This is a genomic window from Synechococcus sp. RedBA-s, assembly GCF_024345495.1.
GTDB lineage: Bacteria > Cyanobacteriota > Cyanobacteriia > PCC-6307 > Cyanobiaceae > Regnicoccus_A.
Map to the genome: position 1 here is coordinate 1 of NZ_JAGQBF010000018.1, position 54,284 is coordinate 54,284.

Consider the following 54,284-nt stretch of genomic DNA (forward strand, 5'->3'; position numbering starts at 1 on the left):
TGACCTAAACCAACGAACATACCAGATCCAGCGAGGTGCCCTCCGCGGCGGTGGGGGTGCGTGGGGCCGCGGTGGGCCAGCAGGAGCGCCGCGGTGGCGGCGGCGGAAACCGTGGCGGCGGCGGCGGCGGTGATCGCCGCGGTGGCGGTGCCGGCGGCGGACGTCGCGGCGACAACCGTCGCGGCCAGGAGCGCGACTCCGAATGGCAGGAGCGGGTGGTTCAGATCCGCCGCGTCTCCAAAACCGTCAAAGGCGGTAAGAAGATGAGCTTCCGCGCCATCGTCGTGGTCGGCAACGAGCGCGGCCAGGTCGGTGTGGGCGTTGGCAAGGCTGGTGATGTGATCGGCGCCGTGCGCAAGGGCGTGGCCGATGGCAAGAAGCACCTGGTCAAGGTTCCCCTGACCCGCACCAGCTCGATCCCCACCGACGGCCGGGGTGTCGACGGTGCCGCCAGCATCCTGATGCGCCCGGCGGCCCCCGGTACCGGTGTGATCGCGGGCGGCTCAATCCGCACGGTGCTTGAGCTGGCCGGAATCAAGAACGTGCTGGCCAAGCGCCTCGGCAGCAAGACCCCCCTCAACAACGCCCGCGCCACCATCCAGGCGCTCCAGTCTCTGCGCACCCACAAAGAGACGGCCAAGGAACGGGGCATCTCCCTCGAGCAGATTTACTCCTGAGCCCCATGACCCTCTCACTCAGCACCCTCACCCCCCAGACCGGTGCCCGCCGCCGCAAGCTGCGCAAAGGTCGCGGCATCGCCGCCGGCCAGGGCGCCAGCTGCGGTTTCGGCATGCGCGGCCAGAAGTCCCGCTCAGGCCGTCCCACTCGCCCCGGCTTCGAGGGTGGCCAGATGCCCCTCTATCGCCGGCTGCCCAAGCTTAAGCACTTTACGCTGGTGAATCCCAAGCACTTCTCGGTGCTCAACGTGGGCAAACTGGCGCAGCTGGAATCAGGCAGCACCGTCACCATGGATTCCCTGGTGGACGCCGGCCTGGTCACAAGCCCCAAGTACCCACTGAAGATCCTCGGCAACGGTGAACTGAGCGTGAAGCTCAAGGTCGAAGCGGCCGCCTTTACCGCCTCGGCCCGCGCCAAGATCGAGGCGGCCGGTGGCACCTGTGAGCTGATCCACTGATCGGTCCAGGTCAGACCCCTGATCCGTCAGGGGTCTGACAGGCCACCAGCCGTCTGCCGCCGTTGATCGGATGAGCAGGCGGCTTTGCCGTCGCTGCCCGTGCTCCGCCAGCCCGTCCCTCGTCCCTTCTCGCCATGCTCGTCAGCCGGGGCCGTAACCCCAGTGCCGCGGAAATCATCACCCAGGTGGTTCAGTCCAAGGGACTGAGGGATCGGGTCCTCACCACCCTGGGGCTGCTGTTGCTTGTGCGATTGGGGATCTACATCCCCATGCCGGGCATCGACCGGGTGGCCTTCCAGCAGTTCATCCAACAGGGCGGCCAGCTGATCGGCTTCCTCGACATCTTCACCGGCGGTGGCATCTCCACCCTGGGGGTGTTCGCCCTCGGGATTCTGCCGTTCATCAACGCCTCGATCATCCTGCAGCTGCTCACCGCGGCCCTGCCCCAGCTCGAAGACTTGCAGAAGAACGAGGGGGAAGCCGGTCGACGCAAGATCGCCCAGATCACCCGTTACGTGGCCCTGGGCTGGGGACTGCTGCAAAGCACCGTTTTTGCGCTGATCCTGCGCCAGTACGCCCTTCCCGGTATTCCGGTGCCGGTGTTCGTGATCCAGACCACCCTGGCGCTGGTCACCGGGTCGATGGTGGTGATGTGGATCAGCGAGGTGATCACCGAACGCGGCATCGGTCAGGGGGCCTCTCTGGTGATCTTTGTGAACATCGTCGCCACCCTGCCCAGGGCCCTCGGCTCCACCGTGAAGCTGGCTGAAAGCGGCGATCGGGCCACCATCGGCGGGATCGTGGTGCTGGTGCTGATCTTTCTGGTGACCATCGTGGGCATCATCTTCTTGCAGGAGGGCAGCCGGCGGATTCCGATCGTCAGCGCCAAGCGCCAGGTGGGTCAGGCCAGCCTCACCAGCCGCCAGAGCTACCTTCCGCTCAAGCTCAACGCCGGCGGCGTGATGCCGATCATCTTCGCTTCGGCGGTGATCTTCCTCCCCCTCACGATCGCCAACATCACCAGGGTCCCCTGGTTGATCCAGCTGGCCGGCTACCTCAACCCCAACAGCAGCACACCCTGGCTCTATGCCCTGATCTTCTTCGGACTGATCTGCGGCTTTTCGCTGTTCTACGCGTCCCTGACGATCAATCCGATCGACGTGGCCACCAACCTCAAGCGCGGGGGAGTCGCCATTCCCGGTGTTAGGCCTGGCTCCGCCACTGCCCAATACCTCAGCGGTGTGCAGAACCGGCTCACCCTGCTGGGGGGTCTCTTCCTCGGAGCGGTGGCGATCATTCCCTCTGCCGTGGAGGGCGCCACCCAGGTGCGCACCTTCCAGGGTTTGGGGGCCACCTCCCTACTGATCCTGGTGGGGGTCGCCATTGACACCGCCAAGCAGGTGCAGACCTACGTGATCTCCCAGCGCTATGAGGGCATGGTGCGGGAATGATCCGCAGCGAACCACAGCCACCGACCCCCATCCCAGTCACCCCATCCCGCCATGTCCGACCGCCTTCTTTTCCTCGGTCCCCCAGGAGCCGGCAAGGGCACCCAGGCCCAGCTGCTGGCCGCTGAGCGCAATCTGCTCCACCTCTCCACCGGCGAGCTGTTGCGGGCCGAAGTGCAGGCGGGCACGGAGCTGGGGGCTGAAGCCCAGGCTGTAATGACCCGGGGCGAGCTGGTGAGTGATGCCCTGGTGCTGGCGATCGTGAGAGCGCGCCTGCTCAACCACGACGGCGGCTGGTTGCTGGATGGCTTCCCCCGCAACCTGGCCCAGGCCAAAGCCCTCAGCCAGCTGCTTGAGGAGCTCCAGCAGCCGATCGAGCACGTGGTGCTTCTGCACCTCGACGACGGCATCCTGCTGCAGCGGCTGCTGAGCCGCGGACGGGACGACGACAACGAAGAGGTGATCCGCAATCGCCTCGAGGTCTATCGCGAGCAGACGGCACCTCTGATCGCCTTGTACCGCCAGCTGGGACTGATCCGGGAGGTGGAGGCCGAAGGGGCCGTGGAGGTGGTTGCAGGCAGGGTGAGTCAGTTGGTGGGTCAACCACTGTGATAATGTAGCTGTTTGCAAAATGGAGTGCCACCGCCCATGAAGGTGCGTGCCTCAGTCAAGAAGATGTGCGAAAAGTGCCGGGTGATTCGTCGCCACGGCCGGGTGATGGTGATCTGCACCAACCCCAAGCACAAACAACGCCAGGGCTGATCAGCTCCGCGTTCCAGCTCCCCCAGCGCCTTTCGGGGCGCGCCGCCCTGCCCTTGATGGCCGGGCTCCCTCTGCCCAACTGAATTGTTTTTTTCGTGGCTCGGATTGCCGGTGTCGATATCCCTCGCGACAAGAGGGTTGAGATTTCTCTCACTTACGTCTACGGGGTTGGGCTTAACCGTGCCCAGAAGATCCTGGCCAAGGCAGGCGTCAACCCCGACATCCGCGTCAAGGATCTCGACGACGGGGATGTCCAGAAACTGCGGGCGGCGGCTGAAAGCTTCACCCTCGAAGGTGACCTGCGCCGGCAGGAGGGCATGGCCCTCAAGCGCCTTCAGGACATCGGCTGCCTCCGTGGTCGTCGCCACCGCATGGGGCTGCCCGTGCGCGGTCAACGCACTCGCACCAACGCCCGTACCCGCCGCGGCGCCCGCAAGACCGTGGCCGGCAAGAAGAAGTAATCCGTCCGCCTGAGATCGGCTCCGCCACTCAGTCCCCCCACCCCATCACCCCACCAGGCCCCCGTCCATGGCGAAGCCAGCCAAGAAAACCGGCGCAAAAAAAACCAAGCGCAATGTGCCCAACGGTGTGGCACACATCCAGAGCACCTTCAACAACACCATCGTGTCGATCACCGACACAGCCGGTGAGGTGATCTCCTGGTCCTCGGCCGGCGCCAGCGGCTTCAAGGGAGCTCGCAAGGGCACCCCCTTCGCCGCCCAGACCGCTGCTGAAGCCGCCGGCCGCAGGGCCCTGGACCAGGGGATGCGTCAGATCGAGGTGCTGGTGCGCGGCCCGGGCTCCGGGCGTGAAACCGCCATCCGGGCCCTGCAGGTAGCCGGCCTCGAGATCACTCTGATCCGCGATGTCACCCCTCTGCCCCACAACGGTTGCCGCCGCTCCAAGCGCCGCCGGGTCTGAGCCTTCGTTTCCAGCCGCTTTTCGGCGTTCCTCCTCACCACCTTCAGGCCGTGCATCAGTATCAGATCGATCGGGTCGAGCATCACATCGCTGACGACCGCTCCCAGACCGGTGTGTTCGTGATCGGGCCCCTGGACCGCGGTCAGGCCATCACCCTCGGCAACGCCCTGCGGCGCGTGCTGATGGGCGGCATGGAGGGCAGCGCCATCACCGCGGTGCGCATCTCCGGTGTCAACCATGAATACGCCACCATCCCCGGTGTGCGCGAAGACGTCCTCGACATCTTGCTGAACTGCAAGGAAGTGGTCGTCAACAGCCGCAACCGCGACCTGGAGATCGGCCGGCTGATCGTCAATGGTCCCGCCAGCGTGACCGCTGCCGACCTGCAGTTCTCGTCCCAGGTGCAGGTGATCGATTTCGATCGCCCGATCGCCACCGTGGCCGAAGGTCACTCGCTGGAGCTGGAGGTCCATGTGGAGAAGGGCGTCGGCTACCGGCCGGTGAACCGCCACCACGAAGACACCAGCGCCATCGATCTACTCCAGATCGATGCGGTGTTCATGCCCGTGCGCCGGGTCAACTACACCGTCGATGAAACGGCCGTCGGTGAAGGCGGTTCAGCCCGTGAGCGCCTGCGCCTGGAGATCGTCACCAGCGGCTCTATCACGCCCGACGACGCCATGGCCCAGGCCGCCAATCAGCTAATTCAGCTGTTCCAGCCCCTGGCCACTCTGACCATGGTCGAGGAGCCGGGCCTGGAACCCGAGCCCTCGGCTGAGAGCCAGATTCCCCTGGAAGAGCTGAACCTCTCGGTTCGGGCCTACAACTGCCTGAAGCGGGCTCAGGTCAATTCGGTCTCCGACCTGATGGGCTTCAGCTACGAAGATCTCCTTGAGATCAAGAACTTCGGCTCCAAATCAGCGGATGAGGTGATTGAAGCGCTGGAGCGCATCGGCATCTCCCTGCCCCAGAGCCGCACCACCGCCTGAGCGGCACCGTTTCCCAACCTTTCCCCTGCCATCCCCCGGAACCATGCGACACCAGTGCCGCGTCCCCCTGCTCGGACTACCCGCCGACCAACGCAAGGCTCTCCTGCGTGGACTCACCACCCAGTTGATCCGCGAAGGCCGAGTCACCACCACCAAAACCCGCGCCAAGGCCCTGCGCAACGAGGCCGAGCGGATGATCACCCTCGCCAAGGAGGGCACCCTGGCCGCCCGCCGTCGGGCCATCGGCTACATCTTCGACAAGCAGCTTGTGCACTCGCTGTTCGACAAAGCCCAGGAGCGCTACGGCGAGCGCAACGGCGGTTACACCCGGATCATCCGCACCGTCCCCCGTCGCGGTGACAACGCCGAGATGGCCATCATCGAGCTGGTCTGACGCCCAACGCCAACCCCATCTTGCCCTCGTACTGCAGGCAGAGATCGATCCAACGGATCGCCCTCTGCCTGCAGTACGAGGGTTCTTCATTTTGTGGTTGGCAGCGCCAGCCCCACCAGGCCAGCGTGCAAGAGACCCTTGAGCAGGCCCTGGCCAGGCTCGATCCCTACCGCCCCACCAAGGCCCTGGCCGCCGGTCGCACCGACAGCGGGGTCCACGCGGCGGGTCAGGTGGTGCATTTCGAGGCCAGCGGGCCGATTCCAGTCCAGCGCTGGGCAGCTGCCCTTAATGGCCACCTGCCGGCCTCGATCCGGGTCAGGGCCGCTGCCGCTGTGCCCTCCAGCTGGCACGCCTGCTTCTCCGCCAGCTACCGCCGCTACCGCTACACGCTTTACAACGGCCGCAGACCCAATCTGTTTCTCGCCCCCTGGAGCTGGCACCGCTACCGGCGGCGCCTTGATGAGCGCGCCATGGCGGCGTCCCTGCGCGGATTGCTGGGCTTCCATGATTTCAGCGCCTTCCAGCGGGCCGGCAGCCGTCGCCCCCATGCACGCACCACCGTGCAGGCGGTGAGCCTGGAGCGCCACGGCGACCTGGTGGTGGCCGAAATCCAGGCCAGCGGCTTTCTCTATGGCATGGTGCGCCTGATCATGGGTCAGCTGGTGGCAGTGGGGGAGGGCCAGCTGAGCCGGGCCGGCTTTGAGCGGCGCTGGCGCCAGCGGGCCCGCTCGGAGGTAAAGGAAGCAGCCCCGGCCCATGGCCTCTGCCTGCTGCGGGTGGGCTATCCCTCGTCTCCTTTCCCGCTGTCTGCCTGGTACGATGGCCAACCGCAGCACTGGCTGGAATGCCAGGACTCGCCTGAGCGCCCTTCCCTGAGCCCGCCTGCGCTGTCCACCAGCTTCAGGGCGCCTTCCCCTCTGGATCTTCCATCCAGTCATGAGTCCGAAACGGGCCCATGGGTCAAGGGTTAGGCTCAGGGATTGCGCGCCGTGCCATTGGGGTCTCCCAACGACGCGGCTCTCCGCCCCATGTCCAGCCCCATCCTCCGGGATGGTGCCTTACTCCGATCCGGCCCGCCGGTGCGATGAACAAGACCTCCGTTCCCTCCCTCGATTCCCTCGACCGCCAGTGGTTTCTGGTAGACGCCGAGAATCAGACCCTCGGCCGCCTGGCCAGCGAGGTGGCCAGTGTGCTGCGGGGCAAGAACAAGCCCACCTTCACGCCCCATCTGGACACCGGTGACTTCGTGGTCATCATCAACGCCGACAAGATCCGCATCAGCGGCAACAAGGCCAGCCAGAAGATCTACCGCCGTCACTCCGGCCGGCCCGGTGGCATGAAGACGGAAACCTTCGAGGCCCTGCAGGCTCGCCTGCCCGAGCGGATCGTCGAGAAGGCGATCAAAGGCATGCTTCCCCACAACGCCCTCGGCCGTCAGTTGTTCCGCAAGCTGAAGGTGTACAAGGGTGCCGAGCATCCCCACACCGCCCAGCAGCCCCAGGTTCTGGCACTCGATCCTTCCGCCTCCGCACAATGAGCACAGCTTCCAACCGCGTCGTCTACTGGGGAACAGGTCGCCGTAAAACGGCCGTCGCCCGTGTGCGTGTCGTTCCCGGCACCGGCTCGATCACCATCAATGGCCGCCCCGGCGATAACTACCTCAACTACAACCCCAGCTATCTGAGCGCGGTGAAGGCACCCCTCGACACCCTGGGGCTCTCCGCCGAGTACGACCTGCTGGTGAACGTCAAAGGCGGCGGTCTCACCGGTCAGGCGGATGCCATCAAGCAGGGTGCTGCCCGCGCCCTCTGTGAGCTGTCGCCGGACAACCGCAAGCCGCTCAAGACCGAAGGCCACCTCAGCCGTGATCCCCGGGCCAAGGAACGTCGCAAGTACGGCCTCAAGAAAGCCCGTAAAGCGCCTCAGTTCTCCAAGCGCTGATCCTTCCCCTTCCTATTCAGCCCATTCCAGCCATGCCCAAGGCCGACATCCATCCCACCTGGTATCCCGAAGCCAAGGTGATTTGCAACGGAGAGGTGGTGATGACCACCGGCTCCACCCACCCCGAACTCCACGTGGACGTGTGGAGTGGCAACCACCCCTTCTACACCGGTACCCAGAAGATCCTCGACACCGAGGGGCGTGTGGATCGCTTCATGCGCAAGTACGGCATGGGCAGCATGGGAACGGCCGACAGTGCCACCACCAAGCCCAGCGCTGAGGCCAGCAGCGAAGAGCCCAGCTCCGAGGTCCAGGCTCAGGCCTGATCTCCTCTGCTTTGCTCCTCAGGCCGGACGCCCACGGGTGTCCGGCTTTGTGCTGTCTGCTCTTCCGCCCCCATGGATCCAGCCCTGCTGCGTGAGCGCCTCGAAGCCGCCGATCGCACGTTCCACATGCTCGAACGGCAGCTGGCCGATCCCTCTGTGGCGGCCGACCCCAGCACATTGCGCCGCCTCTCCAAGGAGCGCTCCCGGCTGGAGCCGTTGTCCACGGGGCTCAGCCACTGGCAGAACCTGGAGCGGCAGCGGCAGGACGCCCAGCAACTGGCTCGCCAGAGCAAGGGGGATCTGGAGATGGAGGCCCTGATCCAGGAGGAACTCAGGCAGCTTTCGGGCCAGATTGACGCGCTTGAGCAGCAACTCACCCTCGCCCTGCTCCCCAGTGATCCCCGCGATGAACGCAGCGTGATGCTGGAGATTCGCGCCGGTACCGGCGGCGATGAAGCAGCTCTCTGGGCAGGCGATCTGGCCCGGATGTACGAACGCTTCGCCCAGAGCGTGGGCTGGAGCGTGCAGCCCCTGAGCGCCTCGGAATCCGACCTGGGCGGCTTCAAGGAGTTGATCCTGGCGATCCGCGGCGATGGCGTCTACAGCCAGCTCAAGTACGAGGCCGGCGTGCACCGGATCCAGCGGGTGCCCGCCACCGAGTCCCAGGGGCGGGTGCACACCTCCACCGCCACGGTGGCGGTGATGCCCGAGGCCGATCCGGTGGAGGTCCAACTCGATCCCGCTGATCTCGACATCAGCACGGCCCGCTCCGGCGGCGCCGGTGGTCAGAACGTCAACAAGGTGGAAACGGCGGTGGATCTGCTGCACAAACCAACGGGCATCCGGGTGTTCTGCACCCAGGAACGCTCGCAGCTGCAGAACCGGGAGCGGGCCCTGGAAATCCTGCGGGCCAAGCTGCTGGAGCGGCAGCTGGCGGAGGCCGCCGCCGCCGAGAGTTCCGCCCGCCGTGCCCAGGTGGGCAGCGGCGAGCGCAGCGAGAAGATCCGCACCTACAACGCCAAGGACAACCGGGTCACCGACCACCGGCTGGGGCGCAACTTCGCCCTGGAGCCGGTGCTGCAGGGTCAGCTCGCCGAAGTGATCGGCGCCTGCGTGGCGGCGGAACAGAGGGCCCTGATGGAGCAGTTGGTGGCCGAGGGTGTGTCCTAGGCCGAGGCCCTAGGCCCCGATCACGTACTTGGCCCACTCCTGACGACCGGAGCGGATGTGGCGGGTGGCCTCGAAGTAGAGGGTGCTCACCGGCCGTCGCGGCACCCGGGCCAGGGGCATGGCCGCTTCCCGGGGGGTGCTGCTGCCCTTGCGCACATTGCAGCGCAGGCAGGCGGTGGTGACGTTCTCCCAGGTGTCGGTCCCGCCGCGGCTACGGGGGATCACGTGGTCGATCGAGAGTTGCTCCCCCTGATAGCCGCAGTACTGGCAGCTGTGGCTGTCGCGCTGGAACACGTTCCGGCGGGTCAGAGGCAGCTGCTTGAAGGGCACACGCACGAACTGGCGCAGGCGGATCACCGACGGCAGCAGCATCTCGCCACGGATGGGGTGCTTTGGGTCGTGCTCAAGACCCTCGGCCTTGCCCTTGAGCAGCATCACCGTGGCCCGACGCCAGCTGGTGATGTTCAGAGGCTCATAGGACGCATTCAGGACCAGAACCTGGCTCACGGCGCATGGTCCACGAAAGGGGTGCCAGATCCCCAGATGGCCGCCATGCTAATGGGTCTGAACCATCAGGCATGAGATTGGACTCACGGTTCACATCAGAGTGCCCCAACCGCGATGCCCGCCTGAAATGGCACCGATGCCCCAGCCCATCCCCCAACGCTCTGTTGAGGATCCCCAGCGGTTGGCCGCACCCGGTCTGCATCCGCGCCAGCGGGCCTGGGTCGAGGTGGATGAGGCCGCCATCGAGCACAACGCCAGGGCCCTGGGCCGCTGGCTGGCTCCGGACTCGTCGCTGATGGCGGTGGTCAAGGCCGATGGCTACGGCCACGGCGCCGCCCCGGTGGCTCGCGCCGCCATCGCTGGCGGCGCCACCTCCCTGGGGGTCGCCACCCTGCAGGAAGGCATCGAGTTGCGTCAGGCGGGCCTGGTGGCGCCGGTGCTGGTGATGGGGAACCTGATCCAGCCGGATGAACTGCGCAGCTGCCTGGAATGGGAGCTCATGCCCACCATCAGCGGCATGCGCGAGGCCCTGCTCTGCCAGAACCTAGCCAGTGGCAGCGGCCGCTCCATGGCCCTGCACCTCAAACTCGACACCGGCATGGCCAGGCTGGGGGTGGACTGGGGTGATGGGGTGAGGCTGCTGCAGGCGCTGCTGGGCCTTGATGCGGTGACGCTGGCGGGGATCTACTCCCACCTGGCCAATGCCGACGCTCCCGACCCAGGGGGCGGCGGCCTGACCGCTCTGCAGCAGGAGCGTTTCGAGAGTGTGCTGCGCGGCGCCGGCGAGCTGGGGCTGGCCACCGGCGTGCGCCATCTCGCCAATTCCGCCGGCACCCTGCGCTGCCAGCAGCTCCATTACGACCTGGTGCGGGTGGGCCTGGCGCTCTACGGCCAGGCGCCCGCCGAACACCTCAGCCAGACGGTGCCGTTGCGGCCCGCCATGAGCGTGCGGGCGAGGGTCTGCCTGATCCGCGAGGTGCCGGCCGGGGTGGGGGTGAGCTACGGCCACCACTACACCACCCGGCGCCCGAGTCGGTTGGCGGTGGTCACGATCGGCTATGCCGATGGAGTGCCCAGACTGCTCAGCAACCAGCTGGAGGTGCTCTTCGCCGGGCGCCGGCTGGCCCAGGTGGGGGCGATCACGATGGATCAGTTCCTGGTCGATGCCACCGACGCTCCCGAGCTGGAGGTGGGCTCGGTGGTCACGCTGCTGGGCCACGACGGCGGTGAGCGCATCGGCCCCCAGGACTGGGCCCAGGCCAGTGGCACCATCCCCTGGGAAATCCTCTGCGGCTTTAAGCACCGTCTGCCCCGCCTTCGCCTCGGAGAAGGGGAGCACGATCGCTGATAAGCTCATTTGGCCCCCTGGAGAGGTGGCTGAGTGGTTGAAAGCGGCTCCCTGCTAAGGAGTTACAGGAGGCAACTTCTGTCGAGGGTTCGAATCCCTCCCTCTCCGTTCCAAGACCCTGGCTCCAGAGCGCGGCTCCTCAGCTCGCCTCACTGCCCGAGCTGAGCCGGCGGCTCAGCTCGGGCAGCAGTTGCTCATCAGCGGCACGCTCGGCCCCCTCGCTGAAGATCACCAGCAGGAAGGGCGCACGGTCTGGGATCTCCACATAGGCCGCGTCATGGCGAGCCTGGCTCATCCAGCCGGCCTTGCTCCATAACCGGGCCGGGGCAGGCAGGCCAGCGCCGATGAACCCATCCACCTGGTTCTCCGGATCCGCCGCCCGCAGATCGGAATCGAGGGAGCGTCTCAGCAGCTCGCGCATGCGGGCACAGGCGGGCGGCGACACCAGAGCGCCGGCCATGATCTCGTGCAGCAACCGGGCGGTGGCATCGGTGCTGAGCCGGTTGCGGTTCTCCAGCTTTGGTCCGTAGAACTGCCGCTCCCGTCCGTAGGGGCCATCCCCCCAGGTCTTCTGGCAGACGTTGCAGCCCTCGAACTCGCTCCAGCCCAGGGCGGCATACCACTGGTTCACCAATTGACGGCCCTCGATCCAGGCCCGCAGCGGTCGCTCGGGCAGGTCGGGGCCACTGGTGGTGCCCGTGAGCCAGTCCACCAGCACGGCGGTGGCGTCGTTGCTGGAGTCGCGGATCATGTCGGCCATCGCCCGGCGCAGCTCGGCGCCGTCTTCGAGCAACTGGCGCTGCAGCCAGGCTTCAGTGGCCGCCAGATAAAACAGCTTGACCACACTGGCCGGATAGCGGGGCCTGGAGCCGGCCCAGGAGGCACCCGCCACTGGCTCCGGCCAATCCCTGGGCGATTCACTGGCCTCTGCCGCGCCGATCAGGCTGCGGGGGTAACGCAACCAGGTGACCGAGACCTGGGAGCCAAGGCCGGGGCGCCCCTGGAGCTCCAGGGCCCGAAGCTGATCCTCGAGCATCGCTCCCATCGCCACATCGGGGCTGTAGAACGCCATCGGTATCGCCCTTTTGCCATGGAGAGCGTAGGAAGCGGGATGAGCGCCGATGGGCTGGCGCCGGGCCGCTGCTGTCGCCTGATCGCCGACATCAACGGCCACGCCCGCTCCAGCGGCCCGGGGCTGGCCACCCAGGCCCGCCGTGGCCGCGGGCTGCAACTGCTCGACCAGCGCCAGGGCAGCCGGCTGCGGGTCCGCCTGCTGGAGGATGGCTACCCCTGCTGGCTGGAGATCAGCGACCTGCTGGAGCGGGCCATTCCCGCCCCGCCCAGCCGGCCCCTGCCCGTGGGGGCGAGCCACATCCACACGCTCCTGCCGCAGGTGCTGGCCTTTGGCGAGCGGGCCCGGCAGCAGCCCAACCATTACCTCTGGGGCGGCAGCCTCGGCCCCGACTACGACTGCTCGGGCTTTGTACAGAGCGCCTTCGCCAGCGCCGGGATCTGGATCCCCCGTGACGCCTACCAGCAGGAGCGCTTCTGTCAGCCGGTGGCGGTGCGGCCGGGGGTTTTTGCGCTGCTGCGGCCGGGGGATCTGATCTTCTTCGGTCGCCCCCAGCGTTGCAGCCATGTGGGGCTGTACCTGGGCGGCGGCCGCTACCTGCACAGCTCCGGCCGGGAGCATGGCCGTGATGGCCTCGGCATCGACCAGCTCAGCCCCGAGGCCGACCACCCCGTGTCATGCCACTACCGCGGTGAACTGCGCGGCGCCGGACGGGTGCAGCGCTGCCATGACGGAACAACCCTGCCCTGACGGCGCCAGCCGGGCCCGAGCCCGGGCTCCCGTAGGTTGCAGCATCGATGAAGCCCCGCCGCCATGACCGCGTCGCACGGCCCAGAGCTCTCGGTCGTGATTCCCCTGTTCAACGAGGAGGAGAGCGTCGGTCCGCTGGTGGAGCAGGTGCTCGCCAGCCTCAGGCCCCTGGGCCGCCGCTTCGAACTGGTGCTGGTGGACGATGGCTCCAGCGACGACACCACCGCCCGACTGGGGGAGCTGGCTGCAGTGACACCAGAGCTGGTGGCGGTGCTGCTGCGGCGCAACTACGGCCAGACCGCGGCGATGGCCGCCGGTTTCGATGCCAGCCACGGGGCCGTGATCGTCACCCTCGATGGCGACCTCCAGAACGATCCCGCCGACATTCCCCTGCTGCTGGACCGGCTTGAGCAGGGCTACGACCTGGTGAGCGGCTGGCGTCACCAGCGCCAGGATGCGGCCATCAAGCGACTGCTTCCCTCCAAGATCGCCAATCGCCTGATCGCCCGGGTCACCGGGGTGCGCCTGCACGATTACGGCTGCTCCCTCAAGGCCTACCGCCGCGAGGTGGTGGCGGACATGAACCTCTACGGCGAGCTGCACCGCTTCCTGCCGGCGCTGGCCTTCATCGAAGGAGCTCGCATCACCGAGGTGAAGGTGAATCACCACCCCCGGCGGTTCGGAGAGAGCAAATACGGCATCGATCGCACTTTCCGGGTGCTGATGGATCTGCTCACGGTCTGGTTCATGAAGCGCTTCCTCACCCGGCCGATGCACGTGTTCGGCTTCGGAGGCCTGGCCTGCCTGGCGATCGGCCTGGTGCTGAGCCTGATCCTGTTGGGCGAGAAGATTCTCTTCAATGCCGACGTGGGCACCCGCCCCCTACTGATGGTGGCAGTGCTGGCGATCGTGGCTGGCATCCAGCTGTTCTGCTTCGGGCTGCTGGCGGAGCTGCAGATGCGCACGTATCACGAGAGCCAGGGCCGACCCATCTACCGGGTGCGCACCACGTTGCGCGGCAGCCCAGCGGGCTGAGGAGAGGCCGCCCGCAGGGTCGTTCGTCCTCGAAAGGCCGCGATCCCCTCGGCCGCCAAGGCGGCCACGCGGGGGTCGGGATCGAAGCGAGCGCGCCTGAGCAGGGGCAGGCTGGCCCGATCGCCCCAGGCCAGGCAGGCGGCCAGAGCAGCCAGCCGCTCGTCCTCACGGCCGGCTGCGGCGGCGCGAAGGTCGGCGAGCAGCCGTTGGCGCCGGTGCGGATCCAGACGCCCGCAGGGCTCAGGGTCTGCCGGCCAGGGGATGACCCCAGCCGCCTCAGGAGCGGCTGAGCCCGCTGGAACGGTTGCTGCAGCTGACGCGACTGGTCGAACGACCCGCTCAAGCTGGGCCCGGTTGATCGCGGCGATGGCCCTGGCGCCATCGAGGGAGGGACGCGGAGTGCTGCGGCGCCGCAGCAGCCAGAACAGCAGCAGGAGCACCGCGGCGGCGGGGAGGGCCTGCTGCATCGGATTGAACTTTTATGTCGCAACGGCAGGCCGACAAAGCCTGCCCTGCAGTGATCTTTACAGTATCGGCGGTTGCTGTATTGGCCCTCGCCATGACTGGAGAATTCGCTGCCGCCTGGCTGCCCTCGTTGTTGGTCCCCGTGGTGGGGATCCTCGGCCCTGCCGTGGCCATGGCCCTGCTGTTCAACGTGATCGAAGCGCGCGACTGAGCGCCTCGCCCGTTCTTCTGCCTTTCGTTTCCACCACGAGCCCGCCCATGACCGTGCATCCCGTGGCCGACCCCACCGTCGGCAATCTCGCCACCCCCATTAACAGCAGCTACTTCACCAAATCGTTCCTGAACGCTTTGCCCGCTTATCGCCCGGAGCTGTCCCCCAACCGCCGCGGCCTGGAAGTGGGAATGGCCCACGGGTTCTTCCTCTACGGACCCTTCGCCCTCACCGGCCCCCTGCGGCACACGGAGTACGCCACCACCGCTGGCCTGCTGGCCACGATCGGCCTGGTGACAATCCTGACGATCTGCCTGTCGATCTACGGCACCGCCGGCACCGGCCCCAACGTGCAGCCCCCCGACGCAACGATCGACAATCCCCCCGCTGATCTGTTCACCAAGGCCGGCTGGGCCGAATTCGCCAGCGGATTCTGGCTGGGTGGCTGCGGTGGCGCCGCCTTTGCCTGGTTCCTGGCCAGCACGGCTCTGGTTTCCCCCCTGGTCGACCTCGTCGGTGGCGGCTGGAGCGGCGGCTGAGCCGCACACCGCACCGAGCTGATCTCAGCATCCGGCAAGAGCAGCCTCAGCGTTGCACCAGGCCCCGCTAACGCGGGGCTTTTTCATGGCCGGGGATCCCCGCTGAGCGTGCCAGGGGGCTCAGCGCCAGTGGCAGGGCGGGCAGACTCTTCCTTCGTGCCCTGAGCAGCCGTTTCGATGTCAGTCTCTGATCCCTTCCTGCGGCGGCCGGTGCTCACCCTGGTGGTGAGCCTGCTGATCGTGATGGCCGGCCTGATCAGTCTGCCGGGGTTACAAGTAGAGAACCTGCCCCCGATCGCTCCGATCCGCGTGAACGTCCGCGCCAGTTATCCCGGCGGCGGAGCCACCGCTGTGGAGCAGGGGGTCACCATCCCATTGGAGCGCCAGCTGAACGGCCTGGAGCGCCTCGAGAGCATCCGCTCCAGCAGTACCGCGAACGGCAGCTCGATCACGCTCACGTTCGAAGGGGGGAATCCAGAGCTCAACCAGATCAACACCCAAAACGAGGCCACCCTGGCCAACCGACAGCTGCCGCCTCAGGTGTCGCGACTGGGAGTGCAAGTGCGCAGGAGCTCCGACGACCTGTTGATGGTTCTTGGATTCAGCGCACCGCAAGGCGTCTATGCCCCATCCTTCCTGAGCGGCTGGGTGGATCAGCAGTTGCGTGACAGCCTCCAGCGGGTGCAGGGTGTCGGCAACATCACAATCGCCGGGGGCGGCGAACTGGCTTTCCGTCTGTGGCTCGACCCGCAGGCGCTGGAGCAGCGCCAGCTCACCATTGGCGACGTAGAGCGCGCCTTGGCCGAGCAGAACGTGCTGGCTGCCCTTGGCCAAGTGGGGGATGCCCCCAGCCCACCCGGCCAGCAGATCACCCTGCCACTCGAGATGGAAGGCCGGCTGCGCAGCGTCAGCGAGCTGGAAGGGCTAGTGGTGAGCAGAACCAGTGAGGGTGGTGTCATCCAACTCAAAGATGTGGGGCGCGCCACCCTTGACGCCGAGACGTTTGACAACTCCGCCCGGAATTTGGAGGGTAACCCCACTGTGGTGATGCAGATCTTCCAGCGGGACGGCAGCAACGCGCTGGAAGTGAGCCGCTCAGTGAACGCCGCCCTCACCGAACTGGAAGCCAGCTTTCCTCCAGGCATCGCTCTGCAGCAGATCGTGGATGTGGCTGACAGCGTTCGCGACAGCATCGACCTCACCTGGGCGAGCTTGCGAGAGGCTGTGGCTTTGGTACTGCTGGTACTGCTGCTCTCCCTGGGCAACACACGATTAGCCGTCGTCACAGCCGTGGCGGTACCTGTTTCACTGATCGGCAGCCTCACGATCCTCAGGATCACCGGGAGCTCGATCAACACGCTCACACTGTTCGGAATGGTGCTGGCCACGGGGATCTTGGTGGACGACGCCATTGTGGTGAGCGAGGACATCGGTCGGCGACTGGAACTGGGGGAAACGCCGCTGCTGGCTGCCCGCAACGCCATGAAGGAACTGGGGGGTGCGGTGATCGCCACCTCGCTGGTACTGGTGGTGGTGTTCCTGCCGGTGCTGGTGATGCCAGGCAGCGTGGGGCGGCTCTACCAGCCCATCGCCATCACGATCAGCGCCGCGATCCTGTTCTCAACAATCAATGCGCTCACGTTTACACCCGTAGCGGCCAGCTGGTTGCTGGCTCACGGGTGGAAAGAGCCCCGCTGGTTGCTGAGGATGCTCGCGCATCCTCAGCGCTTGTTCGACAGTCTGAGTCGCCTCTATGGCGGAGCTTTGGAACGCTGTTTCCGCTGGCGCCGGCTGCTGCTGATGGGGATGGCGGCGGGGCTGATCCTGGCGGTCTGGGGGCTGGGACAGTTGCCCACCGGTTTCATCCCCCAGGAGGACGACGGTCAGGTGCGCGGTGTGGTGCTGCTTCCAGGCGGTGCCTCCTTGCAAAGCACCGAAGCTGTCTTGGAGCGGGTGCGGCGACTCACGAAGCAGGAGCCTGACGTTCGTGTGGGAACGTTCAATGCCGGTCGCTCCTTCGGTGACAGCGGCGCAAACCGGGGCTCCTTCTTCCTCCGCCTCAAGCCATTGGAGGAACGTGGGAGAGGAACCGACCACAGCAACGAGGCTGTGGCCCGCAGGCTCGGACGAGTTCTGAAAGAACGCATTCCGGAGGCGACGGTGCAGGTGAGCGTTCCGCCGACGGTGCGCGGCTTCAGCGGTGAAGGAGGACTGGAGCTCGAGCTCCTGGACATCAGCGACGGCCGATTGAGCCTGGCTGACTTTGAGCGCGAGGTGCGTGACTTCATCGCGGCCGCCAACGCCACGGATAAGTTCGAAAGGGTGAGCACCCGTTTCAGCGCGGATTCACCCTTGCTACGCCTGCAGCCCGACCGACTGCGGATGGCCTCCCTTGGAGTTGATCTGCAAACAGTTGTCTCCAGCTTGGGGGCCAGCTTCGGCAGCAGGTATGTCAACGACAGCTTCGAGAGCGACCGAGTGCGCCGGGTGATCGTGCAGCTCGACGGTGCCGATCGCAGCACGGCCCAGGACGTGCTGGCTTTTCCGATTCGCAGCTCCAGTGGCTTGCTGATACCACTGCGGGAAATAGCGCAACTGGAACAGGCCAGCGGCCCTACAGCGATCAACCGCAGCAGGCTACGGAGAGCAATCACAGTACAGGCCGTGCCGAGAACGGGAGTGAGCACGGGCCAGGCCATCGCCCTGCTGGAGAAGGTCCATCAGCAGCGAGCCAACCCGGTCACCGATCTCGAGTGGGTGGGGCTAGCCCGCGAGGAACAGCAGTCGGGCGGGCAAACATGGCTGGTGTTCGGCTTCGGTATCGGCGTGATGTTCCTGGTGCTGGCGGCCTTATACGAGAATTTCATCGATCCCCTGATCATTCTGGTCACGGTCCCCCTTGCTCTGGTCGGAGCGATGGTTGGGCTAGCCAGCCGCGGCCTCTTTCTCGACATCTACGCACAGATGGGAATGCTCGTACTGGTCAGCCTGGCCGCCAAGAATGCCATCCTTATCGTCGAGTTCGCCAATCAGAGGATGGCGGAGGGGCACGGCCTGCGGGACTCGGTGGAGGAGGCAGCCCTGAGCCGTCTGCGGCCGATCCTGCTTACCGCCCTGGCCTCGCTGGCCAGCATCCTCCCGCTCCTGCTGGCCGGTGGAAGCGGAGCCGCTGGGCGGGCCAGCATGACCAGCATCAGCACGGTGCTCTTCTACGGGCAACTTGTGGCCACGCTGCTCACCTTGTTCGTGGTGCCGGTGGTCTATCTCGAAGTGAAGCTGCTCGAAGGTCGGCGCTGGTGGCCCCATCGCCCCGAAGCCATCCCCGGCAACGAAGCGGAGCCTCTGAACAGCACGTCCCGCCGCTGAAAGCTCACCTCAGCCTCAGCTGGCAGAAGGCATTCGGATTCGCCATTCAAGGCCTCGCTCATCATCAGAATCGCGGCATGAAAAACCCCCGGAGGGAACCGGGGGTGGTGTCGGAGGTGCGTCCCTCGAGGTGGCTGATCCTCGGGGATCAGCCGAACTTGCCTGATGTGGAGGCGATCAGGAAGGCCCCGTACGTGAGGATGTAGCCCACCGTGAAGTGAGCCAGACCAACCACACGGGCCTGGACGATCGAGAGAGCCACGGGCTTGTCGCGCCAGCCAACCAGGTTGGCGAGCGGTGTGCGCTGATGCGCCCAAACGATGGTTTCAATCAGCTCCTGCCAGTAACCGCGCCAGGAGATGAGGAACATGAAACCGGTGGCCCACACCAGGTGACCGAACAGGAACATCCAGGCCCAGACGGCCAGATTGTTCGAGCCGAACGGGTTGTAACCGTTGATCAGCTGGGAGCTGTTCAGCCAGAGGTAATCGCGGAACCAGCCCATCAGATAGGTGCTGGATTCGTTGAACTGAGCCACGTTGCCCTGCCAGATGGCGAGGTGCTTCCAGTGCCAGTAGAAGGTGACCCAACCGACGGTGTTCAGAGCCCAGAAAACCGACAGGTAGAAGGCGTCCCAAGCAGAGATGTCGCAGGTGCCGCCACGGCCAGGACCGTCGCAGGGGAAGGAATAGCCGAAGTCCTTTTTGTCGGGCATCAGCTTGGAACCCCGGGCATCTAGGGCACCCTTGACCAGGATCAGGGTGGTGGTGTGCAGTCCAAGGGCGATGGCGTGGTGAACCAGGAAGTCACCGGGGCCGATCTGCAGGAACACATCGGAGCTGCCGTTGATGGCATCCAACCAGAAGTGTTCGCCAGGGATGTTGGCTGAAGCCAGGCTGGCGGCACTAGCCGGGTTGGAGAGCAGCACATCGAAGCCATAGATGGCCTTACCACTCGCCGCTTGCACGAACTGGGCAAAGACAGGCTCGATCAGGATCTGCTTCTCGGGAGTACCAAAGGCCACGACCACATCGTTGTGGACGTAGAGACCAAGGGTGTGGAAGCCGAGGAACAGAGACACCCAGCTCAGGTGGCTGATGATCGCTTCTTTGTGCTCGAGCATCCGAGCCAGAACATTGTTCTCGTTGGCTACGGGGTCGTAGTCACGGATGAAGAAGATCGCACCGTGGGCGAAGGCACCGCACATCAGGAAGATGGCGATGTACTGGTGGTGGGTGTACAGAGCAGCCTGCGTTGTGTAGTCCTTGGCGATGAACGCATAGGACGGCAGCGCATACATGTGCTGCGCCACCAAGCTGGTGATCACTCCGAGGCTGGCCAGGGCCAGACCCAGTTGGAAGTGCAGGGAGTTGTTGATCGTGTCGTAGAGACCTTTGTGACCTGCACCGAGCGCACCTCCTAAAGGAGTGCCCTTGGGGGGATTGTGGGCCTCGAGGATTTCTCGGATCGAGTGACCGATTCCGAAGTTGGTGCGGTACATGTGGCCGGCAATCACGAAGATGCAGCCAATCGCCAGGTGGTGGTGGGCGATGTCGGTGAGCCAGAGCGCCTCGGTCTGGGGGTGGAAGCCGCCCAGGAAGGTGAGGATCGCGGTACCGGAACCCTCGGAGGTACCGAACACCTGGTTGACGGTGTCGGGATTCTCGGCGTAAACGCCCCAGTTGCCGGTGAAGAACGGAGCCAGACCGGCGGGGTGAGGCAGCACGTTCAGGAAGTTGTCCCAACCGACGTGCTGTCCGCGGGATTCAGGAATCGCCACGTGAACCAGGTGACCGGTCCAGGCGATGGAACTGAAACCGAAGAGAACGGCGAGGTGATGGTTGAGGCGGGATTCAGCGTTCTTGAACCAGGCCAGGGAAGGCCGGAACTTGGGCTGAAGGTGGAGCCAACCGGCGAACAGCGCCCAAGCCGACAGGATCATCATGAAGATGGAACCCTGATACAGCTCGGCGTTGGTTGTCATGCCGATCGTGTACCACCAGTGGTACAGGCCTGAATACGCAATGTTGACCGGGGAGGTGGCGCCCGCCTGGGTGAAGGCGGTGATGGCCCCCTGGCCGAAGTGCGGATCCCAGATCGCATGAGCGATGGGACGTACATGCAGCGGATCGGCGACCCACTGCTCAAAGTTGCCCTGCCAGGCGATATGGAACAGGTTGCCCGAAACCCAGAGGCCGATGATCGCCAGGTGACCGAAATGGGTGGAGAAGAGCTTTTGGTAAAGCTTCTCCTCCGTCATTCCGTCGTGGCTCTCGAAGTCGTGAGCCGTGGCGATGCCGTACCAAATACGGCGGGTTGTCGGGTCCTGTGCCAGACCCTGGCTGAACGAAGGAAATTTCGTTGCCATTGGGAAAGGTCAGGTGTGAGGTCAGCCGACCGCGATGAGTCGGGACAGGAAGAAGGCCCAGGTGGTAGCGATACCTCCCAGGAGATAGTGGGCTACGCCAACGGCACGGCCCTGGGTGATGCTCAGCGCACGGGGCTGGATGGCGGGTGCCACCTTCAGCTTGTTGTGAGCCCAGACGATGGACTCAATCAGCTCCTGCCAGTAGCCGCGGCCACTGAAGAGGAACATCAGGCTGAAGGCCCAGATGAAGTGGGCGCCGAGGAACATCAGGCCGTAAGCACTGGAGGACGAGCCGTAGCTGTTGATCACCTGTGCGGCCTGAGCCCAGAGGAAATCACGCAGCCAGCCATTGATGGTGATGGCACTCTGCGCGAAGTTCCCGTTCGTGATGTGCTGGACGCTGCCGTCCGCATTCACGGTGCCCCAGACATCGCTCTGCATCTTCCAGCTGAAGTGGAAGATCACAATCGAGATGGAGTTGTACATCCAGAAGAGGCCGAGGAACACGTGGTCCCAAGCCGACACCTGGCAGGTACCGCCACGGCCGGGGCCGTCGCAGGGGAAGCGGAAGCCCAGGTTCGCCTTGTCGGGAACAAGCCTGGAGCTGCGGCTGTAGAGGACGCCCTTCAGCAGGATCAGCACAGTGACGTGGATCGTGAAGGCGTGAATGTGGTGGACCATGAAGTCGGCCGTTCCCAGGGGGATCGGACCGGCAGCCACCTTGCCGCCGACGGCGACGACGGCACCGTTGAACACCTCACTTACACCGGCCAGCGCATTGGGTGCGGTGGAACCGGCGGCAGCGGCGTGCAGACCTTGAATCCATTGGGCGAAGACAGGCTGCAGCTGAATGGCGGTGTCACTGAACATGTCCTGGGGACGACCCAGGGCACTCATGGTGTCGTTGTGTATATAGAGGCCGAAGCTGTGGAATCCCAGGAAGATGCACACCCAGTTGAGGTGGCTGATCAGGGCATCACGGGCTTTGAGCACCCGATCCAGCACGTTGTCCACATGCAGGGCGGGATCGTAATCGCGGATGAGAGCGATGGCTGCATGGGCCCCGGCGCCAACGATGATGAAACCGCCGATCCACATGTGGTGGGTGAAGATCGACAGCTGCGTCGGGTAGTCGATACCGATGTAGGGGTAGGGCGGCATCGCATACATGTGATGCGCCACGATGATGCTCAGCGAACCGAGCAGGGCCAGGTTCACGGCCAACTGGGCATGCCAGGAGGTGGTCATGAACTCGAACAGGCCATCGTGACCCTTAGGAGCCGGGAACAGCAGGGGATCACCCTTCTGGCCTTCCAGGATCTCCTTGATGCTGTGACCAATCCCCCAGTTGGTGCGGTACTGGTGGCCAGCAACGATGAAGAGCACCGCAATCGCCAGGTGGTGATGGGCGATGTCGGTCATCCAGAGGCTGCCGGTGACAGGATTCAGCCCACCTTTGAAGGTAAGGAAATCGCTGTAGGCAGCCCAGTCGCCGGTGAAGAAAGCGGAGAGGCCCGCTCCGAATCCTGGGTACAGCTGGGTCAGAAGATCCAGGTTCAGGAATTCGTGGGGGAGGGGGATGTCCGCGACCGAAGCGATGGTCTTGCCGTCGAGCACCAGCGGCTGGCCGGCGTCGATGGCATCCATCAAGGCCGTGGTCGGCAGGGACACGTGCAGCAGGTGCCCGGTCCAGGACAGGGAGCCCAGGCCCAGCAGGCCAGCAAGGTGGTGGTTGAGCATGGACTCAACGTTCTGGAACCACTCGAGCTTGGGAGCTGCCTTGTGATAGTGGAAGACGCCGGCATTCAGCATCAGGCCAGCCATCACAAGAGCACCGATGGCGGTGCAGAGGAGCTGGAACTCATTGGTAAAGCCCCAGGCTCTCCACACATGGAAGAGACCTGAGGTGATCTGGATGCCGTGGAAGCCGGCACCCACATCGGCGTTGAGGATTTCCTGGCCGAAAATGGGCCAGACCACCTGAGCACTTGGTTTGACGTGCAGGGGGTCGGCCAGCCAGCCGGTGTAGTTGGAGAAGCGGGCACCGTGGTAGAAGGCGCCGCTCAGCCAGATAAAAATGACGGCCAAATGGCCGAAGTGAGCGCTGAAGATCTTCCGGGAGACCTCTTCAAGATCGCTCGTGTGGCTGTCGAAATCGTGAGCGTTGGCGTGGAGGTTCCAAACCCAGGTGGTGGTTTTGGGACCTTTGGCGAGGGTGCGATCGAAATGCCCGGGCTTGCCGAGAACATCGAAGTCGACGGGAACAGGGTTCCGGTCGACCATGGCCTTCGCCGTTTTCCCACGCTCTGGTGGGCTGATGGTCATCGAGACGTTCCTCGAGGGACGGAGTCGAGGTGGAGGTCCACCCCTCCGGACCGGGCCAGAAGGCCAGGCCGGTGGGCCTCACGGTTCCGCGGATCGAGACCCTTGGAACCATGGGCACCAGTGCGGCTTGGCTCCGGAAAAGACCGAAAGCCGCTGCCATCACTGGAGCTGGGGCCCCGATGAGGGGACCGCTGGCGGAAGTATAAGGGCGAGTTTCAAGCCTCTTGGGTGGTAAGTAACAAAGGTTCAATCCGGCGCCACCCCTGTCTGGCACAGGGCTCTGACCGAGGCTCCCTATCACTCATCAGCGGCGCGGTGCTGCGCTTTCTTTATCCAATTCCCAGCTGAGTTGGGGATACATTCAGCATCATTATTTACGGATCCGAGGCCTGCTGGCCAAACTGTCCCCATGGGTCCCGGCACCAGGGCCGAAGACCTCCATCAATCAGGAGCGGTGCGCATGGCGGCGGCGGGGCTTCGGGGCCTGGGGGCGGTGCTGCTCTGCCTGGCCGTGCTGCTGAGCGGCGGCTGGAGTCTGCGGCCCGCTGCCGGTCGCCAGGTGGCGCCCCCCACCAGCGGCCGCCCACCCCTGGCCGGGCGGCTGCGGGAGGTGCCCCCACCCAAGGGCAGCCAGGCCCTGCGCCTGCGCCTGGCGGATCATCATCCCCGCCTGCGCATCCTCTCCCCAGCCGACGACGCCGTGCTGCCTGAGGCCCCCTGGTCGCTGGAGCTGGCCGTTGATGACTGGCCCCTGACCGATGCCGGCGCTCTCGGTCTTGGTGCCCACCTGGTGGTGCAGCTCGATGACCAGGAACCCCTGCGCCTCGGCCCCGACGCTGCCAGGACACCGTTAAGTCAGGACAACCGCCTGAGCGTGGCGATGGCGCCGCTCAGGCCAGGCAGCCATCGCCTCACTGTTTATGCAGCCCGGCCCTGGGGTGAAGCGGTGAAGGATCCCGGCGCCGCAATGCAACTCCGCCTCCATGGCCTGGCCGCCAATCCCCTCAGCCAACCCCGCCGGGGCACTCCCCAGCTGGTGAGCAGCACCCCCGGCGATCTGATCCACCACGAGCCCGTGCTGATCGACTGGCTGCTGATCGATGCCCCCCTTCAGCGTCTGGCCGGGGACAGCTCGCTCTGGCGGCTGCGGGTCACCCTCAACGGCGACAGTTTCCAGGTGGACCGGCAGGAGCCGCTCTGGCTCTCCGGTCTTCACCCCGGCAGCAACCCCCTGCAGCTGGAGCTGCTCGACGGGCTGGGGGAACCGCTGAATCCACCCTTTAACAGCCTGGTTCAGAACCTGGAGATGCGTCCTGAAGCGCCCCGCCCCTGGCAGAGCCCATCGATCTCCACCGAAGACCTGGAGCGCCTGCTGGGCGAGCGGCCGAGCCAATCCACAGAGGCCCCCGGCTCTGAGCCAGTGCTGGAAGAGTCGGCCGCTGAGGAGCCGGCTGCGGCTGAGCCTGACGCCAAGGAGGCTCCCGAAGCTGAAGCGGCTGAAGACAACAGCTCCCTGGCGCCAGAGGTTGTGCTGATCGAGCCGGTGCTGCCCATGGAGTCAGCCGAGTCTGTCGAGCTGCGGCAGCCGGCCCAGCTGAGCGAGGAGGTGCTGACGCCCGAAGCCACCGAGTCGCCAGCCTCTGATCCATCACCGCTGGGGTCCATTTCTCTGGAGGAGCTCTCCGATCTGGCCACAGCTCTGAGCTCCAACCAGCCCCCAGATCTGCCTCCGGATCTGGCCCCGAATCAGCCCTCCGAGGAGCTGGTGGCCGAGCCGGAGTTGGCGCCTGCAGGGGAGGCGGGTGGGTCCCCTGAAGCGAAGCCGTCGGCACTGGAGCGACTGCGTGCCAGGTTCGGGAGATGAGTGACTTCATCTGTTGGGGACTGGCCCTGAGCCGGGCCGGGGCCCCCGTGCTGGAGCGCCTGGAGCAGGGCGGTCTGCTGAGAGTCCATCCCGAACCTGGCGTCGGGGCCGCCGAGCTGCTCAGCCGCCACTGGAGTGAGGCGTCGGCCTTTGTGGTGGTGGGAGCCTGCGGGGCGGTGACCAGGCTGGTGGCTCCACTGCTGCAGGGCAAGGAGCAGGACCCGGCGGTGGTGGTGGTGGATCCCCAGGGACGCTTCGCCATTCCCCTGCTGGGAGGGCATGGGGCAGGAGCCGAACCTCTCAGCCAGCGGGTGGCGGCACTGCTGGGGGGCGAAGCGGTGCTCACGGGCGCCAGCAGTGGCGGCGGCCAGCTGGCTCTCGATCACTTCGGGCTGGCCTGGGGCTGGTGCAAGGGAGCGGGCGACTGGGATGCCCTGATGAAAGCCGCGGCCCGGGGCGAGCGGATCGCTGTTCGGCAGGAGAGCGGCTGCCCCGACTGGCAGGGCCTGGAGGCCGCCGCCCCGCTGCTGGGCTCGACAGCAGTGGATCGGCCGCTGGAGCTGGTGATCAGCTCCCGCCAGGGCCCCGGCTGTCGCTGGCATCCCCCCAGCCTCTGGCTGGGCCTCGGCTGCGAGCGCGACACCAGCCTCAGCCTGCTGGAGCGCTTGCTGGAGCAGGCGCTCGATGACGCCCAGCTGGCCCCGGAAGCCGTCGCCGGGCTGGCGAGCATCGACCGCAAAGGGGATGAACCGGCCCTGCTGGAGCTGGCCCGCCGCCATGGCTGGCCGCTGCGGCTATTCAGTGCCGAGGCTCTCTCGGAGGTACCGGTGCCCAGCCCATCCCAGGCCGTGCTTCGGGAGATGGGCACCGCCAGCGTGGCTGAAGCGGCCGCCCTGCTGGCCTCATCCCCGCGGCCGGAGCTGCTGCTGGAGAAGCGCATCGAGCGGGCCCAGCCAGGAGAACGCGGTGCCGCCACCCTGGCGGTGGCCCAGACGGCCGGGCAGTGGGCCCCGCAGCGGGGACGACTTCATCTGGTGGGCAGCGGCCCGGGCCAGCTCAACCTGCTAACCCCTGACGCCCGCCTCGCCCTGGCCGAGAGCACCGTCTGGGTGGGCTATGGCCTCTACCTGGATCTGCTGGAGCCCCTGCGGCGCCCCGACCAGCTGCGCCGCGACGGCCAGCTCACCCAGGAGCGGGACCGCTGCCGGCTGGCCCTGGAGCTGGCCGACGCCGGGCTGAGTGTGGCGCTGGTGTCCTCGGGTGACAGCGGCATCTACGGCATGGCCGGGCTGGCCCTGGAGCTCTGGCTGGAGCGCGCCCCCCGGACCAGACCTGCTTTCACGGTGCATCCCGGCCTCTCCGCCCTGCAGGTGGCCGCGGCCAGGGCCGGTGCCCCGTTGATGCACGATTTCTGCACCATCAGCCTCAGCGACCGGCTCACCCCCTGGGAAACGATTGAGCAACGGCTGCGGGCTGCCGCCAGCGGCGATTTCGTGGTGGCGCTCTACAACCCCCGCTCCCTCGGTCGCGACTGGCAGCTGGGCCGGGCCCGGGAGCTGCTGCTGGAGGGACGCAGCGCCGAAACCCCGGTGGTGCTGGCACGGCAGCTGGGTCGGGCCGATGAGAGCGTTCAGCTGTACAGCCTCGGGGAGCTGCCCCTGGAGCAGGTGGACATGCTCAGCCTGGTGCTGGTGGGCAACAGCACCTCCCGCCGCCAGGACGGGGTGATGGTGACCCCCAGGGGCTACCCGGGCGCTGAACTGAGCTGAGCTGATCAGGGCTGAGCTCAGTTGAAATCGGGATGACAGGATTCGAACCTGCGGCCCCTTCGTCCCGAACGAAGTGCGCTACCAAGCTGCGCCACATCCCGCCGAAGGCAGTTTACGGGATCGCCCCCGGGGCGGGTTTCTAGACTTCTGCTCCCAGGATTCCGGCAGTGATGGCCCCCGACGCCCTGCTCAAGCCCGACTGGTTGCGTGTCAAGGCTCCCCAGCGGGAGCGGATCGGTGCGGTGGCCGATCTGCTGGTGGACCTCAAACTGAACACGGTCTGCCAAGAGGCCAGCTGCCCGAACATCGGCGAGTGCTTCGCCGGCGGCACGGCCACCTTTCTGATCATGGGGCCCGGCTGCACCCGCGCCTGCCCCTACTGCGACATCGACTTCGACAAGAGTGTCAGGGCCCTCGACCCCAGCGAACCGGAGCGGCTGGGAGAGGCGGTGGCCCGCATGGGCCTCACCCACGTGGTGATCACGTCGGTGAACCGCGATGACCTCGACGACGGAGGCGCCAGCCAGTTCGTGGCCTGCATCGCCGAGGTGCGACACCGCTCGCCCCGCACCACCATCGAGCTGCTGATCCCCGATTTCTGCGGCAACTGGCAGGCCCTGGCCGCCGTGATGGAGGGGGCGCCCGAGGTGCTGAACCACAACATCGAAACCGTGCCCAGGCTCTACCGGCAGGTGCGGCCCCAGGGGATCTACGAGCGCTCGCTGGACTTGCTGCAGCGGGTGCGCCAGGGTTGGCCCCGCACCTACACCAAATCAGGGCTGATGGTGGGGCTGGGGGAAACCGACGCGGAGGTGGTGGCGGTGCTGGGGGACCTGCGGGCCCACCAGGTGGACATCGTGACCATCGGCCAATACCTCTCGCCAGGGCCGAAGCACCTGGCGGTGCAGCGCTTCGTCACCCCCGCCCAGTTCGACGGCTACAGGGCGAGCGGCGAGGGGGACCTGGGCTTCCTGCAGGTGGTGAGCAGCCCCCTTACCCGCAGCAGCTATCACGCCGGAGAGGTGCAGCGGCTGATGCGCCAGCACCCCCGCTGAAGGGAGCTCAGCGCAGCTCCGGGGGCGCCGGGGCCTCTAAATCCAGCCAGCCCCCATCGGGCAACGGCAGGCGCAGCCGGTGGGCGTGCAGCCGGTAGCCGCCATCCCCCGGCAGAGCCTCAGCACGGGCCGCCCCGCCCGGTTGGTAGAGGGGGTCGCCCAGCAGCGGCACACCGACGCTGGCCAGGTGGATGCGGATCTGGTGGGGCCGCCCCGTGCGGATCGCCACCTCCACCAGATGTCCCTGGGGACGGCGCTCCAGCAGGCGCAGCTCACTCCAGGCGGCCAGGGCGCCGGGGATTTCGGGCCCGGCAGCGGCGGCCCAGATCTGGCCGAGGCCGGCATGGGGACACCGGCCGATCGGCGTGGTGATCACCAGGATGTCGCCGGGGTCCAGCGGCAGCGGGGCCGGCACGGTCAGGGCGCGGTACAGCTTGCGGCAGGCAGCGGCAGGGCTGGCGCTTTCAGGATCGGCTGGGCGGTCGGCGGTGCTCTCACGCAACCTGGCGCTCAACCAGGCGCGGGTCTGGGGCCTCCGGGCACAGACCAGCAACCCCGACGTGTGGCGCCCGAGCCGGTGCACAGGCCTCGGCAGCGCCTGACCCTCGCAGGAGCGCTCCAGCAGGTGCAGCAGGGTGTGCTCCAGAAAACCGCCAGCGGGCAGCACCTGAAGGCCGCTGGGCTTGTCGATCACATGGAGATCACCGTCGTCGTGGATCACCCGCCAACGAGCCGGCACCGCCTCCTCCAGCCAGGGGGGACGCTGCCACTGGAGCCGATCGCCAGCCTTCAGGGGGCCATCGCCATCGAGCCGGCGGCCGTTGAGCAGAATTTCGCCCTGCTGCAGCCGCTGCCGCCAAAGGGTGGCAGCGGAATGGCGGTGGCGCTCCGCCAGAAATGCACTGATCAACGCCTGGGGCTGGCCCACCCGGTCGCTGTAGGTCCAGCCGCCGTTGAGCTGGGCCGGCAGCCAGCCCGGCGGCAGTGGCTCAGTCAACCAGACCGTTCTCGAGGGCGTAGCGCACCAGTTCGGTGCGGCTGGTGGTGCCGGTCTTGGTGAACAGGCGGCTCACGTACTTCTCGACATTGCGGATCGAGGTTTCCAGGCGGCGGGCGATCTCCTTGTTCATCAGTCCCTCGGCCACCAGCTGGAGCACGCTCCCCTCCCGGGGGGTGAAGGAATGAATGGCCTGCGTGGCGCTCTTTTGGGATCCGGTCTGCTGCAGCAGGGAGCGGATCTCGGTGATCTGCCGCGCCATCTGGCCGATGTCGGCATCGGCGTAGCGGGCCGCCTCGGCCAGCAGCCGCTCCTGCCGGCGCACCACGTTGCGCACCCGCGCCACCAGCTCATCGGGATCGAAGGGCTTGGGGATGTAGTCGTCGACCCCGGCCTGGAAACCCTCGATCCGATCGGCCGTCATGCCCTTGGCGGTGAGGAAGATCACCGGAGTGCCCCCCAGCCGCTCGTCGCCTCTCAGGCGTTTGAGCAGGCCGTAGCCATCCAGGCGGGGCATCATCACGTCACTGATCACCAGGTCGGGGATCAACTCCTGGGCCGCCACCCAGCCCTCCTCGCCGTCGTTGGCGGTGGCCACAACGAAGCCCTCATCCTCCAGATAGGCCTGCACGGCCGTGCGCAGCCCAGGCTCGTCATCGACCAGGAGCAGGCGGGCCGGGGCCGGTGGGCTGATCGGCTCCTCGGCGCTGGTGTCCTCTTCCGGCCTGCTGATGGACTCGTTCTGGCTCATGGACCGGCTGGCGATGGGGGGAATCTATCGAGGCCTGAAGCGCACTCCCTGCACAGCACTCAGAGGTTGCCGGCGGGCACCACCTGCTCCCGCTCCACCCGGTGGCCGCTGTAGCCCAGCTCCCGGGCCAGGCTGCGCAGGCCGTTGGGGTCCTTGCCCGCCTGCTGGGGGAAACAGGTGGCCCACCAGACCAGATGGTCGATGCGGTTGGCCGGCGTGACCGCGCCGCCGGGATTGAGTTCCCGCAGGATCAAGTTGCGGCCGTCGTTGGTGACCCGCAGCGGCGCCGAGGGCGAACACTGGACGGTCTCGGAGCGCACCTTGACGTCGTTGGGCAGCTCCTCCCACACTTTGATGCGCCAGACCTGGGGCTGGACGGGATCCGCGCTGATGCCGAACACCCCCAGGGCCTGCTTGCCATCGGCGATGTCCCGCTCCAGCAGAAGGGCCATCCCGGCAGGGCGGTTCTGGTCCGGGCGCACGAACACGCTCTGGGCTCCAGCGGAGGGGATGGAGAGGAGCACAGCCGGGGCCAGGGCCAGGCCGGCAAGGGACGCGCTCAGGAGCCGCGATTGCGTGGGGGAAGCCATCGGCTGGTTCATGGCGGCTGGGTTGTCAGCATGGAATGGTTCCGCTGGGATGGAAAGGAGGGATGGCCACCACCTACCTGGACCACCAGGCCACCACCCCCTGTGATCCAGCCGTGGTGGCGGCGATGGCGCCCTACTGGAGCGAGCTGTTCGCCAATCCCTCCAGCGGCTCCCATCGCCCGGGGCTGGAGGCGGCAGCCGCGGTGGATCTGGCCCGCTGCAGTCTGGCCCGGCACCTGGGGGTGGCGCCGCAGCAGGTGGTCTTCACCAGTGGAGCCACCGAGGCCAACAATCTGGCGATCAAGGGGCTGGTGGAGGCCCGCCGCCAGCGGGGGCGCCACCTGCTCACCCTGGCCACGGAGCACCGGGCGGTGCTGGAGCCCCTGCGCTACCTGGCCGGCCATGGCTTCGAGCTCACCGTGCTGCCGGTGCAGCCCGATGGCCTGGTGGACCTAAACCGATTCAGCGAGGCCCTGCGCGACGACACCCTGCTGGTGAGCGTGATGTCCGCCAACAACGAGATCGGCGTGCTGCAGCCCCTCGCCGCCATCGGGGCGCTCTGCCGCGAGCGGGGCATCGCCCTGCACAGCGACGGGGCCCAGGTCTTCGGTCATCAGGCCATCCACCCTGGCGAGCTGGGCATCGACCTGTTCAGCCTCAGCGGCCACAAGCTCTATGGGCCCAAGGGCATCGGCGCCCTGGTGATCGCTCCAGGGATCAGCCCGGCACCCCAGCAGCATGGCGGTGGCCAGGAAGGGGGCCTGCGGGGCGGAACACTGCCGGTTCCCCTGATCGTGGGGCTGCAGCGGGCGGCGGAGCTGGCCAGCCACGACTGGGAGGAGCGACAGCAACGCCTGGGCGGGCTGCGGGATCGGCTGCTGGCGGGGCTGCTGGAGCTGGGAGGAGTGCAGCTGAACGGCAGCCTGAAGCACCGCCTGGCCCACAACCTCAACATTCAGGTGGAAGGGGTGGATGGCAATCAGCTTCACCGGGCCCTGCGCCGCCAGCTGGCCGTGAGCGGTGGCTCGGCCTGCAGCAGCGGCAGCCCCTCCCACGTGCTGGCTGCCCTGGGGTTGAGTCCAGCGAAGGCAGCGGCCTCGATCCGGTTCGGGCTGGGACGCCCCACCACGGCAGCGGAGATCGACCTGGCCGTGCTGGTGGTGGCGGCGGCCCTGAACGAGCTGCGGGGCTGATGAAGGAACCTTGCCTCAAAGGCCACCTTTCCTCAACCTTGAATGAATCATGGTTGATCCTTAACCAACCACACTCAGTTAGGGAGGCATGCCTTGCCGAGGTCCATCCCGATCCGTGCCTCCGCACTGGTTGCAGGGGACCCGATCCTGCCGCCACTGGCAACAACGACGCAGCGGAGGCAGCGGGAGCGCTTCCTTGCCGGGGCGATCGACGGACTGCTGGGAGCCTTGGGCGCGGCCCTGATGCTCTCGGCCGCCGGGAGGATCGCCGGCATCGGCGGCAGTCAGCCCACGTCCGTGCAAGCCGTGGTGGCCGGGTTCGGATTGCTGCTGCTCACAGCCGGCTGGCTGAGACTCGGCCGCGAGCTGATGGATTGGTCGGCCACGTCCAACGGGCGCCGGGGTCTTGAGCGCCTGCTGGGCTGGTTTCCCTTCGCTGCCATGGCCTTGTTTGCCATTTACAGGATCGGAGTCAGTGACGTGGACGCCTACAAGGTTCTGGTGTCAGAAGGGAGCGTGGTGGAGTGGCTGACGTTCCTGTTCTTTCTTGCCGCCGGAGTCCTCTTCCTGCTCACCGGCCGCGGGGAATGGGGGCCGGGAAGGGGCAAGCGACGGCGGGGTCTCGGAGCCCTCTTCCTCACCCTGGGCGTGGTCAGCCTGCTGATCGGCTTCGAGGAGATGAGCTGGGGTCAGACCATCTTCAACTGGGATACTCCTGAGCTGCTCATTACCGCCAACGCCCAGAAGGAAACGAACCTGCACAACCTGGCGCTGATTCAGGACCGGATCTGGACCATCACGGCTGCGGTATGCGTGGGTGTGACCCTTCTGGTGGGCGTACGTTTCACCCTTGAGGCCAACGGACGCTTGATCCCGCGCTCGCTGGCCGATGCGGTTCTGCCGCACTCCACGCTGCTGGGATACTTCCTTTTTGCAGCCCTGCTCTATGTGCCGGTGGTGATGCTCAAGCACGACGTCGCCATTCCTGTGCTGGTGACCCGCGACCAGGAGGTTGCTGAAGGCCTCTTCTCCCTGGGTGTGCTGCTGCATTCCGGCCGCTGTTACCTCCGCTGGGCCCAGCCCGATCCGACCCAGCTCAACCTGGCAGCAGCACCCGACTGAGCAGCATGAACCCCTGATCACGGCCCTCTCACGGGAATGGGTGCACTCAGTCCAGGCGATGGTGGTACTCCTGGTTCAGAGCAGCCGGAGAACCCCTTCGCCGTAGTGACAGAAGCGGGGCAGAGGCTCCAGACCATGCCGTTCCAGCACCGCCGAGAGGCGCGCGCTGGCCTCAGGCAACCGCTGGAAGGGGATGGCCGGAAACGCGTGGTGGGCAGCGTGATGGGGCAGCCCACCCAGGCAGGCATTGAGCCAGATGCTGGCACCGACGCTGCGGGAGGAGCGCAGCTGGGTGAGCCGATGGCTCGCTGAGGGAGTCCACAGGCCGTGGTGCTCAATCAAGCCGCGGGTCTGAATGATCACACCGATGATGCGTTCCACCACCAGCCAGAACAGCAGGTAGCGCAGCAGAACAGCATGGGCGATAGCCAGGCCGAGCATGGCCAGGTGCACCACCAGCACACCGGCCAGATCGAGTCGCAACCGGGCCGGCAGTCGGGGATCACAGCTGCGCAGCACGACCCCCTTGTGCGCTGTGTCGACGATGCAGCGAGGCGTAGGTGGCGAAGGGCCATCGCCTCAAGTGCGGCGATCAGCGCGATGGCTCGCCACCATCGCCTGTTGGACGGCAGGTTCTGGGTTCTGGCGGACGGCCCTCACACCCTGACCGACCCCTGGGACGAGGTTCGCTGCCAAGCGACCGCTGGACCGCTCCAGGCCCCGCAGGTGTCGACAACGGCCGACAGAGCCATCAGCATGTCTGTGGTGAACTCTTCTTCCGCTCCACCGCACCCCACCGAGCCATGACGGGCAGCGAAGGCCAAAAATCATCGTTGGCAGCGAGGAGTGGTGCAGTTTCCCAGAAGCGGGGCTGCCGGCGATCAAGGCAAGGGTCGATTCTGGCGCGGCCACCTCTTCGCTGCATGCCGTCAACATCGTTCCCTTCCAGAAGGATGGCTGCACCTGGGTCAGCTTTGAAGTCCATCCGCTACAGGGCGACCGCAGTGTGGTGGTGCGCCATGAGGCCCCCGTGCGCTCCAAGCGGGAGGTGAGGAGCAGCAGCGGCGCCGTGGAAAGCCGCTACCTGATCCGGGAGCGCCTGGTGCTCGGGGACCAGAGCTGGGAGGTGGACCTCACCCTCGCCAACCGCGACGCCATGGGATATCGCATGCTGCTGGGCCGGGAGGCCATGGTGGGCCGGATCCTCGTGGATCCGGAGGGGAGCCATCAACTGCGTGAGGTCAGCCCCGAGGAAAGCCGCGCGTTGTATGCCCATGCGGTGCAGCACAAAAGTGGACTGCGCATCGTGCTGCTGGCCAGCAATCCGGATCTCTACAGCAACCGTCGTCTCATTGAAGCTGGCGAGGAGCGCGGCCATGAGATGCAGTTCTTGAACATCAGGCAGTGCTACATCCGTCTGGATGCCAAGAATCCGGAAGTGCATTACCGCGGCGGCGATGTGCTCGGGGCCGTGGATGCCGTCATCCCGCGCATCCGTCCGAGCGTCACCTTCTATGGCTGCGCCGTGACACGGCAATTTGAATCCATGGGAGTGGAGGTGCTCAACAGCGCTCAGGCGATCACAGCCTCCCGCGACAAACTTTATGCCTCCCAGGAGTTCGTCCGCTCCGGTCTCAACTCACCCATCACCGGCTTCGCGGATTCCCCCCATGACACCGTGGATCTGATTCAGATGGTGGGCGGTGCTCCGCTGATCGTGAAGTTGTTGGAGGGGGCCCAGGGCAAGGGGGTGGTGCTGGCTGAAACCCAGAAAGCGGCCGAAAGCGTGATCAATGCCCTGCAAAGTCTGGATGCGAATCTTCTGGTGCAGGAGTTCATCAAGGAAGCGAGTGGCTCGGACCTGCGTTGTTTCGTGGTGGGGGGCAAGGTGGTGGCAGCGATCGAACGGCGGGCCGCCCAGGGGGAGTACCGCGCCAACCTGCACCAAGGCGGTTCGGCCAGCATGGTGCAACTCGAGCCTGAAGAAAAACAGATGGCCGTCAAGGCCTGCAAGGTGCTGGGCCTTGATGTGGCCGGCGTGGACATCCTTCGCTCCCACCGGGGGCCGCTGCTGCTGGAAGTCAACTCCAGCCCGGGGCTGGAGGGGATCGAAGCGGCCACCGGCAAGGATCTGGCCGGCAAGATGATTCAGAAGCTGGAGCGAAAGCTGGGCTGGGTGCGCCCCTTGGCGCAGGATGCCGCCGCCCAGACCAGCGCTAGTCGGTGAAACCACCCCTCCATGCCCAGCCGATCAGACCAGGATCCTGCTGAGCAGCACGAATCCCAGCACACCGATCACGGACAGGATCACCTGGGCCAGCCGGCTCACCAGCATCCCGGCCACCACCGCCAGTCCCACCAGCAACGAACGCCGCAACCGCCCCAGGCCTAGTGGTCCCAACTCTGTGGAAGCGGTGATCAGTTCCCCCAGGGAGGCTCCCAGAAGGGGTCCCAACAGGGCCCCCAGCAATGGACCACCGACGGGAAGTGCGGGCAGCAACCCCAGAAGCCCCACCATCAGGCCGATGGCGGCGCCGATGTAGGCCCAGCGGGTGGCCTGCAGCCGGGCGGCGCCCAGGGCCACCCCGAGCACATCGGCACCCCAACCCAGCAGCAGGATCAGCGAGGCCAGCAGCAGTTCGGGCCAGGCTGAACTCCAGCCGGCGGCCCACATCCACACTCCGGCGCCAAGGGGCAGCAGCATCAGACCCGGCAGCACCGGCAGGAAGGTGCCGGGGATCGCCAGCAGCTGGATGGTCAGGGCCAGCCACCAGAACAGCTCCATTCGGTTCATCCTTCAACCATCCCTGCCAGAGCGGGCGAACGGCGGCGGGCCATGCGGAATTTGGCCGAGCGGCTGCGGGGATTGTCCTCCTGCTCCGCTTCAGCGGCCACCAGCGGCTTGCGGGTGAGGCGCTCGAGGCGCTGATCCGCCAGGAATGCCGCCTTCACCCGCCGGTCTTCGAGGGAGTGAAAGCTGATCACACCGAACACACCACCCGGCATCAGCCAGTGGGGAGCGTGCTGAAGCAGGCGATCGAGTGCCCCGAGTTCGTCGTTCACGGCGATGCGCAGGGCCTGAAAGGTGCGGGTGGCGGCATGGATGCGGCCATGGCGGGCCTTGGGGGGGTAGCAACCGGCCACCAGGTAGGCCAGGGCGGCCGTCCCCTGGCTGGAGCCTTGCCACGGTCGGGCTTCAACGATACGGCGGGCAATCCGCCGCGACAGCCTCTCCTCGCCATAGGCATAGATGAGATCGGCCAGATCCTTCTCCTCCAGCCGGTCGATCAGCTCAGCGGCCGTCTCACCCGCAGCGCTGTTCATGCGCATGTCGAGGGGCCCATCGAGGCGGAAGCTGAACCCCCGCTCGGCACGATCCAGCTGGGGACTGCTCACCCCGAGGTCGGCCAGCACCCCCACCAGGGGCCCGCTGGGGGTGTAGGTGGCGAAGTTGGAGGCCACCAGGCTGACCCGATCAGCAAAGGGTGCCAAGCGCTCAGCGGCCGCCGCCAGGGCCGCTGAATCCTGATCGAGGCCGATCAGACGCAAGCCCGGATGAGCCGCCAGCAACAGGGCGCTGTGGCCACCGCCGCCCACGGTGGCATCCAGCAGGGTTCCTTCACAGGGCAAGTCGGTAAAGCCGGCTACCACGGCAGCGGCCAGAACCGGCAGGTGATCGAACGTCTTCGGCATGGTTCCTTCCTAAGATCCGCACGTTCGCCTTCGAGTCCACGGGCCCATGACGCAACTGGAAACGCGCACGGAACCGATGGTGGTCAACTTCGGGCCCCACCACCCCTCGATGCATGGGGTGTTGCGGCTCGTGGTGACCCTTGATGGGGAAGACGTGGTGGACTGCGAGCCGGTGATCGGCTACCTGCACCGCGGCATGGAGAAGATCGCCGAGAACCGCACGAACGTGATGTTCGTGCCCTACGTGAGCCGCTGGGACTACGCGGCTGGCATGTTCAACGAGGCGATCACCGTCAACGCTCCCGAAAAGCTGGCCAACATCCAGGTGCCGAAACGCGCCAGCTACATCCGAGTGCTGATGCTGGAGCTGAACCGCATCGCCAACCACCTGCTCTGGCTTGGCCCGTTCCTGGCGGATGTGGGCGCCCAGACCCCATTTTTCTACATCTTCCGTGAACGGGAGATGATCTACGACCTCTGGGAAGCGGCCACCGGCCAGCGGTTGATCAACAACAACTACTTCCGCATCGGCGGTGTCGCCGCTGACCTGCCCTACGGCTGGCTGGAGAAATGTCTCGACTTCTGCGATTACTTCGGCCCGAAGATCGATGAATACGAGAAGCTAATCACCAACAACCCGATCTTCAAGCGCCGCATCGAGGGCCTGGGGGTGATCAGTCGCGAGATGGCGATCAACTGGAGTCTCTCGGGTCCGATGCTGCGCGCCTCAGGTGTGCCCTGGGATCTGCGCAAGATTGACAAGTACGAGTGCTACGACGACTTCGACTGGGACGTGGCCACAGAGACAGAAGGGGATTGCTATGCCCGCTACCGGGTGCGCATCGAGGAGATGCGGCAGTCTCTGAAGATCCTCTACCAGGCCTGCAAGGCGATCCCCGGTGGCCCTACCGAAAATCTGGAGGCCAGCCGCATGAGCGAAGGCAAAAAGAGCGAGTGGTATGGCTTCGACTACCAATACGTGGCTAAGAAAGTGGCCCCGACCTTCAAGATTCCCAGCGGTGAGCTCTACGCCCGGGTGGAATCGGGCAAAGGCGAACTGGGCGTGTTCATCATGGGCAACGATGATGTCACCCCCTGGCGTTGGAAGATCCGCGCCGCTGATTTCAACAATCTGCAGATTCTTCCCCACATCCTCACCGGGGCCAAGGTGGCCGACATCATGGCGATCCTCGGCTCGATCGACGTGATCATGGGCTCGGTGGACCGCTGAACGCTCGCTCCACCCCTCAAGCCTTGAGGCCTACTCCACTGCGGCGCCGCTGGCTCGGACAGTTGCGTCGCTGCGGTGTGCTGATTCCGGCCGGCTTGACCGGTTATCTCTGGCTCAAAGGCCGCCACCCAGGTTTGCCAGGCCTGGGCTGCCCACTGCGGGCGCTCACGGGGATTCCTTGCCCCACCTGCTTCCTGACCCGGGCCACCGCCGCCGCCCTGAACGGGGAACTGGGGGAAGCGCTTCAGTGGCACGCCTTCGGGCCGGCCGCCGCGGCACTGCTTTTGACGTGGTCGGTTCAGGCGTTGCGCAGCGGCCGTCTGGTGCCGAAGGACCTCAGGGAGATCCACCTGGGGCTCACGGCCGGGCTACTGGTGCTCTACTGGGCGGTGCGCATGGTGTTCACCTATGGGCTCGGCAGGGCTGCGTTTCCGAACCCATAACCTGAGCCTGGGCACCCTGAGCCCGCCATCGGCTCAGGCATGGGTCATCAGGTACTGGCCATTGCCATTGAATTCACCATCGCAGGTGGCAAAAATCGTGCCAAGCAACAACAGATAAAACCGCCAGATTCGCCGGAACTTTGCATACTCCATGCCGTAGTCCAGACGACTGCAAATATCCTGCGAGGCATCGAAGCGATTCTGCCAGGCGGCGAGGGTTTTGTGGTAGTTGATGCCATTCATGTACCACCGCTGAACGGTTTTGAGATCTTTACTGTGACTGGGTACCGCGTCATGACTCCAATAGCGTCCATGGGGAAAGATGTACTTATGAGTAAAGCCCGACGACATATTGTTTGGGATCCGCACGGTGATGATATGAATCAGAACCTTCCCCTGAGGCTCCAGCAGGGAAGCCAGCCTGGCGAAAGCCTTGGTGAGATTGCCCACATGGCAAAACACACCAACCGAGATGATCTTGTTGAATTTTTCGGGGAACACCACCTCGTTGATGTCGCCCTCCACGAGGGTGAACCTGCCCGAGCTCAGTTGGCTGCATGGGTCGTTCATCTTGTCTCGCATGTAGGCACATTGGCCACGGCTGAGGTTGACCCCCGTGCAGCGCACATTTGGAAATCTTGAAAGGATATAATTGGGAACACAGCCCCAGCCGCAGCCAAAATCGAGAAGATGGTCGCCATCTTCGATCCCCAACCGATCAATCATCTGATCAATCATGTGTTTCTGGGATGTTTCCAGATCCTCGGCGCCATTTTCCCAGAATCCAGTGCTGTATTTGGGATAAATGGGTTCCCAGTCACCCAACATCCGATTCAGCATCTCCTGCGGTCGCTCATACTGAATCGACATCAATTCCTTGGATGATTCAGCAATCTGATCTGACTCATTAAGCACCCATTCGTAAGGTGCCAGCAGGGCAGGAAAGTGGCGGAACAGGATCGGCATCGAGGCGTGGAGCATACCTCGAAAAAGAGCGTCTGGGATTTCGAGGCCGTTGATGTAGGCCTCCGCCATCGCCATCTGGGAGCTGTTCAAGCCCGTGGCCAGGCTGCGGCTCCAGCGATAGCCCATGGACTTAGGCGAAGGCTGACGCAACGCTTTGGGATCGAAGGCAGAAAGATCGGACGCCTGATCGAAGATGGTGGTCGTCATACAAGCAGACAGCGGAGTGATCATTCCATCCAGCAGCACCAGTCAGCAGGATGACAAGGCTGGGCAGGCCATCGCATCACGCTGGCTCTACAGCCTCATCTGGACCTTAGCGAGGTGGATCGACTTTGGCCCACTCGCTGTGCGGACCCCTGGAGCCGATTTCGATTGCCTGTGGATGGCTGAGCGTCAGCTCAGCACTCCGAGCGGACAACAACGCTGATCCTCAACGCGGTGTTCAGCAATCTCAAGACAGCTTCAGCAGCACCATCCACGCCCTAAGCTTCGATCAATAGCTGCCCTGCTTGCCGGAGCGACTCCTGAGGAGCAAGGAGCTTGCTATCTCGCGGAGCTTGCTAGCTCATCAAGAGACGACATGACCACTGGGGCTGCTGGCACAGAAGCGGATGGCAGCGCGTCATCCAGACTCGATCCCTGCAGCTGGCTGCTGCTCTGCCGCAGCGTGCGTTTCGGGGAAACGGACGCTGCCGGGGTGATGCATTTCCACCAGCTGCTGCGTTGGTGCCATGAGGCCTATGAGGAGAGCCTCGAAGCGTTCGGAATCTCGGCCGCTGCGATCTTTCCCACGCCCAGCTGGACCCCTGAGACCCATGGCAAGGGCGTCCCCAGCCAACCGCCGCTGGCCCTACCGATCGTGCATTGCCGTGCCGACTTCCTCGCACCTCTGGTGTGCGGTGATCCAGTGGCGATCGCCCTCGCACCACGACGGCTTGATCCCGGAACGTTCGAAGTGAGTTACAGCTTCGCCCGCACGGACGGGACCAGCCGCCCTGTGGCCTGTGGCCTCACCCGCCACGTGGCGATCGAGGCGGCCAGCCGCCAGCGCTGTGCCCTGCCGGAGCCGATCGAGCGCTGGCTGGAGGCCTCGGCCAGCGGGATTTCACCGTCCTGATCCCAGGATCAAGGCCGGAGCCGACGCTGAACGATCCAGTCAGAGGATCGGTGGCCTGAGGGAGACAGCCCAGAGCAGGGCCGCCAGCTGCAACGGGAGCAGGCTGGCCACCAAGGTGAGCGGATGGAAGCCATCCTCCACCGCCACCCCCGCCAGGGAGAAACTCACCGAGGCCGCCAGGGCGATCAGCAGGGTCAGGCCGAGGCGGCCGGAGAGCCCGGGTGCCCGCAGATTGAGGGTCCCAGCTTTCAGGGATGTGGGGCCGCGGCCAGCCATCAGAACCACTCCTTCTTCGCGTCGATGTAGGTGGCCTTGAACTCTTCGGGGGTTTTGGTGAGGTAGATGATTCCCTCGATCAGGCCAATCACCCCCATCACGAAACTGGCGATGCCACAGGTGACCACGCCTCCGGCAACTGACACTACCAGCATGATCACGCCCGACGTGGTGTAGCCGAGCACGAACTTGTGGATCCCGAAGGCACCCAGAAAGATTCCCAGCAGCCCTGCGGCGAGCTTCTTGTTGGAGAGTTCCGGATCAGCAGAGGAGGTCATCCAAGGGGCGCGACTGACCAGCTATAGCGGACTTCAGCGGCAGCGTCATCCGCGCGGGCTCCTCCGTCACAGGTCTGGAGCAGCCAGCCGCTCCAGCGCCCCCGCTCCCACTTGCCAAGGCCGTTGGGGGCCAGATCAGGGCAGGCCAGCCAGTGTTGGGGGCGCTGGGCGGGGGGAAGCCGCTGGGCTAGCCGCCGGCAATCGGTGATCAGGGCCGCCGTGGTGGCAGTGTCTGCCTCAGGCCCTGGCGGCCCTGGGGCACCGCCGTGACGAACCAGGGCCACCAGGCGCTGACCCCAGAGGGGATCGGGGCTAGGCAGCAGCAGCACCTGGGCCAGGGGTAGTCCCTCCGACCGGGCCCAGCCCAGCAGCCGGGCCTCCACCTGCTCAGGGAAAACGGTTTCGCCGCCGCTGCTGATCGCCCCATCCAACCGTCCCAGGATTTCGAGGCCGGCAGGGCAGACGCGGGCACCATCACCACTGCGCCACCAGGCCCCCTGCCGATCCAGCGACTGCAGCTGCCCAGCCTCCAGGCAGCCGGGACTGAGGCGTCCGGTGCGCACCAGCAGAGCGCCATCGGGGTCAAGTCGCAGCTGCACATCGGCCAGGGGCTGGCCACAGCCATCCTCCCCCGCCAGGAAGCGCTCCGGAGCCAAGGCCGCCACCATCGCGGCGGTTTCGCTGGCGCCATAACAGGGCGAAAGCCGGATCTCAGCCGCGCGGGCCCGGGCCGCCAGCTCAGCAGAAAGCGCCGCACCTCCGACCCAGACCACGGCGCAGCGCCGCAGCCAGGCGCAGCCCTCCGCTGCGGCCAGCAGCCGCTCCAGCTGGGTGGGCACCAGGGAGAGCAGCGCCCCGCGGTCGGCTGGGAGGGGAAACGCCGCCGCCAGCTCCCGGGGCCGGCGCATCAGCTCAGGGGACAACCAGCGCCAGGGTGTTCCCCAGGCCCGGCTCCTCACCAGGGGCATCAGACCGCTGACGTGATGGAGTGGCAGAGGGTTGAGCTGCAGCGTCGATGAAGGATCCAGCCCGATCGACTGCAACCACTGCCCAGTGGCGCGAGCTGAGGCCTCCAGGTGGGCCAGCGGCTGCAGGCACCAGCGGCGGCGGCCGGCGCTGCCACCACTGCCCACCACCACACCGGCCCCGGTCAGGGCCGATCCAGCCAAGGCTGCACCGAGCAGCTCCTGCTCCTGCTCGGCGCAGAGGCCCACCAGGCGCTCCTCACGCCAGGCCTGCTCCAGGTGCGCCACCAGGGCCTCGGCCGGCGCGACGCTGGTGAGCAGCAGAGGAGAACCCATCAGCGACGATCCCGGGCCTAGGCCTGCCGGGCGCGGCGGGCGGCGATCCCCGCCTCCACAGCTGTGACACCGGCCAGCAACAGCAGACCGAGCAGACCCACCAACTGCTGACGCGGGTCAGTCTGGGCGCCCAGATCGGCCCCGCCCCCCTGGCCCAGCACCAGCCCCAGGGCAAACCAGCCGGTACTCAAGGCCGAGGTGATCCAGTAGGCCCGCCAGCGCCGTTGATAGATGTAGCCGGTTCCCAGGCCCGGCACCAGGTTGAGGACCACGGCCACCCAGGGGGCCGAGGCCGCCAGGGTGTCCTGCTTGCTGAGGCTCATGGCGGTGGCGGTGGCAATGTCGTTCACGCCAACTCTGGCGACTCCGCCCAGCGCCCGGCGGATGCGGCCCAGACCCGCTCGGGATCGGTACTGGCGAGATCACCGCTGGCGCCCCAGCCCGGGGCCAGACCCGGCGCCGCGGGGGTGGGTCCCCCTGCCTGAAGGGCAGCCAGGTGGTGCAGCCAGCGACGGCCGATGCCGGTCTCGAAGGCAGTGCTGAGCATCAGCCAGGGCACCCCCGCCTGCAGTTGCGCCAGCAGGCGCCGGGGGTCTCCCTCCTGGGAGGGCCGTCGCACCTGCCAGCCGCGCCAGCTGTTGCGCAAGCCTGGATCCTGCGCCAACGATTCATCCAGGGCCACCCGCAGGGCCGGGGAGCCAGCGGCCAGGGCGAGCAGACCAGCGTGATCGGTAGGAGTCAGTGGTTGCTCCAGCCACTCCAGGCGGGGGTCGGCCGCCAGCCTTGCCGCCCAGGCCGCGGCCATGGTGCGCCCCCAGCCTCCATTGGCATCGAGGCGGAGTCTGGCGCCGTTCGGCAAGCGCTCCAGCAGCAGCTCCAGCAGCTGGCGCTCCTGGAGGTCATCGGTGGCCGCCACCTTCCACTTCAACGTGAGGGGGAGACCATCACCGTCCTGCTGAGCCGACTGGCTGCTCTGGTGGTTGTCCAGGACCCGCTCCAGGGCCGGCAGGGCCGCTGCTGCTGCCGGCAGCAGCCATGCTGGAGCCGGCGGCGGCAGCCAGCCGCCGCTGCCGGCTCCCACCAGCCCATGGATCTCGCCCAGGGCTGCTCCGAGGGCGAAGGCCAGGGCCGCCGGCAGGGTCGGCAGACGACCCTCCAGCTCTTGGTGATCGATCGTGGAACCGAGGGCTTCAATGGCCCTGGCGATGCGGACCAGCTCCGGCTCATCAACGCCTTGATGGGCGCCCAACGGCAGCGGAGCCGCCTCCCCCCAGCCCTGATCGAGCAACGGCGCCGACTCGGCATCTCCCCCTGCCAGCAGCTCGAGCCGTAACAGCCAGCCGCGCTTGCTCCTCAGCCTGCCCCGGGCAGTGACCAGGGGCGTGGGCAGGGCCAGCTCGAAGCGCCGCCAGTGCAGGCCCAGCCTCACCGCAGTGGCAGCCAGGGGCCGATCGCCAGCCCCAGCGCCAGGCCGAGGCCATTGAAGGCCTGGAAGCGCAGGGCCAGAAACTTGCTACCGCCGATCCGCTCCGGGGCGTCGTGGTGCTCGCGCAGCAACTGGATCAGGGCCCTGGCGGCGGGCAGGCCCACCATGCCCAGCAGGGCCGTGAGTGGCCAGCGGCCCAGCAGCACCGGCGCCCACTGCAGGGCCAGGGTCAGGGCGATGAACCAGGGGACCAGGGCGGCGGCGCCGGCGGTGCCCAGCTTCACCACCGGCGAGAGCTTGCCGTGGCTGGCGTCCTGCTCCACCTGGTGGAAATGGGAGCAGAACAGCACCAGGGTGGTGGCCAGGGCCGGACCACTGCCCAGCAGCAGGGCGGCCCTCCAGGGGATCCCGGCGGCAGGCAGCGGATCGCCCAGCCCGGCGGCAGCCGTGGGCGCGAGCGCCAGCAGGGCGGCGGCGGTGGCCAGCGGGCCAAAGGCCAGCCAGCACAGCGGCTCACCCAGGCCGCGGTAGCCCAGCCGCAGAGGAGGTCCCTGGTAGGCGTAGCCGAGGGCGCAGCAGCCCAGCACCAGCGCCAGCACCAGGGGGGTGCTGCGGGCCGCCACCAGGGCGAACAGGGCCAGGCCGATCACCAGGCAGCCGTTGGCGAGCAGCGCCACCCGGTCGCGGCGGCCAGTGAGATTCACCAGGGAATGGGGCTTGCCGAGCCGGTCCACGCCGGTGTCGGCATCAAAGACGTCGTTGGCCAGGTTTTCCCAGGCCAGCAGCAGCACCGCCGCCACCAGGAAGGTCAGCAACTGATCCAGGCGCGGCGCCTGGCCCTGGCCGGCCCACCAGCCCGCGGCCAGCAGCACCGGCATCACCGCCACCGAGTACATCGGCCATTTGATCGCCGCCTTCCAGAGGCGACGGCGGGCCGGATCGTGGGAGCGGTCGGCGGGCGAGAGACCACCGCTGGAGTCCCCATCGGCGTAACGGCTTGCGACGACCTGGGGGTCGGACATGGGCTACAGGGACGGCGAACCGGGAAGGGCCCATACATTTGAGCAGTTTCCCTGGCCACCGCCGCCGTCGTCCTGGTGCAGGTCGTTCCTTCCTTCACCGAACTGCTCGCCGCCGCCGCCCAGGGGGCACGGCAGCTGGAGGAGGAGGGCGTGCTCAGCCTGGCGCTGCCCATGCCCTGCCGGGATCCCCTGGCACTGCTCCCCCTCCTCGATGACGGCGGACGCTTCCGCTTTCTCTGGGACGGCGCACCGGGACTCTGCCTGGCCGCCAGCGGCACCACCCATCGCCTGGAGCTGAGCGGACCGAGGCGCTTCGAGCTGGCCCAGCGCTTCAGCGCCATGAGCCTCAGCCGCCTGGGGCAACAGCCCCAGAACGTGCCGCCCCTGGCCAGGCCGCGGGTGCTGCTGGCCTTCTCCTTTTTCGACAGTCCCCTGCAGGAGGGCAGCGGCACCGTTGCCGGCGTACAGGCCGTGCTGCCCCGCTGGCAGCTGAGCCGCCAGGGACGCCACTGCTGGCTGCGGCTGCAGCGCTGCATCGGCGGTGATGTCACCCCCCGCGGCGTGGCCGAGGAACTCTGGGAGCGGGCCCAGCTGCTGAGCCGGCTGCCCGCCGACGGCGATGTCGGGCCGGCGCCCCACCCCAGGGTGGGCATCACCAGCCGGTCCTGCTGGGAAAGCGACTACCGCGAAGCGATGCGTAAGGCCCTGGCCCTGGTGGAGGAGGGATCCCTGCGCAAGCTGGTGGTGGCGGTGCGCCAGCAGGTGGGGCTGGATCAACCGCTGGAGCCCCTGGAGATGCTGGCCCGCCTGCGCCGTCACCAACCGGGCAGCTGCCGCTTCCTCTGGCAGCAACGTCCCGGCGACGCCCTGATCGGCGCCTCCCCCGAGCGGCTGCTGGCGGTGCGCCAGGGGCAACTGCGCTGCGATGCCCTAGCGGGCACCGCCCCGCTTGGACCACCGGCCGAGCAGCTCACCCAATCGACCAAGGACCGCCATGAGCATGAACTGGTGGTGGAGGCGATCACCCGGGTGCTCTCGGAGGCGGGCCTAACGCCTCGGAGGCCCCGCCGTCCGCGGCTGGCCCGCCACGGCAGGCTGGTCCATCTACACACCCCCATCACCGCCGCCCTGGCAGAGCATCAGCCCCTGGCCCTGGCCGAGGCCCTGCATCCCACCCCGGCGGTGGCGGGGCTGCCACGGCGGGAAGCGATGGCCTGGTTGCGCAGCCTCGAACCATTTGAGCGGGGCCACTACGCCGCACCGATCGGCTGGATCGACAGTGCCGGCGATGCCGAGCTGCGGGTGGCGATCCGCAGCGGCCGCCTTCACGGCAACACGCTCGAGCTCACCGCAGGCGCCGGGCTGGTGCGAGGGTCCGAGCCAGAGCGGGAACTCCAGGAAGTGGCCCTGAAGCTGGGGGTGCTGCAGCAGCAACTCGATCTTCCGCTGGAACCCTCCATCCTTCGGGGTGGCCAGCCCCATGGCGAGCGGACGTCCTGGTGGGGATGAGCGGCAGCAACGAACCCATCGGCAGCCTGCCTTCAAGCGCCGACGGTCTATCCCCAGAGCGGCGCCTCCAGAGGGTCTTTGCCAGCTCTCGACTGTTCCGAACCATCCCGCCCGAGTGCCTAAAAGCCCTGAATCCACATCCGCTCAGCCTCGTGGAGGGGCAGCTGCTCTTCAGGGAAGGTGACAGGGCCGAGCTCGCGTATGTGATCGAGTCGGGCATCCTCGGCCTGTTCAACGGCCCTCTGAGCCCCAGCACGGCGTGGTTCCGGAAAGTGGTGCGCGGGGATCTGGTGGGGGAATACGGACTGCTGGGCGATGAGCCACGGTCGGCCTCGGCAATCGCACTCACCGACCTGAGCATCTTTGGCTTCAACCTGGAGAATCTGCGCAAGCTGTTGTCACTGTCGGAAGAGCTTCAATCGCTGCTGATCACAACCCTGGCGGATGCGGCCTCGATCGGACGTGACCCGCGACGATCGGCTCTGGGCACGATCCTGATTCACAACGCCAGCCCAGACTCCCCCCTTACCCAGCGGGTCCTAGAGGGGTTGCCAGAGCTGCTGATCAGCCAGGCTGCCGGTGCAATCTCACTGGGCAATGCCCCCCTCCTCAGCCCCTCCACCAATGAAGAAGATCTCCATCTGGAGCTGACCCAGGCCACCGGAGCGGGCCGGGTCAGGGTGTTTCTCACGCAAGCTCCAGAGCTGCTGAGCTCCCGCAATCAGAAGCTGCTCGACCGGCTGGTGATCCTCACGGACGGGACCGCGGATCACGTCCAGATTCCAGAATCAATCAAAGCGGAGTGCATTCTGGTGCGGCTCTGGCCGAGCGAGCAGGAGCGCCCCAGCTCGAAGCCCTGGTGCAGCGGCAGGCGCGTCTCCTTCGTGCTCAATGTCCGGGCCGGCCAGCTCAGCCATCTGCAGCGGCTGGCCCGAACGGTGTTGCGTCGTCAGAACGTGCTGGTGCTTGGCGGGGGAGGGGCCAGGGGATTTGCCCATGTGGGAACGATCGCGGCGTTGCAGGAGCGCCGGACCGATGACATCGACATGGTGATGGGGGTCAGTATCGGAGCGCTGGTGTCGTCGCTGGCCGCCTTCGATCTCAAGGCCGAGGAGATTCTCGGCCACCTCGAGCGAGTGATCATCCGTTCACGGCCCTACTCGCTCACCCTTCCGCGCCAATCACTCTTCTCACTGGTCAACTCCGAACGTGAACTCAAGGCCTTCTTCGGCAGCTCGCGCGTCGAGGACAGCTGGCTGGTGCTGCAGTGCTTCTCCACCAACCTCTCCACCAATCAGCTGCATGCCTGGACCACCGGCGACATCCCCACCGCCGTGGTGGCCAGCATGTCGGTGCCGGGAATCTTCCCACCCGTGGAAGATGCCACGGGAAACCTGCATGTGGATGGGGGAATCCTGAACAACCTGCCAATCGCTCCGGCCCGTGCTCTCACCGACGGGCGGATCATTGCGGTATCGCTAGATGTAGAGCCAGATTCGGCAAACAACTATGGTCCGGGTCGCAAGCGGCAGCGCCCTTCACTGGCTAAAACTCTGATCAATGCGATGATGTGTGCCTCCCACTCCACATCCCAATCCCAGGAGCGATTGGCCGATCTCGTGCTCAAGCCGGAGATCGGCCACATTCCCTTTCTGGAGTGGAAGAGTTATATTCAGAGTTTCGAGGCTGGCTACAGCCATGCCCGTGAAGCCCTTTCCTTGGTGGAGGAGTCTTGATCACGATGCTGGACGGACGACCCTGGAGTGAATGGATCGATCGCTACGAGCGGAGCCATCAACACCCGCTGAACCGCACCTGCCATCTCATCGGCATCCCCCTGATCGTGATCTCCGTCGGAGCAGCAGCCCTGGCCATCTGGAGACCAGGGCTTTGGGCCCCTGCCCTCGGGCTGTTCCTGGCCGGCTGGGCTTTCCAGTTCGCCGGTCACGCCGTGGAGGGAACCTTGCCGGAGTTCATGGGCGACCCTCGCTTTCTATTGGTGGGGCTGCGGTGGTGGCTGGGGGCGATCAGGCGAAGCTGAGCAACAGCCTTGAACCAGACAGAGCTCAGAGCAGAAGAGCAACCCCCTCGGCGTAGTTGTTCACCGTGGGTAGCGGCGGATGGCCGTGGCTAGAGAGCACGGCTTCAGCGATTGCCGTGGCCTGAGGCAATTTGTCGTAGGGAATGGAGGGGTAGGCGTGGTGAAGGGAGTGATGGGGCAGTCCTCCCATCAGCAGATTCACCAGAGTGCCGGCGGCAATGTTGCGGGTGCTGTAGAGCTGCGTGAGTTCGTAGGTAGAGAAGCGCTTCCAGAGGCCATGGTGCTCGATCATGCCGCGCACCTGCATCAGCGCTCCCACCACCCGCTCCACCACCACCAGCATCAACAACAGCTTGATCACCTGACCATGGCCGATCGCCCAGGTGAGCATCGCGGCCTGCACCACCAAGATCCCGATCAGATCACTGACCATGCCGCCCATCAACCGGGATTGGCTGTCGCGCAGCTTCCAGCCGAACCAGATCATGGAGCCGATCAACTGGATGCCCCCAAGCACCAGAACGCTCAGCCAGAAAGGATGCCTGAAATGGAGCCGCCGCCACGAGCCGGCCCTGGCGAGTTCCTCTTCGGACGGTTCTCGTCGTTCCGGATCGCGCAGATCCATCCCGTTCATGCGGTGGTGGAGCTGATGCAGATTGCGGTAGGTGCGATAAGGCCAGGCCACCGGCCAGCTCAGGACACATCCCAGGGCCTGCTCGGCGCTGCCGAGATCGATCAGGCTGGCGTGGCTGATGTCGTGGGTGCTGATCATCACGAAGGCGTAGAACACGGCCGCTGCCAACAACCAGAGAACTGCCACCGGCAGATAGGCCTCCCGGACATACATCACGAGGCAGGCCAGGGCCGGGAGGAGCAGGAGAAGGAGCCGACACCAGCCCAGGGCACGGTTCACCTTGAACAGAGGTTGAACCGCGTCCTCGATCTCTTCAGTCATCAACCGGTCAGCCCGCCGGCTTGCCTTCTTCGTGGCGTCATCCCTGCTGGCGAGGGTGTCGCTCTGATCGGGATGGATCGGGAGGGAATCGGAGCTCATCGGTCCCGCACGGGATGATTCAGCTGCAGAGTAGTTCGAGTTCCTTTCAGCTCGCCAACAGCGCCTCGATGCTGAGATCCGCCAGGGGCACGCCGCCCAGCCGCTCGATCTCGCGCACGCCCGTGGGACTGGTGACGTTGATCTCACTGAGGCGACCAGCGATCACATCGATGCCCACGAAGAACAGCCCGGCAGCGCGCAGGGCCGGTGCCAGCTCAGCGCAGATGCGGCGCTCGGCGTCGGTGAGGGCCGTGGCCTCGGGCTCCCCACCCACCGCCAGATTGCTGCGGAACTCCCCAGGCGCTGGGCGCCGGTTCACCGCGCCCAGCGGTTCACCATTCACCAGCAGGATGCGCTTGTCGCCCGCCACCACTTCGGGCAGGAAGGCCTGGGCCATCACCGGCAGCTGCCCCTGGTGGGTGACCAGCTCCAGCAGCGCCCGCAACCCCGGTGCCCGCGCTTCGCTGCGCACCACACCCTGGCCGGCACGTCCACCGAGGGGTTTGAGCACCACCTCGCCGTGCTCGGCGACAAAGGCCGAGAGCTGCTCGATGTTGCCGCTCACCAGGGTGGGCGCCATCAGATGGCTGAAACGCATGGCGCCGAGCTTCTCGTTCCAGGCCCGCAGGGAGGCCGGCCGGTTGAGCACTCGCACTCCAGCCTGCTCCGCCAGCTCCAGCAGGTGGGTGGCATAGAGGTAAGCCTCGTCCACGGGCGGATCCTTGCGCATCCACACCCAGGGGAAGGCGTCGAGCGGCAACCGCTGTGGTTCCCCCAGCTCCACCCAGGGCTCAGGAATCTCCCAACCGGCCGGAGTGGGGCGGATCTCGGCGAGGCGGGCGGGCTGGGTCAGCACCGTGGGGCGGTGACCAGGCTGAGTGGCATCGGCTCGCTGCCCTTCCACCGCCAAATCGGCCAGGCCGCAGATCCAGACCTGATGGCCGGCGCGCTGGGCCGCCTGCATCAGGGCCACGCTCGAATCCTTGACCGGACGCAGACGCTGGATCGGATCGATGACAAAGAGGTGGGAACGGCTGGCGGCCTCGGCTCGGCTCGGCACCTTCAGGCCCCTTTCAGCAACGGATCGAGCCGGCCGGCCCGCTCCATGGAATGGAGTTCATCGCAACCGCCGATGCCCCGGTCGTCGATGAAGATCTGGGGCAGGCTGGAGCGGCCTTCCGCCCGCTGGGCCATGGCGGCGCGGGCCGTCTGATCCCCATCGATGGAGTGCTCCTCGTAGGCCACACCCTTGCGATCGAGCAGGGCCTTGGCCCGCACGCAGAAGGGGCAGAAGCGCCAGGTATAGATCTCAACTTTCGCCGGTGTGTTCACCACAATCGCCCAGGTGCATGGCAGTGGCGGGATCCTAGAATCCCCGCCTGGAGCCCACCCCCGCTGATACGGTCGTGAAAACCGTTGGGCGGCAGCCGGTGCTCGATCTCACCGATTTCAAACGCGACCTCTCCGAGCTCACCGACCGCCTGGGCCATGCCCAGGACTGTCTTTGACGTACCGGCCCTGAACGCCCGCCAGCAGGACCTGGAGCAGCTGGCCTCCCAGCCCGACTTCTGGGACGACCAGCAGCAGGCCCAGAAACAGATGCGCCAGCTCGATGAGGTGAAGGCCCAGCTGGAGCAGCTTCAGCAGTGGCGCAGCGCTGTAGACGATGGCCGCGCCACCCTCGAGCTCTACGACCTCGAAGCGGATGAGGAGCTCCTGGCCGAAGCCAACGGCGGCCTGCAGAGCCTCAAGGCCGCCCTCGATCGCTGGGAGCTGGAGCGCCTGCTGAGCGGCCTCTACGACAAGGAGGGCGCCGTGATCTCGATCAATGCCGGCGCCGGCGGCACCGACGCCCAGGACTGGGCGCTGATGCTGATGCGCATGTACACCCGCTGGGCCGAGGACCACGGCATGAAGGTGTCCGTCGATGAGCTCTCGGAAGGGGAGGAAGCGGGCATCAAGAGCTGCACGATCGAGATCGACGGCCGCTACGCCTACGGCTACCTGCGCAATGAGAAGGGCACCCACCGACTGGTGCGGATCTCGCCGTTCAACGCCAATGACAAGCGCCAGACCAGCTTCGCAGGGGTGGAGGTGATGCCGATGCTCGATGAGGACGTCAAGCTCGACATCCCCGACAAGGACCTGGAGATCACCACCTCCCGCTCCGGCGGTGCCGGCGGTCAGAACGTCAACAAGGTGGAAACGGCGGTGCGCATCCAGCACTTGCCCACCGGCCTGGCGGTGCGCTGCACCCAGGAGCGCTCCCAGCTCCAGAACAAGGAGAAGGCGATGGCGCTGCTGATGGCCAAGCTGCTGGTGATCGCCCAGGAGCAGCGGGCCTCGGAGATCGCCGACATCCGCGGCGACATCGTCGAAGCGGCCTGGGGCAACCAGATCCGCAACTACGTCTTCCACCCCTATCAGATGGTCAAGGATCTGCGCACCGCCGTGGAGACCACCGATGTGCAGGGCGTTATGGACGGCGACCTCGACCCCTTCATCCAGGCCCTGCTGCGCCAGGGTGTGGAGATCGCCGCCGATGGGGACACCTGAGCCCTGCCGATTTCCCCATGACTGACAGCACGACCCCCCTGGAGCCCAGCCCAGCCCCGACTCCGGAGGTTGCAACTCCTGAGGTTGCAGCCAGCCCGCCGCCCAGCTTCGTGAAGCTGGCGATGCGCAACATGGTGCGCAAGGGCCGCCAGAGCCTGCTGCATTTCGGGCTCACCGCCGTGGGCTTCAGCACCGTTCTCTTTCTGCTGGCCTGGTTCGGTCGGCCCAGCCTGCCCCAGTGACGGCCGCTCCACCCGACCTCGACCTGGCCTTCAGCTGCGATGAAGAGCTGAGCGCCCTGTTGCTGGAGGAGGCTGGCCAGCTGGCCGACCCCGCCAACGCCGAAGGGCCGTGGAGTGATCTGCTGGCGGCCTGGCTGGAGCAGCTGCAGCCCGAGTTGCCCCAGGCCCTGCGGGCGCCTGCCTACAGCCTCGGGCTGAGCCTGGTGGGCGACGGGGAGATGGCCGAGCTCAATGCCAGCTGGCGAAGCCAGCAGGGCCCCACCGATGTGCTGGCCTTCGCCGCCCAGGACGAGGGGCTGGAGGGAGCTCCGGCGATGCCGAAGCCACCGAAGCAGGCCGCTGATCAGGCGTTGGCCGAGCAGCGGGAACCGCTTGAGCTGGGCGACATCGTGATTTCCCTGGACACAGCGGCCCGTCAGGCCGAGGCGGCGGGCATGAGCCTGGCGCGGGAGCTGCGTTGGCTGGCCAGCCACGGCCTGCTGCACCTGCTGGGCTGGGACCACCCCGACGACGCCCGCCTGGAGGCCATGCTGCGCCGCCAGGACCAGCTGCTGGAGAGCAGACCCTGTAGCGACGGCAGCGTGCCCCCTGGACGGCAGCGGTAACGTTCAACCCGGACGCGCGCAGCAGCGGAACGCCAGCAGGAGGCAGCATGGTCAACCCGGTCCCCCTCGAACCGGTGCCCCTCGCGCTGGCGGATCCCATGAGCAGCGATTCCCCTCGTCGGGGGCGGAGCCAGCGCAGCGGGGCCTGGCGGGTGGCCGGCGACCTGCCCCTGAGTTTTCGCTATGCCGCCCAGGGCCTGGCCTATGGCTTCATCAGCCAGCGCAACTTCCGCATCCATGCGATCACCGGCGGCTGCGTCTTTGCCCTGGGGGTGTGGCTGCGGCTGAGCACCGAACAGCTGGCGCTGCTGGTGCTCACCGTGGCGGCGGTGCTGGTGCTGGAGCTGATCAACACGGCCATCGAGTCGGTGGTGGATCTGGCCATCGGCCGCCGCTTCCATCCCCTGGCCCGCATCGCCAAGGACTGCGCCGCTGCCGCCGTGCTGGTGGCAGCAGTGGCCTCGCTGCTGATCGCCGCGCTGCTGCTGCTGCCGCCCCTGCTGCTGCGCCTGGGCGTTTGAATGGAGCACTGGCGGCTGGCCTGATGCTCCTGGTTCTCGACAACTACGACAGCTTCACCTTCAACCTGGTGCAGTACCTCGGCGAACTGGCGGCGAAGCACCCGATCGCCGCTGACCTGCGGGTCGAGCGCAACGACGCCCTGAGCGTCGATCAGATCAGAGTCCTGCAGCCGGCGGCGATCCTGATCTCACCGGGCCCTGGCGACCCCGACCAGGCTGGGGTTTGCCTGGATGTGATGCGGGAGCTGGGACCGACTGTGCCGACCCTGGGGGTTTGCCTGGGTCACCAGTGCCTGGCCCAGGCGTTCGGCGGCCGGGTGGTGCGAGCCGCTGAGCTGATGCACGGCAAGACATCCCCGGTGCTGCATGGGGGACTAGGTGTGTTCGCCGGCCTGCCCAGCCCGCTCACAGCCACCCGCTACCACAGCCTGATCGCGGAGCGGGCCAGCTTGCCGGAGGAGCTGGAGATCAGCGCCTGGCTGGAGGACGGCACGATCATGGGCCTGCGCCACCGCCACTTCCCGATCGAAGGCGTCCAGTTCCACCCCGAGAGCGTGCTCACCCAGAACGGCCACCAACTGCTGGCCAACTTCCTGCGCCAGGCGACCCAGCACCAAGCCGGCGGCGCCAGAGCGCTCACCGGAACCCCCTGCTGAAAGCCCCGGGGCAACGCTGCTAGGTTCGCGCCACGATCGGCGCCTGCGGGGCGCACCAGCAGGCATGGTCTCCGCATCAGGGCAACCGCACGACGGCCCCTCCAGCTCCGTCAGCAGGCCCCTTCACCGCCGGGCAACAGCCGTGGGCGCTGCGTCCCTGATGGCGGCTGTGAGTCTGGGTGTGCCTGGCGCCGGGCTGGCCGCCGGTGGCGTCACGGTCACCAGCTACGGCCACAGTGCTCTGCTGATCCAGGGCGGTGGTGCCACGGTGCTGGTCAATCCCTTCAAGGCCGTCGGTTGCGCCGCCGGCCTGAGCGAGCCGCGGGTGCGCGCCGATGTGATCCTGGCCAGCAGCCGGCTCCCGGATGAGGGCGCCCCGGTGGCCTCCGGCCGGATGCTGGTGACCCCCGGCTCCTACCGGGTGGCGGGCCTGAAGCTGGAAGGAGCCGCCATCCCCCACGACCGCGTCGGCGGACGGCGCTTCGGCCAGGCCACCCTCTGGCGCTGGAAGCAGGGCGGCCTGGAAATCGCCCACCTGGGCGGCACGGCCTCGGCCCTGCGCCCCGAAGACCGGGTGCTGATCGGCAAGCCCGATGTGTTGATCATCGGTGTGGGCGGTGGCGCCAAGGTCTACAACGGAGCCGAGGCGGCGGTCGTGGTGCGTGCGCTCGAGCCCCGGCGGGTGATCCCGGTGCAATACGTGAGTGGCAGCGCCCCCGCCGGCTGCGACCAAGGCAGCATCGAACCCTTCCTCGAAGCGATGAGCGGCACGCCGGTGCAGCGGGTGGGACGCACGGCGAGCTTCAGCGCTCCCCTCAGCGATGGGCTCCAGATCAAGGTGTTGCGCTGAGCATCAGCGCTTCGATCGCCTGGTAGGTGTCCCAGAATCGCGCCATCTGCTCGCGGGTGCCCAGGCTCACCCGCAGAGCCCCAT

General features: G+C 66.5%; 60 protein-coding genes, 2 tRNA genes and 1 pseudogene (1 of these 63 running past the window's edge). 40 read left to right on the plus strand and 23 right to left on the minus strand.

The annotated features are described in order from the left end of the window. The first annotated feature begins 35 nt into the window (after positions 1-35). The 14 genes from rpsE (at position 36) to prfA (ending at position 9,086) form a co-directional block, all read left to right on the plus strand. The gene (gene rpsE, locus KBY67_RS08870; protein ID WP_255110676.1) at positions 36-677 is read left to right on the plus strand and encodes a 30S ribosomal protein S5; all 642 of its coding nucleotides are present in this window, start codon (positions 36-38) and stop codon (positions 675-677) included. Positions 678-682: 5 nt separating this feature from the next. Continuing rightward, on the plus strand, positions 683-1,135 hold the full coding sequence (rplO, locus tag KBY67_RS08875; RefSeq protein ID WP_255110677.1) for a 50S ribosomal protein L15: 453 nt from the start codon (positions 683-685) through the stop codon (positions 1,133-1,135). A gap of 134 nt (positions 1,136-1,269) precedes the next feature. Beyond that, positions 1,270-2,586, plus strand: a complete 1,317-nt coding sequence (secY, locus tag KBY67_RS08880) for a preprotein translocase subunit SecY (RefSeq protein ID WP_255110678.1) — start codon at positions 1,270-1,272, stop codon at positions 2,584-2,586. Between the two features lie 51 nt (positions 2,587-2,637). Beyond that, entirely contained in the window at positions 2,638-3,195 is a 558-nt protein-coding gene (locus KBY67_RS08885) for an adenylate kinase (protein WP_255110679.1), read from the plus strand. 36 nt (positions 3,196-3,231) lie between these two features. Continuing rightward, complete coding sequence (gene rpmJ, locus KBY67_RS08890; RefSeq protein ID WP_007100636.1) at positions 3,232-3,345, plus strand: 50S ribosomal protein L36; 114 nt, start codon at positions 3,232-3,234, stop codon at positions 3,343-3,345. A gap of 95 nt (positions 3,346-3,440) precedes the next feature. Beyond that, complete coding sequence (rpsM, locus tag KBY67_RS08895) at positions 3,441-3,806, plus strand: 30S ribosomal protein S13 (protein WP_255110680.1); 366 nt, start codon at positions 3,441-3,443, stop codon at positions 3,804-3,806. 67 nt (positions 3,807-3,873) lie between these two features. After that, a complete protein-coding gene (gene rpsK, locus KBY67_RS08900) occupies positions 3,874-4,266 on the plus strand; it encodes a 30S ribosomal protein S11 (RefSeq protein ID WP_255110681.1) in 393 nt (130 codons plus the stop codon). A gap of 50 nt (positions 4,267-4,316) precedes the next feature. Further along, the gene (locus KBY67_RS08905) at positions 4,317-5,255 is read left to right on the plus strand and encodes a DNA-directed RNA polymerase subunit alpha (RefSeq protein WP_255110682.1); all 939 of its coding nucleotides are present in this window, start codon (positions 4,317-4,319) and stop codon (positions 5,253-5,255) included. A gap of 43 nt (positions 5,256-5,298) precedes the next feature. Next, entirely contained in the window at positions 5,299-5,649 is a 351-nt protein-coding gene (rplQ, locus tag KBY67_RS08910) for a 50S ribosomal protein L17 (protein ID WP_255110683.1), read from the plus strand. Beyond that, positions 5,646-6,620, plus strand: coding sequence for a tRNA pseudouridine(38-40) synthase TruA (gene truA / locus KBY67_RS08915; protein WP_399214217.1), 975 nt, complete (start codon positions 5,646-5,648; stop codon positions 6,618-6,620). Before rplQ ends, truA begins: the two co-directional genes overlap by 4 nt. Before the next feature lie 113 nt (positions 6,621-6,733). Further along, positions 6,734-7,186, plus strand: coding sequence for a 50S ribosomal protein L13 (gene rplM / locus KBY67_RS08920; protein WP_255110684.1), 453 nt, complete (start codon positions 6,734-6,736; stop codon positions 7,184-7,186). Continuing rightward, positions 7,183-7,590 (plus strand): 30S ribosomal protein S9, encoded by a 408-nt coding sequence (gene rpsI, locus KBY67_RS08925; protein WP_006173329.1) that lies wholly within the window; start codon positions 7,183-7,185, stop codon positions 7,588-7,590. The genes rplM and rpsI overlap by 4 nt, the downstream gene beginning before the upstream one ends. A gap of 32 nt (positions 7,591-7,622) precedes the next feature. Then, positions 7,623-7,916, plus strand: coding sequence for a 50S ribosomal protein L31 (gene rpmE, locus KBY67_RS08930; protein WP_255110685.1), 294 nt, complete (start codon positions 7,623-7,625; stop codon positions 7,914-7,916). Positions 7,917-7,988: 72 nt separating this feature from the next. Next, positions 7,989-9,086: a peptide chain release factor 1 gene (gene prfA / locus KBY67_RS08935; RefSeq protein ID WP_255110686.1), complete on the plus strand. Its 1,098-nt coding sequence runs from the start codon at positions 7,989-7,991 to the stop codon at positions 9,084-9,086. A 9-nt stretch (positions 9,087-9,095) separates the two neighbouring features. Here prfA and KBY67_RS08940 read toward each other — a convergent pair whose 3' ends face one another. Beyond that, on the minus strand, positions 9,096-9,593 hold the full coding sequence (locus tag KBY67_RS08940; protein ID WP_255110687.1) for an HNH endonuclease: 498 nt from the start codon (positions 9,591-9,593) through the stop codon (positions 9,096-9,098). 136 nt (positions 9,594-9,729) lie between these two features. On the opposite strand from KBY67_RS08940, the gene alr reads away from it, so the two are divergent. Next, positions 9,730-10,941, plus strand: coding sequence for an alanine racemase (gene alr, locus KBY67_RS08945; protein WP_255110688.1), 1,212 nt, complete (start codon positions 9,730-9,732; stop codon positions 10,939-10,941). Positions 10,942-10,960: 19 nt separating this feature from the next. After that, positions 10,961-11,049: transfer RNA gene (locus KBY67_RS08950), tRNA-Ser, on the plus strand. Between the two features lie 31 nt (positions 11,050-11,080). Here the strand turns inward: KBY67_RS08950 and KBY67_RS08955 are convergent. Then, the gene (locus KBY67_RS08955) at positions 11,081-12,013 is read right to left on the minus strand and encodes a serine hydrolase (RefSeq protein WP_255110689.1); all 933 of its coding nucleotides are present in this window, start codon (positions 12,011-12,013) and stop codon (positions 11,081-11,083) included. 18 nt (positions 12,014-12,031) lie between these two features. Between KBY67_RS08955 and KBY67_RS08960 the strand changes: the two genes are divergently transcribed. Together KBY67_RS08960 and KBY67_RS08965 are read left to right on the plus strand one after the other, a co-directional pair. Continuing rightward, positions 12,032-12,763, plus strand: a complete 732-nt coding sequence (locus KBY67_RS08960) for a C40 family peptidase (RefSeq protein ID WP_255110690.1) — start codon at positions 12,032-12,034, stop codon at positions 12,761-12,763. 63 nt (positions 12,764-12,826) lie between these two features. After that, a complete protein-coding gene (locus tag KBY67_RS08965) occupies positions 12,827-13,798 on the plus strand; it encodes a glycosyltransferase family 2 protein (RefSeq protein WP_255110691.1) in 972 nt (323 codons plus the stop codon). Here KBY67_RS08965 and KBY67_RS08970 read toward each other — a convergent pair. Then, positions 13,756-14,265: a HEAT repeat domain-containing protein gene (locus KBY67_RS08970; protein WP_255110692.1), complete on the minus strand. Its 510-nt coding sequence runs from the start codon at positions 14,263-14,265 to the stop codon at positions 13,756-13,758. The genes KBY67_RS08965 and KBY67_RS08970 overlap by 43 nt on opposite strands. A gap of 92 nt (positions 14,266-14,357) precedes the next feature. Between KBY67_RS08970 and KBY67_RS08975 the strand changes: the two genes are divergently transcribed. The 3 genes from KBY67_RS08975 to KBY67_RS08985 all read left to right on the plus strand — a co-directional run bounded on the left by KBY67_RS08975 (position 14,358) and on the right by KBY67_RS08985 (position 18,379). After that, positions 14,358-14,474, plus strand: coding sequence for a photosystem I reaction center subunit VIII (locus KBY67_RS08975; protein ID WP_255102910.1), 117 nt, complete (start codon positions 14,358-14,360; stop codon positions 14,472-14,474). 47 nt (positions 14,475-14,521) lie between these two features. Further along, positions 14,522-15,013 carry a photosystem I reaction center subunit XI gene (locus KBY67_RS08980; protein ID WP_255110693.1) on the plus strand — a complete coding sequence of 164 codons (492 nt, stop codon included), beginning with the start codon at positions 14,522-14,524 and terminating at the stop codon, positions 15,011-15,013. Positions 15,014-15,190: 177 nt separating this feature from the next. Further along, complete coding sequence (locus tag KBY67_RS08985) at positions 15,191-18,379, plus strand: efflux RND transporter permease subunit (RefSeq protein WP_255110694.1); 3,189 nt, start codon at positions 15,191-15,193, stop codon at positions 18,377-18,379. Positions 18,380-18,527: 148 nt separating this feature from the next. Here KBY67_RS08985 and psaB read toward each other — a convergent pair whose 3' ends face one another. After that, on the minus strand, positions 18,528-20,747 hold the full coding sequence (psaB, locus tag KBY67_RS08990; protein ID WP_255110695.1) for a photosystem I core protein PsaB: 2,220 nt from the start codon (positions 20,745-20,747) through the stop codon (positions 18,528-18,530). 21 nt (positions 20,748-20,768) lie between these two features. Further along, entirely contained in the window at positions 20,769-23,072 is a 2,304-nt protein-coding gene (gene psaA / locus KBY67_RS08995; RefSeq protein WP_255110696.1) for a photosystem I core protein PsaA, read from the minus strand. Between the two features lie 409 nt (positions 23,073-23,481). Here psaA and KBY67_RS09000 point away from each other — a divergent pair, with 409 nt between their 5' ends. Next, positions 23,482-24,936: a hypothetical protein gene (locus KBY67_RS09000; RefSeq protein WP_255110697.1), complete on the plus strand. Its 1,455-nt coding sequence runs from the start codon at positions 23,482-23,484 to the stop codon at positions 24,934-24,936. After that, entirely contained in the window at positions 24,933-26,705 is a 1,773-nt protein-coding gene (gene cobJ, locus KBY67_RS09005) for a precorrin-3B C(17)-methyltransferase (RefSeq protein ID WP_255110698.1), read from the plus strand. Before KBY67_RS09000 ends, cobJ begins: the two co-directional genes overlap by 4 nt. 27 nt (positions 26,706-26,732) lie before the next feature. Here the strand turns inward: cobJ and KBY67_RS09010 are convergent. Then, positions 26,733-26,806, minus strand: a tRNA-Pro gene (locus KBY67_RS09010). A gap of 84 nt (positions 26,807-26,890) precedes the next feature. Here KBY67_RS09010 and lipA point away from each other — a divergent pair. After that, entirely contained in the window at positions 26,891-27,760 is an 870-nt protein-coding gene (gene lipA, locus KBY67_RS09015; protein WP_255110728.1) for a lipoyl synthase, read from the plus strand. A gap of 7 nt (positions 27,761-27,767) precedes the next feature. Here the strand turns inward: lipA and KBY67_RS09020 are convergent, their stop codons facing one another. The 3 genes from KBY67_RS09020 to KBY67_RS09030 are packed head-to-tail and all read right to left on the minus strand — an operon-like array spanning position 27,768 to position 30,098. Further along, positions 27,768-28,757 carry an RluA family pseudouridine synthase gene (locus tag KBY67_RS09020; RefSeq protein ID WP_255110699.1) on the minus strand — a complete coding sequence of 330 codons (990 nt, stop codon included), beginning with the start codon at positions 28,755-28,757 and terminating at the stop codon, positions 27,768-27,770. After that, positions 28,750-29,508 (minus strand): response regulator transcription factor, encoded by a 759-nt coding sequence (locus tag KBY67_RS09025; RefSeq protein ID WP_255110700.1) that lies wholly within the window; start codon positions 29,506-29,508, stop codon positions 28,750-28,752. Before KBY67_RS09025 ends, KBY67_RS09020 begins: the two co-directional genes overlap by 8 nt. A 59-nt stretch (positions 29,509-29,567) precedes the next feature. Beyond that, the gene (locus KBY67_RS09030) at positions 29,568-30,098 is read right to left on the minus strand and encodes a hypothetical protein (RefSeq protein WP_255110701.1); all 531 of its coding nucleotides are present in this window, start codon (positions 30,096-30,098) and stop codon (positions 29,568-29,570) included. A 62-nt stretch (positions 30,099-30,160) separates the two neighbouring features. Between KBY67_RS09030 and KBY67_RS09035 the strand changes: the two genes are divergently transcribed. Beyond that, positions 30,161-31,291 (plus strand): cysteine desulfurase family protein, encoded by a 1,131-nt coding sequence (locus tag KBY67_RS09035; protein ID WP_255110702.1) that lies wholly within the window; start codon positions 30,161-30,163, stop codon positions 31,289-31,291. A gap of 93 nt (positions 31,292-31,384) precedes the next feature. Further along, entirely contained in the window at positions 31,385-32,413 is a 1,029-nt protein-coding gene (locus tag KBY67_RS09040; RefSeq protein ID WP_255110703.1) for a hypothetical protein, read from the plus strand. Positions 32,414-32,488: 75 nt separating this feature from the next. Here KBY67_RS09040 and KBY67_RS09045 read toward each other — a convergent pair whose 3' ends face one another. Next, on the minus strand, positions 32,489-32,932 hold the full coding sequence (locus KBY67_RS09045) for a fatty acid desaturase (protein WP_255110704.1): 444 nt from the start codon (positions 32,930-32,932) through the stop codon (positions 32,489-32,491). 310 nt (positions 32,933-33,242) lie between these two features. Here KBY67_RS09045 and KBY67_RS14950 point away from each other — a divergent pair. Further along, positions 33,243-33,620 (plus strand): annotated as a pseudogene (locus tag KBY67_RS14950) (ATP-dependent zinc protease); the annotation flags it as partial. A 90-nt stretch (positions 33,621-33,710) separates the two neighbouring features. Further along, positions 33,711-34,640: a 30S ribosomal protein S6--L-glutamate ligase gene (rimK, locus tag KBY67_RS09050; protein WP_399214219.1), complete on the plus strand. Its 930-nt coding sequence runs from the start codon at positions 33,711-33,713 to the stop codon at positions 34,638-34,640. A 24-nt stretch (positions 34,641-34,664) separates the two neighbouring features. On the opposite strand, the gene KBY67_RS09055 is transcribed toward rimK, so the two are convergent. Both KBY67_RS09055 and rsmH read right to left on the minus strand, forming a co-directional pair. Further along, positions 34,665-35,198 carry a DUF456 family protein gene (locus KBY67_RS09055; protein ID WP_255110705.1) on the minus strand — a complete coding sequence of 178 codons (534 nt, stop codon included), beginning with the start codon at positions 35,196-35,198 and terminating at the stop codon, positions 34,665-34,667. Positions 35,199-35,203: 5 nt separating this feature from the next. Further along, positions 35,204-36,106: a 16S rRNA (cytosine(1402)-N(4))-methyltransferase RsmH gene (gene rsmH / locus KBY67_RS09060; RefSeq protein ID WP_255110706.1), complete on the minus strand. Its 903-nt coding sequence runs from the start codon at positions 36,104-36,106 to the stop codon at positions 35,204-35,206. A gap of 46 nt (positions 36,107-36,152) precedes the next feature. Here rsmH and KBY67_RS09065 point away from each other — a divergent pair, with 46 nt between their 5' ends. Further along, positions 36,153-37,337: an NAD(P)H-quinone oxidoreductase subunit H gene (locus KBY67_RS09065; RefSeq protein WP_255110707.1), complete on the plus strand. Its 1,185-nt coding sequence runs from the start codon at positions 36,153-36,155 to the stop codon at positions 37,335-37,337. Positions 37,338-37,360: 23 nt separating this feature from the next. Then, a complete protein-coding gene (locus KBY67_RS09070; protein ID WP_255110708.1) occupies positions 37,361-37,780 on the plus strand; it encodes a DUF2752 domain-containing protein in 420 nt (139 codons plus the stop codon). A 33-nt stretch (positions 37,781-37,813) separates the two neighbouring features. On the opposite strand, the gene KBY67_RS09075 is transcribed toward KBY67_RS09070, so the two are convergent. Continuing rightward, positions 37,814-38,953, minus strand: coding sequence for a cyclopropane-fatty-acyl-phospholipid synthase family protein (locus KBY67_RS09075; protein WP_255110709.1), 1,140 nt, complete (start codon positions 38,951-38,953; stop codon positions 37,814-37,816). A gap of 373 nt (positions 38,954-39,326) precedes the next feature. Between KBY67_RS09075 and KBY67_RS09080 the strand changes: the two genes are divergently transcribed. Next, positions 39,327-39,863, plus strand: a complete 537-nt coding sequence (locus KBY67_RS09080) for a thioesterase family protein (protein ID WP_255110710.1) — start codon at positions 39,327-39,329, stop codon at positions 39,861-39,863. A gap of 39 nt (positions 39,864-39,902) precedes the next feature. Here the strand turns inward: KBY67_RS09080 and KBY67_RS09085 are convergent, their stop codons facing one another. Genes KBY67_RS09085 through menA form a run of 6 tightly spaced genes read right to left on the minus strand, consistent with a single transcriptional unit; the run spans position 39,903 to position 44,166 of the window. Beyond that, positions 39,903-40,139 carry a hypothetical protein gene (locus tag KBY67_RS09085; protein WP_255110711.1) on the minus strand — a complete coding sequence of 79 codons (237 nt, stop codon included), beginning with the start codon at positions 40,137-40,139 and terminating at the stop codon, positions 39,903-39,905. After that, the gene (locus KBY67_RS09090; RefSeq protein WP_006173299.1) at positions 40,139-40,417 is read right to left on the minus strand and encodes a TM2 domain-containing protein; all 279 of its coding nucleotides are present in this window, start codon (positions 40,415-40,417) and stop codon (positions 40,139-40,141) included. Before KBY67_RS09090 ends, KBY67_RS09085 begins: the two co-directional genes overlap by 1 nt. Next, positions 40,414-41,718 (minus strand): AMP-binding protein, encoded by a 1,305-nt coding sequence (locus KBY67_RS09095; RefSeq protein WP_255110712.1) that lies wholly within the window; start codon positions 41,716-41,718, stop codon positions 40,414-40,416. Before KBY67_RS09095 ends, KBY67_RS09090 begins: the two co-directional genes overlap by 4 nt. Before the next feature lie 17 nt (positions 41,719-41,735). Further along, the gene (locus tag KBY67_RS09100; protein WP_255110730.1) at positions 41,736-42,041 is read right to left on the minus strand and encodes a hypothetical protein; all 306 of its coding nucleotides are present in this window, start codon (positions 42,039-42,041) and stop codon (positions 41,736-41,738) included. Positions 42,042-42,064: 23 nt separating this feature from the next. Beyond that, the gene (locus tag KBY67_RS09105; RefSeq protein WP_255110713.1) at positions 42,065-43,147 is read right to left on the minus strand and encodes an enolase C-terminal domain-like protein; all 1,083 of its coding nucleotides are present in this window, start codon (positions 43,145-43,147) and stop codon (positions 42,065-42,067) included. After that, entirely contained in the window at positions 43,144-44,166 is a 1,023-nt protein-coding gene (gene menA / locus KBY67_RS09110) for a 2-carboxy-1,4-naphthoquinone phytyltransferase (protein ID WP_255110714.1), read from the minus strand. The genes KBY67_RS09105 and menA overlap by 4 nt, the downstream gene beginning before the upstream one ends. A 75-nt stretch (positions 44,167-44,241) precedes the next feature. Here menA and KBY67_RS09115 point away from each other — a divergent pair, with 75 nt between their 5' ends. From KBY67_RS09115 to KBY67_RS09125, 3 genes are read left to right on the plus strand one after another with little or no spacing between them, the layout of a single operon-like run. Beyond that, positions 44,242-45,675: an isochorismate synthase MenF gene (locus KBY67_RS09115; protein WP_255110715.1), complete on the plus strand. Its 1,434-nt coding sequence runs from the start codon at positions 44,242-44,244 to the stop codon at positions 45,673-45,675. After that, positions 45,672-47,411, plus strand: coding sequence for a patatin-like phospholipase family protein (locus KBY67_RS09120; RefSeq protein ID WP_255110716.1), 1,740 nt, complete (start codon positions 45,672-45,674; stop codon positions 47,409-47,411). The genes KBY67_RS09115 and KBY67_RS09120 overlap by 4 nt, the downstream gene beginning before the upstream one ends. 5 nt (positions 47,412-47,416) lie before the next feature. Then, entirely contained in the window at positions 47,417-47,716 is a 300-nt protein-coding gene (locus KBY67_RS09125) for an Mpo1-like protein (protein ID WP_255110731.1), read from the plus strand. A gap of 25 nt (positions 47,717-47,741) precedes the next feature. Here KBY67_RS09125 and KBY67_RS09130 read toward each other — a convergent pair whose 3' ends face one another. From KBY67_RS09130 to grxC, 3 genes are read right to left on the minus strand one after another with little or no spacing between them, the layout of a single operon-like run. Further along, positions 47,742-48,770, minus strand: a complete 1,029-nt coding sequence (locus tag KBY67_RS09130; RefSeq protein WP_255110717.1) for a fatty acid desaturase — start codon at positions 48,768-48,770, stop codon at positions 47,742-47,744. A gap of 46 nt (positions 48,771-48,816) precedes the next feature. Next, positions 48,817-49,830 carry a glutathione synthase gene (gshB, locus tag KBY67_RS09135; RefSeq protein WP_255110718.1) on the minus strand — a complete coding sequence of 338 codons (1,014 nt, stop codon included), beginning with the start codon at positions 49,828-49,830 and terminating at the stop codon, positions 48,817-48,819. A gap of 2 nt (positions 49,831-49,832) precedes the next feature. Continuing rightward, positions 49,833-50,102 (minus strand): glutaredoxin 3, encoded by a 270-nt coding sequence (gene grxC / locus KBY67_RS09140; RefSeq protein ID WP_255110719.1) that lies wholly within the window; start codon positions 50,100-50,102, stop codon positions 49,833-49,835. 98 nt (positions 50,103-50,200) lie between these two features. Between grxC and prfB the strand changes: the two genes are divergently transcribed. The 6 genes from prfB (at position 50,201) to KBY67_RS09170 (ending at position 54,200) form a co-directional block, all read left to right on the plus strand. Continuing rightward, a protein-coding gene (gene prfB / locus KBY67_RS09145; RefSeq protein WP_255110732.1) for a peptide chain release factor 2 occupies positions 50,201-51,326 on the plus strand; the annotation gives its coding sequence in 2 pieces (ribosomal slippage) (positions 50,201-50,275 and positions 50,277-51,326; 1,125 coding nt in all). 17 nt (positions 51,327-51,343) lie between these two features. Further along, entirely contained in the window at positions 51,344-51,568 is a 225-nt protein-coding gene (locus KBY67_RS09150; RefSeq protein WP_255110720.1) for a DUF3285 domain-containing protein, read from the plus strand. Then, positions 51,565-52,173 carry an rRNA maturation RNase YbeY gene (gene ybeY, locus KBY67_RS09155; RefSeq protein ID WP_255110721.1) on the plus strand — a complete coding sequence of 203 codons (609 nt, stop codon included), beginning with the start codon at positions 51,565-51,567 and terminating at the stop codon, positions 52,171-52,173. The genes KBY67_RS09150 and ybeY overlap by 4 nt, the downstream gene beginning before the upstream one ends. Before the next feature lie 98 nt (positions 52,174-52,271). Further along, complete coding sequence (locus KBY67_RS09160; RefSeq protein WP_255110733.1) at positions 52,272-52,694, plus strand: diacylglycerol kinase family protein; 423 nt, start codon at positions 52,272-52,274, stop codon at positions 52,692-52,694. A gap of 23 nt (positions 52,695-52,717) precedes the next feature. Beyond that, positions 52,718-53,350: an aminodeoxychorismate/anthranilate synthase component II gene (locus KBY67_RS09165; RefSeq protein WP_255110722.1), complete on the plus strand. Its 633-nt coding sequence runs from the start codon at positions 52,718-52,720 to the stop codon at positions 53,348-53,350. Positions 53,351-53,510: 160 nt separating this feature from the next. Continuing rightward, positions 53,511-54,200 (plus strand): MBL fold metallo-hydrolase, encoded by a 690-nt coding sequence (locus KBY67_RS09170; RefSeq protein ID WP_255110734.1) that lies wholly within the window; start codon positions 53,511-53,513, stop codon positions 54,198-54,200. Here KBY67_RS09170 and KBY67_RS09175 read toward each other — a convergent pair. Then, positions 54,184-54,284, minus strand: partial view of a histidinol-phosphate transaminase gene (locus KBY67_RS09175; protein WP_255110723.1) — the end only. The gene runs 1,045 nt beyond the window's last position; only the last 101 of its 1,146 coding nucleotides appear in the window; its start codon lies beyond the right edge, outside the window — the gene reads right to left on this strand; its stop codon occupies positions 54,184-54,186. The two genes, KBY67_RS09170 and KBY67_RS09175, sit on opposite strands and share 17 nt — an antisense overlap.

What these genes read in the sequence shown, in the direction of transcription:
- rpmJ (WP_007100636.1), top strand. Translation starts at nt 3,232, where the DNA reads ATGAAGGTGCGTGCCTCAGTCAAGAAGATGTGCGAAAAGTGCCGGGTG.
- rpsI (WP_006173329.1), top strand. Translation starts at nt 7,183, where the DNA reads ATGAGCACAGCTTCCAACCGCGTCGTCTACTGGGGAACAGGTCGCCGT.
- alr (WP_255110688.1), top strand. Translation starts at nt 9,730, where the DNA reads ATGCCCCAGCCCATCCCCCAACGCTCTGTTGAGGATCCCCAGCGGTTG.
- rplO (WP_255110677.1), top strand. Translation starts at nt 683, where the DNA reads ATGACCCTCTCACTCAGCACCCTCACCCCCCAGACCGGTGCCCGCCGC.
- secY (WP_255110678.1), top strand. Translation starts at nt 1,270, where the DNA reads ATGCTCGTCAGCCGGGGCCGTAACCCCAGTGCCGCGGAAATCATCACC.
- rpsK (WP_255110681.1), top strand. Translation starts at nt 3,874, where the DNA reads ATGGCGAAGCCAGCCAAGAAAACCGGCGCAAAAAAAACCAAGCGCAAT.
- KBY67_RS09035 (WP_255110702.1), top strand. Translation starts at nt 30,161, where the DNA reads ATGGCCACCACCTACCTGGACCACCAGGCCACCACCCCCTGTGATCCA.
- KBY67_RS08885 (WP_255110679.1), top strand. Translation starts at nt 2,638, where the DNA reads ATGTCCGACCGCCTTCTTTTCCTCGGTCCCCCAGGAGCCGGCAAGGGC.
- KBY67_RS08980 (WP_255110693.1), top strand. Translation starts at nt 14,522, where the DNA reads ATGACCGTGCATCCCGTGGCCGACCCCACCGTCGGCAATCTCGCCACC.
- KBY67_RS09130 (WP_255110717.1), bottom strand. Translation starts at nt 48,770, where the DNA reads ATGAGCTCCGATTCCCTCCCGATCCATCCCGATCAGAGCGACACCCTC.
- KBY67_RS09100 (WP_255110730.1), bottom strand. Translation starts at nt 42,041, where the DNA reads ATGAGCCTCAGCAAGCAGGACACCCTGGCGGCCTCGGCCCCCTGGGTG.
- KBY67_RS09030 (WP_255110701.1), bottom strand. Translation starts at nt 30,098, where the DNA reads ATGGCTTCCCCCACGCAATCGCGGCTCCTGAGCGCGTCCCTTGCCGGC.
- cobJ (WP_255110698.1), top strand. Translation starts at nt 24,933, where the DNA reads ATGAGTGACTTCATCTGTTGGGGACTGGCCCTGAGCCGGGCCGGGGCC.
- psaB (WP_255110695.1), bottom strand. Translation starts at nt 20,747, where the DNA reads ATGGCAACGAAATTTCCTTCGTTCAGCCAGGGTCTGGCACAGGACCCG.
- KBY67_RS08985 (WP_255110694.1), top strand. Translation starts at nt 15,191, where the DNA reads ATGTCAGTCTCTGATCCCTTCCTGCGGCGGCCGGTGCTCACCCTGGTG.
- KBY67_RS09125 (WP_255110731.1), top strand. Translation starts at nt 47,417, where the DNA reads ATGCTGGACGGACGACCCTGGAGTGAATGGATCGATCGCTACGAGCGG.
- KBY67_RS08975 (WP_255102910.1), top strand. Translation starts at nt 14,358, where the DNA reads ATGACTGGAGAATTCGCTGCCGCCTGGCTGCCCTCGTTGTTGGTCCCC.
- rpmE (WP_255110685.1), top strand. Translation starts at nt 7,623, where the DNA reads ATGCCCAAGGCCGACATCCATCCCACCTGGTATCCCGAAGCCAAGGTG.
- KBY67_RS09075 (WP_255110709.1), bottom strand. Translation starts at nt 38,953, where the DNA reads ATGACGACCACCATCTTCGATCAGGCGTCCGATCTTTCTGCCTTCGAT.
- rplQ (WP_255110683.1), top strand. Translation starts at nt 5,299, where the DNA reads ATGCGACACCAGTGCCGCGTCCCCCTGCTCGGACTACCCGCCGACCAA.
- KBY67_RS09165 (WP_255110722.1), top strand. Translation starts at nt 52,718, where the DNA reads ATGCTCCTGGTTCTCGACAACTACGACAGCTTCACCTTCAACCTGGTG.
- KBY67_RS09150 (WP_255110720.1), top strand. Translation starts at nt 51,344, where the DNA reads ATGACTGACAGCACGACCCCCCTGGAGCCCAGCCCAGCCCCGACTCCG.
- KBY67_RS09120 (WP_255110716.1), top strand. Translation starts at nt 45,672, where the DNA reads ATGAGCGGCAGCAACGAACCCATCGGCAGCCTGCCTTCAAGCGCCGAC.
- KBY67_RS09090 (WP_006173299.1), bottom strand. Translation starts at nt 40,417, where the DNA reads ATGACCTCCTCTGCTGATCCGGAACTCTCCAACAAGAAGCTCGCCGCA.
- prfA (WP_255110686.1), top strand. Translation starts at nt 7,989, where the DNA reads ATGGATCCAGCCCTGCTGCGTGAGCGCCTCGAAGCCGCCGATCGCACG.
- KBY67_RS09080 (WP_255110710.1), top strand. Translation starts at nt 39,327, where the DNA reads ATGACCACTGGGGCTGCTGGCACAGAAGCGGATGGCAGCGCGTCATCC.
- KBY67_RS09055 (WP_255110705.1), bottom strand. Translation starts at nt 35,198, where the DNA reads ATGGAGCTGTTCTGGTGGCTGGCCCTGACCATCCAGCTGCTGGCGATC.
- KBY67_RS08960 (WP_255110690.1), top strand. Translation starts at nt 12,032, where the DNA reads ATGGAGAGCGTAGGAAGCGGGATGAGCGCCGATGGGCTGGCGCCGGGC.
- KBY67_RS09095 (WP_255110712.1), bottom strand. Translation starts at nt 41,718, where the DNA reads ATGGGTTCTCCTCTGCTGCTCACCAGCGTCGCGCCGGCCGAGGCCCTG.
- KBY67_RS08965 (WP_255110691.1), top strand. Translation starts at nt 12,827, where the DNA reads ATGACCGCGTCGCACGGCCCAGAGCTCTCGGTCGTGATTCCCCTGTTC.
- KBY67_RS09170 (WP_255110734.1), top strand. Translation starts at nt 53,511, where the DNA reads ATGGCGGCTGTGAGTCTGGGTGTGCCTGGCGCCGGGCTGGCCGCCGGT.
- KBY67_RS08970 (WP_255110692.1), bottom strand. Translation starts at nt 14,265, where the DNA reads ATGCAGCAGGCCCTCCCCGCCGCCGCGGTGCTCCTGCTGCTGTTCTGG.
- KBY67_RS09160 (WP_255110733.1), top strand. Translation starts at nt 52,272, where the DNA reads ATGAGCAGCGATTCCCCTCGTCGGGGGCGGAGCCAGCGCAGCGGGGCC.
- KBY67_RS09000 (WP_255110697.1), top strand. Translation starts at nt 23,482, where the DNA reads ATGGGTCCCGGCACCAGGGCCGAAGACCTCCATCAATCAGGAGCGGTG.
- psaA (WP_255110696.1), bottom strand. Translation starts at nt 23,072, where the DNA reads ATGACCATCAGCCCACCAGAGCGTGGGAAAACGGCGAAGGCCATGGTC.
- KBY67_RS09065 (WP_255110707.1), top strand. Translation starts at nt 36,153, where the DNA reads ATGACGCAACTGGAAACGCGCACGGAACCGATGGTGGTCAACTTCGGG.
- KBY67_RS09025 (WP_255110700.1), bottom strand. Translation starts at nt 29,508, where the DNA reads ATGAGCCAGAACGAGTCCATCAGCAGGCCGGAAGAGGACACCAGCGCC.
- rplM (WP_255110684.1), top strand. Translation starts at nt 6,734, where the DNA reads ATGAACAAGACCTCCGTTCCCTCCCTCGATTCCCTCGACCGCCAGTGG.
- rsmH (WP_255110706.1), bottom strand. Translation starts at nt 36,106, where the DNA reads ATGCCGAAGACGTTCGATCACCTGCCGGTTCTGGCCGCTGCCGTGGTA.
- KBY67_RS09085 (WP_255110711.1), bottom strand. Translation starts at nt 40,139, where the DNA reads ATGGCTGGCCGCGGCCCCACATCCCTGAAAGCTGGGACCCTCAATCTG.
- menA (WP_255110714.1), bottom strand. Translation starts at nt 44,166, where the DNA reads ATGTCCGACCCCCAGGTCGTCGCAAGCCGTTACGCCGATGGGGACTCC.
- KBY67_RS08955 (WP_255110689.1), bottom strand. Translation starts at nt 12,013, where the DNA reads ATGGCGTTCTACAGCCCCGATGTGGCGATGGGAGCGATGCTCGAGGAT.